Source organism: Granulicatella sp. HMSC31F03 (assembly GCF_001807725.1).
GTDB classification, from domain to species: Bacteria; Bacillota; Bacilli; order Lactobacillales; family Aerococcaceae; genus Granulicatella; species Granulicatella adiacens.
The window spans coordinates 1-43,427 of record NZ_KV790845.1; the positions used below are offsets into that span (position 1 = coordinate 1).

Consider the following 43,427-nt stretch of genomic DNA (forward strand, 5'->3'; position numbering starts at 1 on the left):
AAGGGGTCGTAGGTTCGAATCCTGTATTCCCGATAATTATGAAGAAAAGAAGCTAGACAAATGTCTAGCTTCTTTTTTGTTTTAAAGGCAATTTAATTGGCAATGAGGGAAAACTTTTGTATAATTAAAGTCAAATATAGTCAAGGTTAAAGGAGGAAGATGAATGCAAAATCAGAATCAAAATATGTCCGATTTGATAGAAAGTTATTTAAAAAATGTATTGCTTTCGAATGAAACAGTAGAAATCAGACGCAGTGAGATTGCAGATCAATTCAATTGCGTTCCTTCTCAAATTAATTACGTGATTAATACTCGTTTTACCATCCAACAAGGGTATGTCGTAGAAAGTAAGCGAGGTGGCGGTGGATATATCCGCATAATGAAAGTCAATTTAGTAGATGAAATGGATGTTCTAAACACTTTAGGAGATTTAATTCCGCCTCAATTATCAGTACGAGAAGCAAATCATTTATTACAAAATTTATATGAGAACGAATTAATATCAAAACGTGAAGCCCAAATGATGGCTTTGATGATGGAAAAGGACACGTTTCCAGTTTCTGTTAAAAATGGAGATGAAATTCGTAGTAATATGATGAAAAAATTAATCGATAACTTGAAGTATCGTTAGAAACAGAAAGGATAAAGTCCATGAGTGAAATTTTTACACCAAAAGCAAAAAGTGCGATGGTTTTAGCTGCTAGAGAAGCTATTTTATTTAAGCATCAGGCTGTCGGGACAGAGCATTTATTATTAGGATTAATCTTAGAACAAGAAGGGATTGCTGGACATGTACTACGTGCGGCAGGTCTCACAGCAGAAATCGTTCGTACGGAAATCGAATCACTGACAGGATATGGCTCAAACCGTAAACAGATGGATCCTTATTTAATGCCTTATTCTCCTAGAGCTAAAAAGGTGATTTTATCTGCTACAGATGAAGCAAAACGCCTCGAAGTGCCACAAGTAGGAACAGAACACTTATTATTAGCCTTATTACGTGAAGAAGTATTAGCAACGAAGATTCTTCGTGATAACCAAGTTGACCCTCAAGAATTAATGAAAGAAATCTACGGGAAAATAGGAATTCAACCTGCTAGTTCTGGAGCTGCTAAAAGAAAAGCCCGCCAAGAATCTAGCCAAGAGGGAACCCCTACATTAAACAGCTTAGCGCGTGACTTAACTGAATTAGCCCGTCAAGGAAAGATTGACCCAGTGGTTGGTCGTGAAGAGGAAGTACGCCGCATTATCCAAATCATTAGCCGTCGTACAAAAAATAACCCTGTCCTCGTTGGGGAACCAGGTGTTGGTAAGACAGCTATTGTTGAAGGCTTAGCTCAACGAATGGTCTCTGGAGAAGTTCCTGAAGAAATTGCTGAGAAGCGTTTAATGATGTTAGATATGGGTGCAGTCGTTGCAGGAACAAAATATCGTGGTGAATTCGAAGAGCGCATGAAGAAAATTTTGGATGAAGTATACCGCGAACAAGATGTGATTCTCTTTATTGATGAGTTGCATACGTTGATTGGTGCCGGTGGAGCGGAAGGTTCGATTGATGCTTCTAATATTCTAAAGCCTGCCCTTGCTCGTGGTGAAATCCAAGTTATTGGGGCGACAACTTTAGATGAGTATCAAAAATATATTGAAAAAGATGCAGCTTTAGAACGTCGTTTTGCCTCTGTTCATGTCAACGAACCTAGCGCAGATGACACTGTTGAAATTTTAAAAGGCCTTCGCAAACGTTATGAAGACCACCACCGTGTGGAAATCACAGACGCAGCGATTGAAGCAGCGGTACAATTATCGGTTCGTTATATTACATCTCGTAAATTACCAGATAAAGCCATCGACTTGATGGACGAAACAGCTGCAAAAGCCCGTCTGGACCGCAGTGGTAAACACTCACCACTTCAAAAACTCGAAGTAGAAGTGGCAGAACTCGCAGTGAAGAAAGACGAAGCGATTCGTGAACAAAAATTCGAAGAAGCAGCTCGTTTACGCAAGAAAGAACAAGCCAAACGCGACAAGCTTGAAAAACTTCGTCAAAAAGTAGAAATCGAAGCGAAACAAGAATTCGTTGCGGCCATTACTGAAGAAGATATCGCAGAAGTGGTATCCCAATGGACTGGTATTCCATTAAAACAAATGGAGAAAAAAGAAAGTGAACGTCTCGTGCATCTTGAAAAAGAATTGCATCAACGCGTGATTGGACAAGAAGAAGCTGTATCAGCAGTGGCTCGTTCCATTCGCCGTGCGCGTAGTGGGTTGAAAGATCCAAGACGTCCAATCGGTTCATTCTTATTCCTTGGACCTACAGGGGTTGGTAAGACAGAGCTAGCCAAAACTTTAGCGGAAGCAATGTTTGGCGACCAAGACGCACTTGTTCGTATCGATATGTCTGAGTATATGGAGAAACACGCGGTTAGCCGTTTAGTGGGTTCACCTCCAGGATACGTTGGATTCGATGAAGGGGGACAATTAACAGAGAAAATTCGCAACAAACCTTACTCTGTGATTCTCTTAGATGAAATTGAAAAAGCCCACCCAGATGTGTTTAATATTTTATTACAAGTCTTAGATGATGGACATTTGACTGATTCAAAAGGACGTAAAGTCGACTTCAGAAATACGATTCTCATCATGACATCAAATCTTGGGGCAACAGCTCTCAGAGATGAAAAATCAGTTGGTTTCGGCGCGAAAACCATCCAACATGACCATGCTGCAATGGAAAAACGTATCCGTGAAGAGTTGAAGAATGCGTTCCGTCCAGAACTATTAAACCGTATCGACGAAATTATCGTCTTCCATAAATTAACGAAACCGGAATTACGTCAAATCGTTCAATTGATGACAAAAGATATTAAGACACGTCTTGCGGAACTCAATATCGAATTGAAATTCACTTCAGGTGTGATTGATTTAATTGCAGAAGAAGGATTCGACCCAGAATACGGGGCACGCCCAATTCGTCGTGCAATTCAAAAGAAAATCGAAGACCCACTAAGTGAAGCACTCCTCAGCGGAGAAATTCGCTTCGGCCAAAAAGTGACAATCGGTTCTCAAAAAGGGAAAGTGACGATTAAAGAAACAAAAGTCGCTCCTAAAAAAGAAGCTGTAAAAGTTTAATATTATAATGAAAACAGCCACTTCTATGCTATATAGAAGTGGCTGTTTTTTTAGTAACTTTGTTTTTGTAAGAGTAAGTGACAGAGCGTAAGGTCGTTCATGTCCTTGACGTTGAGCCCAGTTTGTTCTGCAAAACGATCGATGCGATACTGCAAGGTATTCCGATGTAAGAACAATTTTTTACTAGCTTTTGAGACATTTCCATGGGCATCCCAAAGTGCTTCAACGACCTCTTTTACTTCTTCTACGTTTAAAAGAAGGAGTAGTTCATCCGCAATCGGGGCAATATCCACCAGTCCATTGGCGATTCCCCATAGGAGAACAGGAGAAAACTCGAGGCAAGAACGTTTGTGAGAATGTAATAAATATTCAACAAATAGAGCTTTCTCGGCTTGGTATAGTAAGGGTGTATTCGTATTGGTCGCCCAGCGGTTCCCAATAAAGATTTGTAGCTCTACCGCAAAGTCGTCTTCAATAGCGGATTTTACTTCAAAAAGAGTGCTAGCAAGAGCGGTTGAGACTCCCGGATTCACGACCAGCGTGTAATGATGGCGGAAATTTTTGAAGATAGCAAGCGCCCCAACGGTTAGGTTCTCGACGAATTCTAACCAGTCTTTTTCGTGAAAGACACCTTCCTGTTTTGGAAAGACGGCTAAATGCACGCTTTGAATATATGCGATCTCGCTTGGAAGAGCCCCTTTTCCTTCCAAGTAGGCAAGCCAAGGATGCGTTGGAGCAGTTGCTTTTGTCGGTTGTGTAGTTAATGTTTGAATGAGGAATCGTTCACGTTCTGATAAACTTTCTTCTAAGAGAAAAATCGTTTCGCCGTTCAACTGTACAGGAACAGTATTTTGAGTCGATTCTCCAAGAAGGGCATCTGGGAACAATTCTTTCCAAGTCTTTTTCATAAGAACTCCTTTTTGAACAGTGTTTGCCCTTTAAGTATACACGTTGTTTGGGGGAGAATAAAGGTACTTACACTATGAATTTTTAGAAAAATTGGGTAGAATAAAATATATAGTGAAAATAAGGGGGATCCAAAATGTCAACAGAATGGTCATTAAAAGAAATCTATCCTTCATTTGAAAGTGAAGAGTTTAAACGTGATTTTGAACGTTTTTCAAACTTTAGAGAGGTATTCAACGGCTTAACGCTCGAAGATAACTTAGAGTCTATCAAAGCGGCAATTGCGGCACTAGAAGAGTTTAGTGTATTAAGTAGTCGTCTTGGGAACTACATTAATTTAACATTAACTGCTAACACGACAGACGAAACAGCGAATAAATACCGTACTTTATTCGGAAATGCGTATGCTGCGTTAAACAGTGCGTATACAAAAGTCTACAAATTTATTGGAAGCGTGGAAACAGATATCACATCCGACGAAAATCTAAAAGACTACGAATTCTACTTTGCAGAAGCAAAACAACAATACAAACATCTATTATCAGATGAATTAGAAGATGTGATCGCGAAATTCTCTATCAGCGGTGGAGACGGTTGGGAACAACTTTTCGAAGCGATGACTTCAGGCGTTGAAGGCGAATTTAAAGGCGAAAAAGTAACGCTTAGCGAAATTCGTAATATGGCGTATGATGCTGATGCAGCGGTTCGTAAAGAAGCGTACGAAACAGAGTTGAAAATGTACGATACCATCAAAGAACCAATCGCATTTGCCTTAAACAATATTAAACAACAAGTATTAACAGAAACAAGCTTACGTGGATTCGAATCTCCACTAGCGCAAACATTAGAAGCATCTCGTATGTCTCGTAAAACATTGGATGCGCTTCTTGAAGCGATTCGCGAATATTTACCACAATTCCGCGCTTACTTAAAACATAAAGCAGCACTCTTAGGTCATGAAAATGGATTACCATTCTACGACTTATTTGCACCAATCGGAGAAAGCTCACGTCGTTTCACAATCGAAGAGTCTAAAGAATTCTTATTAGAAAACTTCAAAGGCTTCTCGGAAGATTTAGCCGAGATGACAAAAGAAGCTTACGAAAACAACTACATCGACTTCTTACCACGTAAAGGAAAAGTGGGAGGCGCGTTCTGTAGCAACCTGCCATTCATCAAACAATCACGTATCTTAACAAACTTCTCTGGTTCATTAAGCGACGTTGTAACAATTGCGCACGAATTAGGACATGCATACCACGGTTTACACATCGAAAACCACCGTGTATTAAACCAAGAGTACTCAATGCCTGTTGCTGAAACTGCGTCAACGTTCAATGAAAATATCGTGATGAATACAGTGATTAGACAAGCGAGCGATGCTGAAAAAGTAGCCTTACTTGAATCACAATTACAAGATACAACACAAATCATCGTGGACATCTACTCACGTTACTTATTCGAATCAGCAGTATTTGAAAACCGTGAAAAGAGCTTCATGTTCTCGAAAGATTTAGAAAAATTAATGTTGGATGCGCAAAAAGAAGCATACGGCGACGGATTAGATCCAGACGCAATGCATCCATATATGTGGGCTTGCAAACCGCACTACTACAGCAGCGGCTTAAGCTTCTACAACTTCCCATACGCATTCGGAGGATTGTTCTCTAAAGGTTTATATGCCATCTATCAAGAGCAACCTGAAGGATTCGTTGAGAAATATCAAGAGTTATTGCGTGCGACAACAGTAACTTCTGCGGAAGATACTGCGAAGGTGTTGGGTGTAGATGTAGAAGATAGCGCATTTTGGAAGAAAGCATTGGCGCAAGTTGCCGACAACATCGAGCAGTTCATTGCTTTAACTACGGTGAAATAAAAACAGAATATCTGACAGATTCATCCATCTTTTGATGGGATGGATAAACCTTCGAGCATCAGTTGGATGATTGAAAGAGTCATAGTGGGATACCGGCTCGTGCCTGTAGTCACTCACCTTTGAAGCCTCAAAGAGGGAGTAAGGAATCAATTCCTAACTCCCTCTTATTCGTTTCAATACGATTTCCCACTATTCTTTCAATCCACTGATGCTCTTTTTGTTTATCCATAGTGCTCTACAATTGGAGCAGCCAGATATTCTGTTTATTTTTGTTAAAACAACTCACGTAAAAGACACTGGTGCTTCCAATGTACTTCGAGCCCTTTCGGAACTCTTCATAGCAATCATTATAGCTGTATCGGGCTGAGTCTTACGTCTCAGCTCCTATCGAGCCTCAAATTGACTCTAGGAAATAAATTTCCAGAGTCACTAATTCGCATCGATTACACTCGCTATGATGATTGCTATAGAATCCGAAGGACTCTTTCGTACTTTTATGGAGTTTGTTTTTGTTTTATTCCTGCGAGTTTGTAGGGCTTCGCAAGATATTTTTATGCTTTCCTTTTTTGATGGACTGCTGCGATGTTATCGGCAATGCTTAGGAAGGGAACGCATTGTCACTGAGAGTTACTTGAAGGGAGGAGAAGAGACCTCAATAGTGGTGGGGACTTCGTTAGAGGAAGGGGCCACGTTTTATTGCCGAATCCGAAGGGCTCTTTCATTCTTTTTAAGAATATTCTATCCTAGTTGTGAATTTCCATGATTTGTATGCTAGTAATAAAATCAATAAAGATTCTATTCTGTTTGACACTAATGATAAAAATATTTATAATAAGTATACTTATTATAAGGAGGAAGAATTATGGAATTTAGTTTTAGCTTAAAAATCCAAACAACTAAAGAAGAGGCTTGGGAGTACTATGCCAATATTGAAAAATGGTATACTTGGGAGGAAGATTTAAAAAATATTACTTTAAAAGGTAATTTTGAAACAGGTTCAAAAGGAATTATGGAGCTTGAAGGCATGCCTCCAATGGAATACGAACTTACTCATGTAAAAGTATTTGAAGAATTTTGGGATAAAACGGCTACTCCATTTGGGGATATACTTTTTGGACATCAAATTATCGATAATAATGATGGGAGTGTAATTATAAAACATTCTGTAAGCTTAGATAGTGAAGATATCCAACACTTGGAATTTTTAAAACAAGTTTTTTCAGATGTTCCAGACTCTATCTTTATTCTAAAAAAATACTTAGAAAGTTAAGGTGATCTTTGATTGTTTACATCAAAATATAAGAATGATTCTGAGAAATCGACCGGTTTGCTATTTATGAGAGCCTATAATAAATGGCATTTTGTGATTAAACAAGAACTAAAAAAAATTAACCTAACACATCCTCAGTTTGTAGTCTTAGCTGCACTTGCTTATTTACTGCAAACTGAAAATGAGGTTACTCAAGTAATGATTTCTAAACTTTCGGGAATAGATGTTATGACGGTGTCTCAAATTTTAAGTTTGTTGGAAAAAAAGGATTTTGTAAAAAGACAAGAACATTCCAGAGATACTAGAGCAAAAGCCGTTATTTTGAATGAAAAAGCTGAATTAATATTAAAAGAAGCAGTACCTAAAATTGAACATATTGACGAAATGTTCTTTGGAAAATTAGGGAATGATGAGGATACTTTTAAGTATTATCTTGGAAGATTGAATGAGGAATAAAAAAACACCGGTTTAGCCGGTGTTTTTTTGTAAATGAAATATATAGGAATATCGTCTCCATTAAAGAGTTTTAAGCCTGTTTTCTTCGTTTGAAGAATTTGTAGATAAGGAATAACAATTGGTGAAATAAAGCAATTGCGAAGATACTTAAGAGGCCTTCATGATTTAGGAGGAATTCTTTTTTTGAAATATCAAAAGTTCCAACTAAGAAAGCAAGTAGCGTAGAGAGGCTTAAAGCTATTGATTTTTTCCACTCAAGGAGGTTCGTGTTCTTAACTGCCATTTTAAAAAGTGGAAACAGATAAATTCCAGATAGCAAAATACAACCAACAAGCGATTGGAAATCAAATCGGAATATCCCGCCTTTTGGAGCTTCGCTAATGACATCCATGTATTTAGCCCAGATAAAAATAACTCCCCAAAGCAATCCGTATAAGCTATTCATTAAGATGAGTTTTTTGAAAGAAGAATTCATAATAAGCTCCTTTTGGTAATTGATTTTCTGTTAGTATAATTCAAATTTTTTATTTATCGATTAAAACTCGATTCTTTTAGGAATTTTTTAAACAGTTATAATTAGAGTTAAAAGTTTAAGATTGAAGATTTTCCTCACAAAGTGGTTGACAGAAGCAAGGTAGGGTAGTATATTGTAAAACGTAATAAATACGATTTAGAATATTTTTTGGGGGGAATTCAATGAAATTACTGAAGAAATCACTCTTTATTGGAAGTGCTAGTATCGCTTTATTAGGCGGATTTGTTTGGGTGAATCAACAAGGCGCTATGAAACAAGAAGAACCAGTTACAGAGGATACAACAAAAGAAGAAATCGATAAGGAAAAAATGGCCAAATACGAGAAAGCGGCTGAAGAAATTAAAAAGAATAAACCTAAAACTATCGTGGGTGAAGTTTTTACGAATGGATATCTTAAAAAACACGGAGATCACTATCATTTCGTCTATGGAGAAGTTCCAAAAGATGCTATTTTCGAGCATAAAAACGGGAAGACACCTTATCCATTGAATTCTACCGAGGACCATTATACTTTTGATTTCAAAGATGTTGTTGAGGAGAATGAGCTTGGTTATGTGGTGAGACACGGAGACCATTACCACTTTATTTATAAGAGTCAATTAAATCAAACCGCGCATTCGTTTTCTTCACCAGGTCTAGTTCAATCCAATTTTGGAGGAACAACCGGAGCATTCCTGTCAACACCTCCTTCAAGTTCTAGAGAGGAGAATCAAACACCTGACACCTCTTCAAGTGAAAAACAATTTCCAGGAATTCATTATCCTACGAGCGATGGATTTTTATTTGATGGAAATCATATTATCGGAAAAACAAGCAGATATTTATTAGTAGCTCATAATGGTAGTTTAAAAGATGTTCATGTCATTCCGTATGAGCAACTCGTAAATAGTCAATGGGAATATTTGATTCCTAAAGAAAACCTAGAAGAAGCCAGAGCGCGGTATTATGGTCGAAAGGTTGAGGAAGCACCCGAGACTAACGAACCAAATACTACGCAGGAACCGACTCCTTCTGAAAATACGACTCAGGAGAATAAAGCGGAAAAAGAGTTAGAGAGAAAAATCGAGGAAAAAATTGCTCGAATTATGAAAGAATATGGGGTTAAACGAGACCAAATTGTGGTTGATAAGGAAAAGAACTCCATTATTTATCCTCATGGAGATCATCATCATGCAGAACCGATTGATGAGAGTAAACCGTTTAGTGGCGGGCATTCTCATCATAATTATGAAACCTCTAAACCAGAAGATGGAGTAGCCAAAAAACGGAATAATAAAGTGTATACTGGTGCGGAATTAGAAGAAGCAATTGCACTGTTGAAAGCAAGCACCTTTAACAACCAGGCTTTTACTTTAGCCAATGGGCAAAAGCGTGTTTCATTCACATTTGCTCCGGGAATCGACGAGAAATTAGGAACGAATATGATTGTGAAACTCACGACTCCAGACGGTCATCAATTAGAGAAACTATCTGGTCGAGTGTTTGGGGACGGAGTTGGAAATATTGCGAACTTTGAACTTCTTAAATCGTATCTTCCAGGAGAAACATTTAAATATAGTATCACTTCAAAAGATTATCCAGAAGTTCATTATGAAGGGATATTCACAGTGACCGCATCTCTTGCTTATGAAATGGCTAGTCATACTGTTTTCTATCCGTTTTATGCCGGGGACACTCATCTCAGATTGAAACCACAGTATAAGATTCCGGGAGGAACAGAAGCATTGGTACGTGTCTTTGATGAATTCCACGGGACACCATATTTGGAAAATAATTATAAAGTAGGGGAAATTCAGTTGCCGATTCCTGAAGCCTATAAAGGAGTCACTTCTACTCCGGGGAATGTCATTCGTGTGACCTTTATGGCGAACCCTTACGAAGAAAATGAATCGTATTATGTGGTTGAAGTCCCTGTCTTAGATCCAAAACAAAAGACGGAAGAACCGGGAGTGCTCAAACAATTCCAAGAGCATGCGCAAAAAGACGCAGAAAATACGAAACCAACCACAGCAACTGCAGGGGAAAAGGAACAAGGAGAAAAAGAAAACCAACCAGAAGAGACGCCTCAGAGCACTTCAGAAGAACAAAAGGAAACAACGAAAGAAGAGAAACCTTCAGACTCAACTTCTAAGCCAAGCACTTCGCAATCCCAATCTGAAACTCCATCGACTCCAAAGCCTCATGAAAATGAAGGAAGTGAGCCAAGTTTAGATTCAGGAGAGAATGATGAGCCTGCAGTGGACCCTGTCCAAGAAAAACTTGCTAAGTTTGCAGCTGGTTATGGCGTAGGATTAGATAGTTTAGTCTTTAATATGGATGGCACAGCGGAATTGCGCTTGCCGGACGGTAGGTCCATTCCAATCAATATGGCAGATTTTACTAAATAAGAGGATATAAGAAAAAGACGGTAGAGATACCGTCTTTTTTGATGGAAGCAAAATATAAATGATATTGTTGCTTTTTTATTAAATCGTATTGCATCCGTTTCTTAAGAGGAGTACGATAAGAATATTAAGGTTAAAGGAGATGAAGTTATGTTTACGTTAACGAAGGAATTGACGAAACAATATAAAGAAAGTTTTCAAAGTAAGCCAGAGCGTATCGTGGCGCAAAATGCTGCGGTGAAGAATGGCTTGAAAGGTGCTAGTGAAACAGTCGCCTCTGTTGTGGAAAATCAGCCGGTGTATTCGATTGATTTGGAGCACGGAAAAGTAGCCAATCAAAAGGCTTCTGGTCGTTGCTGGATGTTTGCGGCGCTCAATACGTTCCGCCACAGACTTTTTAATAACTTCAAGCTCGAAGAATTTGAACTCTCACAAAGCTATACATTCTTCTGGGATAAATACGAAAAGGCCAATTATTTCCATGAAAATATTTTAAAAACAGCGGGCGAACCTGTGACAAGCCGCAATGTAGCCTTCCTTTTACAAACCCCTCAACAAGACGGTGGGCAATGGGATATGATCGTGTCTATCTTCAAGAAATATGGGGTTGTGCCAAAGAGTGTGATGCCGGAAAGTTTTTCAAGCTCGGCTTCAAGCGATTTGAACAAATACTTAAATAAAAAACTTCGACAAGATGCAAAAGTGCTCCGTGACTTAGTGGCAAGAGGTGCTAGCGAAGCGGAAATCAACGAAACGCGTAAACAATTAATGCAAGAAGTGTATGACTTACTTAGCGTGACTCTTGGAACTCCACCAGAAACATTCGATTTCGAATATCGTGATAAAGACAAGGAATTCCACCGTCACTTGAATTTGACACCACAAAGCTTCTTCGAGCAATTCATGGGCTTAAACTTGGACGATTATGTGTCTATCATCAATTCACCGACAGCGGACAAACCATTCAACCGTTCCTACACTGTTGATATGCTTGGAAATGTCGTTGGCAACCAAGTGCGCTACTTGAACCTTGATATGGCAACCTTCAAAGAGTTAGCGATTCGCCAATTAGAACAAGGGGAATCTGTATGGTTCGGTTGCGATGTCGGTCAATCTTCAAACCGTGGTAACGGTCGTCTTGCGCTGAATAACTTTGACCTTAAAGGTTTAACGGGAATCGATTATTCACTCACAAAAGGCGAACGTCTTGAATATGGCGACAGCTTAATGACGCACGCGATGGTATTAACAGGGGTGAACCTTGTCGATGGCAAACCAAACCGCTGGAAAGTGGAAAACAGTTGGGGTGAAGAATCTGGGGTTGAAGGGTTCTGGATGATGAGCGATGCGTGGATGGATGAGTATACGTATCAGATTGTTATCAGAAAAGACTTGCTTACAAAAGAGCAACTCGACGCTTTCAACAGCGAACCAATTGTATTAGCACCATGGGATCCAATGGGGTCCTTAGCCTAATCTTGTAAAAAACAAAATAAGTCCTCTGGACATCTTCATAGTGGTGACAGTAAAGGCACCGGATTGAGCCGAAGTCTCAATTCCTAGCAAGCTTCAAACCGAGGGTAAGTGATGAATCACGAACCCTCGGTAATTCACATTGCTTGCATCTCTTTACTGTTCCCACTATAGAGTCCAGAGGATTTTTGTTTTTTAGTTTTAGGTAATAGAATCCGTGCTTCCTAGAGCCAAATCAATTGGTTGTGAAAAGTCGAGTTGTCTTTCACTTTTTATGGCTAGGGGTGCTGAATACAGCTTTCTAAAATTAACATATTTGTTAATTAACATATATGTTAATTTTGGAAATGTAGGCAATAAAAAAGGTGGGTAAAGGGCTGGGCCTTTATCCACCTTTTTAAATTTTAATGGCTATTCGCTGCGGAGCGATTCGACTGGGTCTTTCTTCGCTGCAATGCGTGAAGGGATGAGACCAGCTAAGACTGTAAGAACGATAGAAATGAGAATTAGGATAAGAGCGGCATCCCATGGTAATTGTGCAACGCCATCGACCTTGGTTGTTTGAGCAACAATCGCATTAATAGGGAAAGTCGCAAGGAGCGTAATCGCGATACCGAGTACTCCGGAAATAAATCCTTCGATAGCAGTTTCTGCGGTAAAAATGCGACGGATATCTTTCTTGGAAGCCCCCATTGCACGTAGGATTCCGATTTCTTTTGTACGTTCAAGAACCGAGATGTACGTGATAATCGCAATCATAATCGATGATACGATAAGCGAGATAGCTACGAAACCAACAAGTACGGTTGTAATCACGCCCACCATTGTTGTAATGGATGACATGATGGTTTGAATATCGTCGGAGTAGGCGAGCACTTTATCGTCTTCGCCGGCATCTTTTTTGGCCGTGTTATAGGCGTTGATGAAGTCCTTCAACTCTTGTTTTTGTTGGAACGAAGAGGTGTAGAACTCGATGGCAGCCGGTTTGGATTTGTCGATAACCCCCAATTTTGCCAAGTTTTCTTCGTAAGTGGCAGCCAAGTTGTCGTTGTATTGTTGGACGTATTGCGCTTGTTGTTCAGGCGTCATTTTTGCCAATTGAATTTTTTCTTCTTCGGTTAAATCAGCCGAATTGAATGGTTTTGGATCTTTGGCAAATTCTTTTCCAGTAAATACGTTGATGGTTGGATTGGCTTCTTGCTCCTTCACGATGTCACTATTTTGAATTTGCTCAGAAGTGTAATCGATAAGGGCGCTTGTATAGGCCACACCACCAGAAGGAGAGTTCACACTAGATCTTGTGCCTTCTTTTTGACGAAGAACACCGACGATTTTAAGCTCAAGGCCATTCTCGATTTGTGTCTTCATATACGATTTGTCGTCAATTTTATTAATCCATTGGTTGTTCTCCTTAACGAATCGGCTCGTGTTGACAACGGCTTTGAATGTTTTTCCGATGAAATCACTATATTGATATGTTTGAGAACCTAATTCATCTAGTTTTTTTGCATCGTTTAATTCGCTAGGATCTTTGATACGTAAACTATAGAGTAACAAATCACTAATTTCGTTATTCTCATCGGCAATCAGAACGATTTCTGATTTATCTGTTGGCAAACGTCCTTCCAAAACATCGTACTGACTTTCTAACATGTTCGTATCACTCGAAAGTTCACTCCAATAGTCAATATTATGCAAGTAGCCTTTCATTGTTTGGTTAGAAGTTTCGACTTCATCTGCAAGAGTGGAAGGAAGGATACTTTTTGGGCCGTTGGAAGTATCGCTTTCATAAATGTAAGGTTGTAAATTGTATTGATAACGAACATCTTTTGTAAGAGCTTCGACTTGAGAAGCATTCTCTTCCAAATATTTTTTAAAAGAAGCTAAATCATTTTTACCAATTTGTTTTTTTAATAATTTTGTAAGGACAGTATTAACGCCAAGCTCATTATTGTCTTTATAAGGCTTTTCGCTTAAGTCCGGAGAGGTCGCTAGCAGATTACTTTGGTTCTGCTCGCTAATCGTCAGCGGAAGAGAGACGAGGGTATCTTCTTGCACCTTCTTCACGTAGTCGCTCACCCCATTCGAGAGCGCTAGGATAAGGGCAATCCCGATAATCCCGATGGAACCAGCAAAGGCAGTCAGGAAGGTACGGCCTTTCTTCGTCAATAAGTTATTAAACGAAAGAGCAAGAGCCGTCATAAAGTTCATTTTCGTCTTCGTGAACTGAATGTCGCCTTGTGTTTTCTCTTCTGTTGGTTCGTATGGATTCGAATCGCTCAAGATGTTTCCATCTAATACTTGTACGATACGTGTGGAGTAGGTCTTTGCAAGTTCTGGGTTATGCGTCACCATGATAACCAGACGTTCCTTGGCGATGTCTTTTAATAACTCCATGATTTGAACTGAAGTCTCGGAATCGAGCGCTCCTGTAGGTTCGTCAGCTAAAACGACTTTTGGATTATTCACAAGGGCACGCGCAATCGCGATTCGTTGCATTTGTCCCTCAGACATCTGACTTGGTTTCTTATATAAATGGTCTTTTAGGCCAACTCGTTCGAGCGCTTCGATGGCACGTTTTTTGCGTTCAGCTTTTGAAACACCAGAGAGCGTCATCGCAATCTCGACGTTAGAGAGTGCCGTTTGGTGGCCGATGAGATTATACGATTGGAAAACAAATCCGATCGTGTGGTTTCTGTAACTATCCCAATCGCGGTCTTTAAATTGCTTTGTTGATTTTCCTTGGATGAGTAAATCACCAGACGTGTATTGGTCGAGTCCACCGATGATATTTAATAGGGTGGTTTTCCCAGAACCCGATTGCCCGAGAATGGAGATAAACTCATTTTCACGAAAGCGAATCGAGATATCCTTCAACGCGTGAAACTCTTGATTAGCTGTATGATAAACTTTTGAAATATGTTGTAACTGTAGCATCATTTAGCTCCTTTCATAGTTGGGTTAAGTGTACCACAGATGAAGGGGCATAACCTAGGACTCTGGTCGGAAATTTAAATTTTTGAGTATTGAAACTATTATTAAAATCTGTATAATAGGAATACAACATAAAAAAAGGAGTTCAACGAATGACAATTGATAAAGTAGCTCTTATGGAGCAAGCAAAAGAAGTATTAAAAAATGCCTACTGTCCTTATTCAAAATTTCCTGTAGGTGCGGCTGTTTTATACAAGGATGGTCGTGTGATTACAGGAGCGAATGTGGAGAATGTATCGTTTGGTGTGACAAACTGTGCCGAACGTAGTGCTATTTTTTATGGAGCTTCGCAAGGCTACCGCCAAGGAGATATTGCAGCCATTGCAGTTGCAGGAAAGACAGAAGGCTTCTTACCTCCTTGTAATATTTGCCGTCAAGTCATGGTTGAATTCTGTGGACCAGAAACTCCAGTATTTCTATTGAATGGAAAAGGAGATATCCTTGAATTAAAATTAGAGGAGTTAGTTCCTTACTCATTCACAACATTGAATATGTAATCAAAAAGGCTTTAGAACATTGTTCTAAAGCCTTTTTATGATTCTGGTTGGCTGTATTGGCAACAGATTTGATACTCTGGATACGAAGAAAATTGTAAGGAGAGATACGATTGAACAAACTGAAATCTCTCCAGAGCAATATTTCGCTCATCTTCATTTTTAGAATGTTCCAAGAGGTATGCAACCCAACGTAGAAATAGCTGGGGAGAGGTATCTTGCAGAATTTCTAGTAGCTCTTCTTGATAGGGGAAGTTTTCTTGTCCCATGTGTTGGTTTAAAGTATGAATAGAGATCCAATCTTTTGAATCATAAGAAATCTCTTCGGTAGTTTCCTGTAATTGGTCTAGAAAAGAGGAAAAGTTCTCCGCTAAGGTGAGCCATTGATCCATTTCCGTATCCACTAAACGAATACTTGGTTCTGAATGGGGTCCTTTTTGGACATCAAAGCAATAATATACAGGGCCATCTTGGAAGAAGACAATCAAATACTCAGGTAGAGAAGTCTGCTTACTTTGCCATTCTTCGCAAAGAATACTAGGGAACAAATCACCCGAAGTAAAGCCGCAAATTCCATTACACAAAGCATAATCAATCCCAAATCGAGTAGGATCGCTTGTATAAATTTTAGTTTTTTTGAAGTATCCTGCTCCATTTTTGAGAATAAAATCGATATACGCTTTAGGAATAGGCAAAGGATACTCTTCAGGGATATCCTGTTGGATGGGGGATAAAAAGTGGTTTTGAATCATAAATCTCCTTCAGGCTGTTCATTTTGACTAGAGAAGGATGTACACAGCCTTATAATCTGATATAATATACTTATCTTCTATTTTACACGTATTTTTGAAAATATGGTATAATAGGGGTACTTAAATTAAAGGAGCGTGACAATATGTCAGTACTATATACTATATTAGGAATTGTCGTTGTGCTAGTTATTTGGGGCGTTTTTGCTTACAACAGCCTTGTACAACAAAAAAACTGGGTGAAGGAAGCATGGGCACAAATCGATGTTCAATTGCAACGTCGTAATGACTTAATTCCAAACCTTGTTGAAACGGTTAAAGGATATGCAAAACACGAACAAGAAACATTATCTCAAGTAATTGCGATGAGAAACCAAATCGCTGGGATGGGAAATGACGTTTCACCACAAGAAAAAATGGATGCATCTAACCAATTATCAGGTGCTTTAAAAACTGTTTTTGCTTTGGCTGAAAGCTATCCAGATTTAAAAGCCAACACTAATTTCTTAAACTTACAAGAAGAATTGACAAATACAGAAAACAAAATTTCTTATTCTCGCCAATTGTACAATTCAAGTGTTGCGAAATACAATATTACTGTTGAATCTATTCCAACAAACATTGTTGCTGGATTTGGTGGATTTACAAAAGAAGAATTGTTAGAAACTCCAGTAGAAGCTCGTAAAGTTCCTGAAGTTAAATTCTAATCAATAGTTAATCTGAAGGAAGGAGTACTGATATGTTACATCAGCAAATTGCTTCTAATAAAAGAAGAACAATTGTTGTGATTGCTTTATATATGGTGCTCTTCATCGCGGTAGGAATCGGTATTGGGTATTTTACATTAAATAATGCAACAGCTGGAGTAATCCTTGCTGTAGTGATTGGTGGAATTTATTCATTGATGATGATTTCGAATGCGACAAATGTAGTGATGCAGTTAAATCATGCCCGAGAAATCACGGATAAGAATCAAGCGCCAATGTTATGGAATATTGTGACAGATATGTCGATGGTTGCTCAAGTTCCAATGCCCCGAGTGTTTATTATTCAAGATGAATCTCCGAATGCTTTTGCAACAGGAAGTTCGCCTCAAACCGCTGCAGTAGCAGTGACAACAGGGTTACTTGAACGATTAAATCGTGAGGAATTGGAAGGCGTTATTGCTCATGAATTTGGGCATATTCGCAACTATGATGTTCGTTTACAAACCATCGCTATTGCGCTTGGAGCAGTCATCGCATTACTGGTTCAATTCGGTAGTCGAATGATGTTCTGGGGTGGCGGAAGAAGAAGTAGTGATAATGATGATGAAGACGGAGCCAATGCAATTTTTATGGTAATTGGTCTAGTCGCAATGATTCTTGGACCTTTTATGTCGACGATTTTACAACTCGCATTATCCAGAAACCGTGAATATTTAGCGGATGCAACAGCAGTCGAATTTACAAGAAATCCTTATGGGCTTATTTCTGCCCTAAGAAAGATTTCTGAAGCGCCACCAATGACGGAAGCGAATAAACAAAGTGCAACATTATACATTTCGAATCCGTTTGGAGAAAGTGGAGATTCTCTTTTTGCAACCCACCCTTCAACGGAAAACCGTATTAAACGTTTAGAAAAAATGTAGAAATTAGACTGGGGGCTTCCTCAGTCTTTTTGTTTTCAGAAAGTGGAACTTTTTAGCGATAAGGAAAGAGGTTAGGTTGATGTCATTCATTAGAAAAAATGTACTACTGGAAGAGGGGACGTTCTTTTATTATCTACATGAAGAAAGCCTCTTTCACGAAGAATCTTATAAGGAATTATGTAGGTATATTGAAGGGTTGGAATCTATTTCGTTAGAGGATTTTAAAGACCTGGTATTTCTTCATCACCAAGTGATTCGTCATTTAGTGTATCATTTTGATCCTGTGGATATTGTTGAATTAAAGAACTTTCCAACAGATTATTGGGAAGTGATTGAAAGAATAGACATTGCGGTGAAAAGAATCACTCAGAAAGTCAAATGCTAAGAATGGACACTCCAAAAGAAGGTAAGAAAGAGAGTTGAAGAAATCGCTCCAACTCCTTTTGTGTATAGAGGGTGGAAATTTTACTTTAGAATATTGCTAAATTGTTACAAAAGAAAACGGTTCAATTGTAAAATGTAATCTAATTTATATGTTTTATAGTTTGAAAATCATTTATAATGGAGATTATAAAACTTAGGAGGTGGGAGTCTGTGGCAAAACAATTGTATATCCATTATGATAGCGTATCGAACCATGTGTTGGCTAAATCGATCGCGTTCCATTTGTCTGCCTTACCACAGTCTGAAATTCCTCAAAATATCCTCCTTTTGAATGGGAAATCTAGTCTTGCCACTCATGATGCTTATACTGGATTTATGTGGATTAAAGGACGCAAAAATGTGTTGGAATATCTTCAAGGTGTAGCAGAAGGGAAAGAAACTCCATCAAACTGGGTTGATTTTGACTCTATTGAATTCGTTCATCAACTCACGCCGCAAGAGATTGCTGATTTACTCTATATCTCTCATGCGAAAACACATTTACACTCACCATTTTTCTATAAATTACAAAATAATTTTATTTACCTATGTTTGGATAATGAATATTCTAAAGTGTATTATCGAAAAATCGAACAGTTTTTACCGCTCTTATCAAGACAAGTACAAATTGAGATGACGGATATTTTAAATCAATCACCGAAGTTTTTCTTCTTTGGTTCTGAAAAAGAAGCAGAAGCGATTTCGATTGAAGCTTTAAAAGAAATGATGCCTCTTTACCGCGAAGGAATCAGTTTGGCATTTGATCAAGTGAATAAGCAAGAGGATGTTTATGAAATACCGATTTTCTTGACGGAAGATCGTTACCATTACGCGAATAAAGCAGTGACGCAAAATGTACGCATTGGACAATTAACATATAACGAAACGTATCAAAATTGGAAAATTTCGGCAAAATTACCAATGACGGATGCCATTTAAAACACTTTTCAAAGAGAATCTTTGGAAGGTGTTTTTTGTTGGTTTTGTCTGAACTTGTAAGGCTTCCGCCGTTTTGTTATACTGTAACGTGCAAGGTTATTATCTAAAATAACAGACATGGACCACATAGATTGGTCGTTCGCTGGAAGCGAATAGTTTGGAGGATTCATATGAAAGTTGTTGTCATTTATGGCGGAAAAAGTGCCGAGCATGATATTTCAATCTTAACGGCAGGATCAATTATTAAAGAGATTTATTTTGAATATTACGATGTACAACCCGTGTATATTACAAAAGAAGGAACTTGGTTAAAAGGGGAAGCATTAAAAGCTCCGGTTGCTTTTGATCAAGCGCTTCGTTTAACAGAAGGGCTGGAAGCTCGTTTTGCAACAGTTGAAGGGGAAGTATCTACAGGAGTTCGCATTCAACCAAGTGATATTGCAGGACCGGATACAGTCGTTTTTCCAATTTTACATGGACCAAACGGAGAAGACGGGACCATTCAAGGCCTCTTTGAAATTCTAGATCTACCTTATGTAGGATGTGGCGTTTTAGCAAGTGCCAATGGAATGGATAAAATTGCTAGTAAGCACCTATTCCAACAAGCAGGAATTCCACAAGTGCCATTTGTTCCTTTTGTAAAGGCAGATTTCAAAAAATCTCCTGAAGCGATTTACAATCGTATTGAAGGGACACTGCGTTACCCAGTGTTTGTGAAGCCTGCTAATATGGGCTCAAGTGTAGGGATTTCAAAAGCAACAAATCGTGAAGAATTAACCACTGCGATTGAGGAAGCTCTCAAATACGACCGTCGAATTGTTGTAGAACAAGGAATCGATGCCCGCGAAGTTGAAGTGGCGGTTCTTGGAAACGATGAAGTGAATACTTCAGTTGTTGGAGAAGTTGTCAAACAAGCAGGATTCTACGATTACAACGAAAAATACATCAACAATACAACAACACTTCAAATTCCAGCAGCAATTCCTGAGGAAGTTTCCGCAAAAATTCGTGAGTATGCCGAAACAGCTTTCCGTGCGATTGATGGTAGTGGATTAACCCGTTGTGATTTCTTCCTTACTGAAACACAAGAAGTTTTCATTAATGAAGTGAACACAATGCCTGGATTCACACAATTTAGTATGTATCCGAAATTATGGGAAGCAATGGGGATTTCTTATAAAGATTTAGTGGAAGAATTGATTCGTTTAGCCCTTAAACGCTATAACGATCGTCACGCAGAGTAAGGAGAAGAACGATGAGTATTGGAACAGTTGCCGAAATTACGAAAGCAGTTGGCGCGATTGATTATCAATCGGCACATCGATTCGAAACGATTGAGTCAGTAGCCTTTGATACACGAAAATTAGGACCAAACAGTCTTTTCGTGCCACTTCAAGGTCAAACGGACGGACATGATTATATAGAACAAGCGATTCAAGCAGGCGCAACAGCAGTGTTATGGGGAAGAAAAGATCTTACACCACCAGAAGGCATTTACGCAATCTGGGTAGATGATCCACTTGAAGCGTTTCAAAAATTAGCGAAATGGTACTTAGAAAAAGTATCTCCTCGTGTCGTTGGAATTACAGGAAGTTCTGGGAAGACAACGACAAAAGATATGACAGCAGCCGCTCTTAGCTCACGCTACCGTGTCTATAAAACACAAGGAAACTTCAATAACGATATCGGCTTACCGCAAACGATTTTAGATATGCCGGAATCAACCGAAGCACTTGTCTTAGAGATGGGAATGAGTGAATTCCACGAAATCGAGTTTCTATCAAAATTAGCACGTCCAGAAGTCGTTGCGATTACGCTCATCGGTGAATCGCATATGGAACAATTGGGAAGTAAGGAAGGCATTGCTAAAGCCAAACTTGAAATCCTTTCTGGACTACAGGAAAACGGAACTTTTATTTATCCAGCACATGAAGACTTAATTACAGCAGGCATTGCACAAGCTGAAAAACCAGCAAACTTCAACATCGTTACAGTCGGCGAAGGAAGCAAGGAACTCTCAGCACGTAACATCGAACTGTATTCAGACCACACCGCGTTTGAATTAGTGACACCAACTGAAACAGTGGCGGTAACTTTACCAGTCCTTGGAGCGTACAACGTTTCAAACGCGCTTTTAGCGATTGAAATTGCACGCACATTAGACGTTCCACTTTCAGATATCGTGTCAGCCTTAGCGAACTTCGAATTGACGAAGAACCGTACACAATGGGTGAAAGGCCAAAACGGAGTAGCCATCTTGAATGATGCTTACAACGCCAGCCCAATCGCGATGAAATCCGTCATCAAATCATTCGTTTCAGTGGACGCAACAGGACGTCGCGTTCTCGTTCTTGGAGACATCCGCGAGCTCGGTGAACATTCAAAAGAATTGCACGCCAGCATCTCAGAAGTCATTTCTCCAAACGAAGTTGCTCTTGTGTACTTGTACGGCGAAGAAATGGAAGCACTCTATGATGCGTTGAAAGGTCAGTTCGATTCAGCAGCCCTTCACCATTACATGGACAAAGAAGCCTTGATTGCTGACTTGAAGGCTGAACTCAAAGAAGGCGACCAAGTCCTTATCAAATCAAGCAACGGCACAGGCTTACTAGCAGTGGTCGATGCCCTAAAAGCAGAATAATAAATGTAAAGTAAAGCGAGAGACGCACCACCGTCCCTCGTTTTTTTCGTCCCCTCCCTGAGAACTATCTATTATAAAGTGTCCCATTTCTCAACCGCACCACGAGCAGCAAACCCTCCCGCATCCTCCCGCTTTTTATAGGTTGTCAATGCGCTGTGAATACGGGCGGAAAATCTAGCGGATTCAATAGTAGCAGTAATGGGGAATCGCATTAAATGCGAATTAGCTGGAGTTAGAAATTGATTTCAACCTCCAGCTTTGAGGCTTTAAAGGTGAGAGACGAAAGACTCGAACCGTTGCCCCATTACAGCTATTATTGAAAAATCCGCAAGGATTTGGAGCCCGTAAATTCTTATTCCTTAAGCATTTTCAAAGAATAAAAAGCAGGAGTCGGCGGTCTGTATTCTTTGCATTCTCGTTGGATGCGTGCTATACTATTCGCTGAGTTGAGAAATGTACACACATTTATAATAGATAGTTTGAAATTTAAACGATTGTAGAAGTCTGGTGCTCTTACGAAAAGCTCCAGACTTTTGTTATGAAGGGAAATCCCTCGTGTGCTTCTCACCGAAGTATCCAAGGAGGAAAATATGAAATTTAATGAATTAGGATTGGATTCTGCCTTACTAGAATCTATCGAAAAAATGGGGTTTGAAGAAGCAACTCCCATTCAAGCACAAACCATTCCAAAAGCGCTAGAAGGCTTAGATGTAATTGGACAAGCGCAAACTGGGACTGGTAAAACAGCTGCATTTGGTTTGCCAATGCTTCAAAAAATCGACCCAAGTAAAAAAGGCGTACAAGGACTTGTCATCGCACCAACTCGTGAACTTGCGATTCAAACACAAGAAGAATTGTTCCGTCTCGGACGCGACAAAAAAATTCGTGTACAAGCTGTTTACGGTGGAGCGGACATTAACCGTCAAATCCGCCAATTAAAAGAAAATCCACAAATCGTTGTGGGAACTCCAGGTCGTCTGTTAGACCATATTTCACGCCGTACATTAAAGCTTGCGACAGTGGAAACACTTGTCTTAGACGAAGCGGATGAAATGTTAAACATGGGATTCTTGGAAGATATCGAATCGATTATCAAACAAGTTCCAGAAAACCGCCAAACGCTTTTATTCTCTGCGACAATGCCAGATGATATTAAACGTATTGGTGTTCAATTTATGAAAGATCCAGAACATGTTCGTATCAAATCAAATGAGATGACAGCGACATTAATCGATCAATATTTCGTAAAATGTAAAGATTACGAGAAATTCGACATTATGACACGTTTATTAGACGTTCAAACGCCGGAATTAACCATCGTATTTGGACGTACAAAACGTCGTGTAGACGAATTAGCACGCGGACTTGAAATGCGTGGCTACCGTGCAGAAGGAATCCACGGTGACTTAAGCCAACAAAAACGTATGAGCGTTCTTCGTGACTTCAAGAACAACCATTTAGACATCTTAGTCGCTACAGACGTGGCAGCTCGTGGACTAGATATCTCAGGCGTTACACACGTCTACAACTACGATATCCCACAAGATCCAGAAAGCTATGTACACCGTATTGGACGTACAGGTCGTGCTGGTCAAGAAGGAATGTCTGTAACATTCGTGACACCAAACGAAATGGATTACTTACGTGTGATTGAAGAATTAACACGTAAACGTATGACAAGCCTTCGTCCACCAACGCAAACAGAAGCCTTGGAAGGACAAACAAAAACAGCCATCGAGTCCATCGACGAAATGATGAAAACTGTGGAACCAAGACGTTTCAAAGAAGCGGTATCTTACTTATTAGATGAGTACGAACCAGAAGAATTGGCAGCTCTATTACTCAAGAGCATGATTAAAGATCCAACTGAAATTCCAGTTAAAATCACGCCAGAACGTCCATTGCCAAGCCGCAAACGTGGTAACAGCCGCGGGAACTACAACCGTAGCGACCGTAAAGACAACCGCGGACGTAACGGAAAAGGAAGCTTCAAGCGTAAAGAAGACCGTCGTGGCCGTGGCTTAGAAGACGAATATACACGCGGATATAAAGGGAAAGATTCTCGCCGCCGTAACAACAAAAAGAAATCTGACAAAGGATTTACCATCCGTCAGAAATAATCAATGAGAGCAGACTAGTAAAACGCTAGTCTGTTTTTTTAGAATCTCATATTGACAGTATCTGCTATAAAACGGTAATATAATGAAAAAACATGTGAGGTAGAAGTAAATGGGTGCTCGATTGAAAAAACCGCTTTGGGTTCTATTCTTTTTTGTAGCGTATATTGTCATATACGGGGGAATTGGATTTGTGTTCGAACTGAATTCAATGAAATTAGGTCGTCAAGCGGATATGTGGGAGTTAATTGTGACGATTATTTGCGTTGGCATTTTGGTATTTTGTATGTACAAAGTACACACAAAATTGTTTAAGCCAAAAGTAAAAAGAAAAATTCAACTGAAGGATTTAATTTTTGTTTTTTTAACGTATATTGCTCTTAGATTTTCAGATTATTTGATTTATAGTTTGTGGAGTTCAATGGCGTATGGGACAAATCGAACAAAACTAGTTGATTTTTTCTTTAAGGCAACTCAAACAATAACGGCAGACAAATTTGTTTTTGCTTTAGAGGCACTAGAACTCGTTTGTATTGCACCTTTGATTGAAGAATTTCTTTTTAGAGGTTTTCTGAATAATTTGCTCCGAGAAAAAGTGAATGCTTTTGTTAGAATGTCTATCGTTTCAATTTTATTTACAGTTATTCATATGCCATATATTCATAATTGGATACAGTTTATAGCTTATCTTATTGGCTCTATTGTTCTTTTTCTTATGTATGAACGAAGAAGAAGTTTGTTTGACGCAATCCTATTACATAGCCTTCTAAATGGACTTCTTGTAATCTTGTTCATCGAAATACCGAAACGCTTCTTTTAGAAAATTAGTCAGTGACTTCTGTTAAAGGAGTCACTTTTTTTGTAGAAATCTTTTTGGTTTTAGGTTCATTTTAGTTTTAAGGGGTATTCTCTTATTAAGGAAAACGCCAAAAGAAAGAAGCGATTCTCTTTCAATAGAACAGTGTTTTGATACTATAAGGAAAAGAGGGAACCAATCATGACTGTTTTAACTAAAATCAGACCAAAAGAACCATTAAAAACTTTAAAGTGGGTTGACATCCTCATCGTGACGATGATCATGGTCGGGGAGTTTATTATCCGATCCACGCAACAATTTCTACAGAGTTTACAGCCGGTAACGGAAGTGGCCAAGCAGTATACGGAGACGACATCGTCCTATAGCGACGGGGCAGCGTATTCGAGTAACTTTACCTTACAGGTGAGTTTACTAGCGATTGCACTCTTATACTTAGTCATTCGTCATTACGACTTCAAGCAATTGAAGGTCCGTTTTCACTGGTCTGTATTCATCTGGGTACCAGTATTATTCACGATTGTCGGACTGTTCGGCGACGTCGTAACCACGCTGAGCGGCGAATACAATTACTTCGACCCAGCACTTGTACCGTTCGTGAACCCACAGGAAATCATCAATAAGCTCTTAGCGTTATCTCCAATGGCCAGCGCTTATGGGCTGTTAAATGGATTCTACGAAGAGTTCTTCTTTCTTGGCTTAATGACATCGGTGAAGGAAGAGCATCAGTGGAAGGCTTTAGCATTCTCAACGCTCGTTCGTTTCTCATTCCATACTTACCAAGGTATGCTTTGGGCACTCATTATCGGTGTGGTATATGGATTGTTCTACTACTTCATGTACAAGAAAGTGGTCAAAAACTTATTACCATTCTTCCTTATGCACGCATTGGCAGATATGTTTGGTTCAAGCTTCATCTACTTATTAATTGCATGGGCATATTAAAACTTATCACAGCGCATCCTGGACAGGGTGCGTTTTTTTGTAACTGTTTCCTCATTCTTCTTGCGGATATTTGATAGTAACTATAACGTTGCACCGGTGTAAGCCTGGGTCTTACACCTTTGAAGCTTCAAACGCGGAGTAAAGAATACTCCAACTCCGCGTAATTCACATTCAATGCGAATCACGTTACAGTTACTATAAATCCGCAAGAATTCGAGGAAACATAAAATTAATAAGTACATTACGGTCAAATGACTGTGAAAGGCTTCAATTACCATATATGGTAATTGCGTGTTGGAGTGGAGTAAAAATAGTGTAAAATCAAGCTTCTTTCTTATGTGTGAGGAGGGCGGTTATGGTATGATAGCGCTAGTGATATCAGTAAAAGCGAGGGGATTTTTAGATGTTTTATGTAAAAAATCAACGAAATGGGAAAGAAATCTACGATGCAACCACAAACTTAGCTATCGAATATTTCTTATTAAATGAGAAGAAACTCGATGAACCAATTCTGTTATTTTATATTAACGAAAATGCGATTATCATCGGGAAAAACCAAAATACCATCGAAGAAATCAATCAAGATGGTGTTGATAAACTTGGCGTACAAGTCGTTCGTCGTTTCTCAGGTGGTGGAGCCGTATATCACGATATGGGAAATATTTGCTTCTGCTTCATTACAGAAGATGACGGCGATAGTTTCCGTGACTTTGGGAAATTCACAGAACCAGTGATTGAAGCACTCCATAAAATGGGAGCAACAGGGGCAGAGTTACAAGGCCGTAACGACCTTCTGATTGACGGTAAGAAATTTTCTGGAAATGCGATGTATTCAAACAATGGCCGTTTAACAGCGCACGGAACATTAATGCTGGATCTAGATGTGAGCATTTTGCCACAAATTTTACGTCCAAAACAAGAGAAAATTGCGTCAAAAGGAATCAAGTCAGTTCGTTCACGCGTGACCAATATCAAACCTTACTTAGCGCCTGAATATCAAGATTTAGACATCTTACAATTCCGCGAAGTGCTCTTGAAAAACATCTTCAATGTGGAAGATACATCAACGATTAAAGAGTATGTTCTAACGGATGAAGACTGGGTGCGTGTAGAAGAATTACGCAGCAAGTACTTCAACAACCCAGATTGGAACTACGGAAAGAATCCAAAATTCGAATTCAAACAATCAAAACGTACACCAGCCGGACAAATCGAGTTCAGCTTGAACGTTGAAAAGAATGCCATCAAAGACATTAAGATTAACGGAGACTTCTTCGGTCTTGGTGAAATCAGCGATGTAGAAAAAGCGCTAGTGGGAGTTGGATACAACCGCGAAGACTTAACAACAGCTTTCGAAGCTATCGACATCCGCCGTTACTTCGGTAATGTGACAGTGGACATCCTAGTAAACCTATTACTAGGGGTAGAAGAATAAAAATAGAATACTCGGCTACAGTGGCCGATGAAGTGGAACCTGGCAGTAATGCTGGGTTCTTTTTTTAGGAAAAAAATAGTCAATGAATCCCTTACAGTATATAATGAAATAATAATGACTTTTATTTAATTTTTTCGGGAGGAAATGAAATTTGAACGAGCTAGACATCAGAGATACGAAGTTTACTTTCTATAAATCTATTACGGATTCAAATGGGAAAACCTATGTGATGGATACCCGTACAGTATCGAACAAATTATTAGAATTCGGAAACCTTTCATCTTCTGTAAGTGTGGATATGATTGAAATCGATCCAAACAATACAGCATTCGAGCAAAAAGCCACACTGACAAAAGAGTTTGTAGGCCTTACGGGTACGGTGCAAGTGTTTAGTACACTCACTTTTCGAATGATTACCAATTTTTTTGCAACGAATCCTTTGTATCAGCAACTTTTTATGAAGTTTTTCCTGTTTGCTTGTTCGCTGTTCATTTCTTTTCTTCTTGCAAAGTTTTACTTCTATGTTTATGACAAACAAGCGAAAGAGAACCTTCCGGAACAATCAAAAAGATATAGAGCTACATTTAAAGTGCATTCGCAAAGAAGATTTTCAGGATATCTTTTTGTAGCTATTATTGGCGCTTTATTCTTGGTATTTTTAAACGTGAATGATGGAACAGAAGGAGCGATTCTAGTGATGAATTCGTTACTTTCACTAGTGTTCTTTATCGTTTGTCTAGGGATGTGTCCTGTGAATTTGTATTGCAGAGACCAAATATTTATTTTAGAAAGTATAAAAGAGATTTAGTAACGCTATCGTTAATCTAGCTAGGAGGTGATTGAATGGTACAGTTGAAGTTTTCAAATTCGAATATTTTTTCTTATAAGTTAGTGGAAGGTGTACAGGAAAAGAAATATTTGATGGACCTTAGCTCAGTGCGTCCTAAGAGTGTGATATGGGGCGGTTTACCTGATACCGTTTCGGTCACCGCTTATGAATTAGAAAATGAAAATGTTCAATTCGAACTTAAAAATAAAACAAGTAATGGGTTGAAAGCAGGGATAATCGTCGCTATTCAACCGCTATTATATACACTGTATAACTTGTTGCATAGTTTGTTTGTGAGCTACAAGATTGGTCAACAACTGGGCATTAAAACTTTGTTGTTTGCCATCTCTATGCTTATTTCATTCTTAATGGTTATTTCTTTTTTGAACTTTAATAAAAAGAAAGTAAAAGATCGATTGGGGCAAAAACGTTTTGTTCAGACATTCGTTTTTAAACCGACTAAGAGAATTTATGATGGTTATTTCATTTTTATAATTAGCTTGGTTTGCTATGTTGTCTATTTATCTTTCAATAATGGTTCTGAGGGAGCGCTTCTGATTGTGAATACAGTACTTTCGATGTTGTGTTTTGCATATACGAATAGTGCAATTCCAGTAGCGGAGTATTACCAAGTAGGCACCTATGAATTAGTTGAAATCAGAGAGGAATAATAATAGGTACTAAAGTTTTTTCAGGAGGTGATTGAATGGTACAGTTGAAGTTTTCAAATTCGAATATCGGATGTTATCAGATTGTTGAAGCGTCGAATAAAAAGAGATATGTGGTTGATTCCAGTTCGATAAACTCTAAAGGAACAGTGTGGGGATTTTGGCCTGAAACCATTACTGTTACTGGGTATGAAATCGATAAAAATAATGTTCAATTTGATGTAAGACAAAAACCTCTAGATAGACCAATGACAAGTCTGGTCATAGCGATGCAACCAATCTCTGCTGGATTATATTTCCTTTTGAAAAATACGTTTATTGCTCTGGAAGTTAGTCAACAATGGTTGCTAAAGTTGGCACTGTATCTATTCACGATGATTTTTGCATCTATTTTTGTGAAAATCTCTTTATCACTTTCGCATAAAAAGGCGATGAGAAAATTAGGATCAAATCTTTCAAAATACACGTTTATTTTTAAACCAAAATCAAAGAGAGATTATACCGGATATATATGTTTTGGAATGAATGCTATTTTATTCTTTATATTTCTATATTTAAATGATGGAGCAGAAGTAATTATTTTAATTCTAAATGGAATCATCGCATTGCTAAGTTTTATGCTAACAACAAGTGCAATTCCTGTAGGATATTATGTTAATTCAGGGATGATTGAACTAGTTGAAATCAGAGAGGGATAACAATGAAGAAAGTTCAAAAACTAGGAATCGTGCTACTTGGACTTTGTCTCTTGGCGGGGTGTTTCTTCAAACCACAAATCACGAAGGAGCAACAAAATAATGTGGCCACTCGAATTGTTAGGAACTATGATGTTCAAGAGATTGAGTTTATTAGTTTTACAAAAAATGAGAGCACGGGAAGTTATATTTTGAACGTAAAATTAATAATGATGAGAATAAAGAAATTTCGATGCTATTTAGTGATTTAAAATTTCTTGAACAACCAGATGGAGATTTGTTACTTGGGCCAATTGAGGAGTTCCAGGATATAAAACGTGCAGAACAAATAACTGGTAAGATTGATTTATCAAAAATCAAGATAAAGTACATCGGGGAAAAGTAGGAATTCATATGAAAAAGAAAGCAGCAATAATCGGCAGCGCACTGTTATTACTGACAGTAGGTGGAGTAACAGTACTCAATGTGATTGATCCAAGTTGGAGAGAGAATACTATCTTTGCGACTACAAGAGACAAGCAGTTGGCGTGGCTGAAAGAGCATGAAAAAGAAATCTTAGCCTGGGTCAAAAGTCATTATCCACAAGTGAATAGTATTCAATTTGACTGGAATTTGGTAAAGGTAACAGCAGTAAGTAATGGTGTGATGAATGTTGGGTATAATTTATCTGTAAAAGGGACTGTAAATGAAATTCCTGAAACGTTGATTTTAGTGGATTTCTTAATGGAGAAAAAAGAGGATGTACCTAATATGTCTCAAATCGGAATGAACCATTCACCGAGAATAAAAAAGGACGGAGTATTATACAAATACGAGTGATATCTAAAAAGATTGGAGTTTAGGTATGAAAAAGAAAACAGCAATGATCGGCAGCGCCCTCCTGTTACTGACAGTTGGTGGAGTGACAGCACTCAACGTGATCAATCCAAGTTGGAGAGAAAACACCATTTTTACGACTACAAGAGACAAGCAGCTTGCCTATCTTAAAGCGCACGAGAAAGAAATCGTGGCATGGATTCACTCAAGATATCCAAAGGTAGAAAAAGTGCAGTTTGACTGGAATAGTATAAAAGTTGGGCCCGTGAGCAATGGTGTAATGAATGTTGGATATAATTTATCGGTTGAAGGGAAATTTAATGATATTCCTGAAACAGTCATTTGGGTAGATTTTTTATTGGATAGTGCAGATAACATTCCGGAAATGTCAAAAATAACAATGAATCAACCGCCTAGCATTATCAAAGGAAATACTATATATAACTTCGAGTGATTTTTATAATTGAGATTGGGATTTAGGTATGAAAAAGAAAACAGCAATTACAGTTAGCACCCTCCTGTTACTGACAGTCGGTAGTGTGACAGCACTCAACGTAATCAATCCGAGTTGGAGAGAGAATACGATTTTTGCGACGACGAGAGACAAGAAGCTTGCTTATCTTAAAGCGCATGAAGAAGAAATTGTAGCGTGGGTTCGCTCTAAATATCCTAAGATTCAGTCGGTTCAGTTAGATTGGAATACGATGAGTACTGAAAAAGTTAGTAACGGAATCTCAACGAGTGGATATATATTAACCGTTCGAGGAACCTTTAATGATCTTCCTGAAACGGTCATTTGGATTGATTTTTTGATGAGCAATCCAAATGATATTCCAAGTATGTCCAAGATAGTAATGAATCAACCACCGAGCATTAAAAAAGGTGAAGGATTATATATTTTCGAGTAACTTGATGAAGTATTATCTGTGGAGGTAGGTATGAAAAAGAGAGCAGCAATTACAGTTAGCACCCTGCTGTTACTGACAGTAGGTGGCGTTACAGCTCTTAACGTGATCAATCCGAGTTGGAGAGAGAATACCATCTTTGCGACAACAAGAGATAAGCAATTGGCATGGTTGAAAGAGCATGAGGAAGAGATTGTGAAATGGATTCATTCAGCATATCCTAAAGTGGAATCCGTGCAATTTGATTGGAATACTTTAAAAGTGAGGCCCGTTAGTAATGGTGTTTCAATAATCGGGTATAATTTGTTGGTTAAAGGTACTTTTAACGATATTCCAGAAACCATTATTTTTGTAGATTTTCTAATGGAAACAGCTGATAGTATTCCAAAAATGTCGCAGATTAGAATGAATCAACCACCAAGTATCAAGAAGGCTGATGGTGGAGTGTATTATTTTGAGTAACCTCCAAAAAAGATGGGAGTATGGATATGAAACAGAAAGTAGCCATTATTGGTAGTACAGTATTATTACTTGCGCTGGGAGGAGTTACAATCTCTAATCTTTACAATTTGGATTGGAAAATAGATTCAATATTTGCAACCCCAGCAAATAAGCAATTAGCTTGGTTGAAAGAGCACGAGAAGGAAATCGTGGCATGGATTCACTCGAAACACCCAAAAATTAATTCGGTGGAATTTGATTGGGAGACTATGGAAGTTAGTGGAGTATCCAATGGTTTAGTAAATACAGAATACAATCTATCTGTAAGAGGTACTTTTAATAATGACGAAAATACGATAATATTCATTGATTTCGAATTAGAAAAAAGGGATAGCGTACCTAGTATGTCAGGAATCAGAATGAATCAACCTCCAAGAATTAGAAGGAATAAAGTTCTATATATTTTTGAGTAAATTAGTTGAGATGAAAAGTGTGGGAAGAGTATGAAAAAGAAAACAGTAATTACAGCTAGTGCTCTGCTATTACTGACAGTAGGTGGCGTAACAGCGCTCAATGTCATCAATCCGAGTTGGAGAGAGAATACGATTTTTGCGACGACAAGAGACAAGAAGCTCGCCTATCTTAAAGCGCACGAGAAAGAAATTGTAGCGTGGATTCACTCAAAGTATCCGAAAGTAGAATCAGTACAGTTTGATTGGAACACATATCGAGTGGGAGCAGTTAGTAATGGAGTTTCCAATAATGGCTACAAACTAAGTGTAAAAGGTACGTTTAATGATCTCCCAGAAACTGTTCTTTATATCAGTTTTAGTTTAGATGATGCTGATAGTATGCCAGATATTTCAAGAATGGGGATGAATCATCCACCAGGTATTCGTAAAAATGGTGTCATAATTAATTATGAGTGATTGGAGTTCAGGTATGAAAAAGAAAGTAGCAATTACAGCCAGTGCCCTGCTGTTACTGACAGTAGGTGGAGTGACAGCACTCAACGTGATCAATCCAAGCTGGCGAGAGAACACGATTTTTGCGACTACAAGAGACAAGCAGCTCGCATGGTTAAAAGAGCATCAAGAAGAAATTGTAGCGTGGGTCCACTCTAGATATCCGAAAGTAGAAACTGTGAAATTTGAATGGGATTCACTACGCGTCGGGCCAGTAAGTAATGGAGTGTCTATTAACGGTTATAATTTATCATTGACAGGCACATTCAATGGACTTCCGAAAACGATAATTTTTGTAGACTTTCTTATGGATAAACCCGATAACATTCCAAATATGTCCGGAATCAGAATGAACCATCCGCCGAAAATCGAAAAGGATGATGGCGTTGTATACGATTATGAGTAGAATTCATAAAAAGACTGGAGTTCAAGTATGAAAAAGAAAGCAGTAATTACAGCAAGCGCCCTGCTGTTACTGACAGTCGGTGGTGTGACAGCACTCAACGTAATCAATCCAAGCTGGCGAGAGAACACGATTTTTGCGACGGCAAGAGACAAGCAGCTCGCATGGTTAAAAGAGAACAAAAAACAAATTGTAAAATGGGTGTACTCTGTCTATCCAAAGGTAGAGTCTGTGCAATTTGACTGGAGTACATTAAAGGTGGTTCCTGTTGGTAATGGCGGATTTACAACGGAATATAATTTATTGATAAAAGGGAATTTTAACAATAATTCAGACACAATTCTTATAGTTGATTTTAAATTGGAACAAATGGAAAGTATTCCTAGTATGTCAAATATAAGAATGAACCATCCTCCAAGAATAAAAAGAGATGGTGGAATTTATATTTACGAATAGCCTGATTTAGTGGGGTGACTATTATGAAAAAGATAGTGAGTTTACTCATGCTTACGTTTGGTATTTTTGTTCTAGTATCCTGTTCAAATAAGCCTAGCAAAGAAGCGATGAATGAGGAACTAAAGAAACCAGAAGTTGTTGCGGTAATCGAAGAAAGTCTAAAAAAATCTAGATAAAGATGCGTTTACTGAAAAAGGAAAAATAAAATCGTATGAAATTAATTACGATAAAACCGAACATAATTCTCGCCGAGGGATTGAAATAGAAATTTATATTAATGGGGATAGTAATTTGAAAATCAATAGTCTTATCACTAAGGATAATGGTAAATATGACGTTGCGGTCTCTGTAGAATCCAAAGAGCTTGATGATTTCTTGGAGGGTAGGAAATGAAGAAGAGAAAAATAGTGGTAATTATAGTAGCGATTCTATTAGGAATTTTCTTACTAGTAGAAAATTCAAAACATCGGGAGAAAGAACAGATTCGTGAAGAGTTCCAGAAACCAGAAGTCGTCGAAGTTATTGAAAAAACATTAAATAATTTAGAAAAAAATCTTAGTGATAAAGATGTCATTAAATCGTATGAGATTGATTATGATGAAACGCATCTTAATGCTTCAGGAAATGGAATTGAAACTCAAGTATTTGTAAATGGAAATCGTGATTTAAAAATCAGCTTACTCATCAGTAAAGATAAAGACAAGTATAGAGTAGGAACTGCAGTGGTTTCTAAAGAGGTGTCTGATTACGTGGAAGCTGAAGAAAAATAAATTGAGGAGTAGCCGTTCCTTATCTTAAAAAACTTCAATTAAATCAGCCTAACCTAGCAGTCATGCTGGGTTCTTTTTTTGCTTGCGCGTATAGTAAAAACGCTGGGGGAGCAGTATAATAAAGATAAGTTCAGGAATCCGTTTTTAGGGAGAGGGGTTGTTGGAAATGAGTCAAAAAGTTAGAGACATTGTCATCATTGTGTTTGGGGTCACTAGTGGCGCAAATGCAATCTATCAGCTAGTATTTCGTCAAGATATCGTGCTGTTTTTTATGAGTGCGATGTTTAGTAGGCTTGCCTTTTATACTTGGGTAAATCGGGATAATCCAGATAAGCTCAAAAGGATCAATTTCGGAGGAGCGGTCATCATTGTTGGGATGTTAGCCACTATCGCTTTTATTCTCATCATGAATCATTTCTTTGGGTTTGAGCAATGGGAATCGTGGCAAAAACCCGTCGTTAAATTTACGTTTATCTTTGGGTTAGTGACGGTAGTGAATCGATATTTTAAAAAATAATAGTTTGATGGAGGCGTCATATGGCACTTTTACACGTTTCATTCTTTTCAAAAACATTAATGAGAACAATTCCCTTGTCAGTCTACTTACCTAGCGATGCGGTGGATTTCAATAATCAGTATCTCTGTGAAGGACCGTACAAAGCGCTGGTGCTACTGCACGGAGTATTAGGCAGTGAACAGGACTGGGTCAACCAGACGCGAATTCTTCGTTACGCAAAAGAGAAAAATCTTGCCTTAATCATGCCTTCGGGGGAAAATCATTTTTACGTAGACCAACCATGGAACTATACGAACTATGGAGAATTTATCGGGGTGGAGCTTCCAGAAATCTCACGCCGAATGTTTCCTATTTCTCGAAAACGTGAAGACTTAGGCATTGCCGGGCTTTCGATGGGTGGATACGGGGCGCTTCGAAACGGCATCAAATATCAAGACACCTTTAGCGTGATAGCTTCGTTTTCGGGCGCCATTTATAAAAATGCATTACCCTTCGAAGAGGATAGTAGTTCTCCATTTTTCTTAACAACTCGATACGCTAAATCGATTTTCAAAGATCAAGACTATTATGATTCGCACGGGAATCAATTGTTTAAAGCGATAGAAAAAGTCGAGAATCCTTCCGACTTAAAAATATTTATGACTTGTGGAACCGAGGATTGGCTTCTGGATAAAAGTCGTGAATTCAGTCGTTTTCTATTTGAAAAAGGTGTCCCTGTCATCTATAAAGAAAAAAGTGGCGGACACGAATGGGATTTCTGGGATTGGTCCATCAAAGAGTTTTTGGATTGGTGGATTCCAGAAGATGCAGACCTAGGCGTGTCTAGCGGGAATGTGAGGTAGAAGATAGCGCGATATTGTTGCAAGCATCGGGTTTGAATGGTAGAATATTTTGTATATTAGAGCGATGAACAAGAGGAGTAAAATGACTTTGTTTACGAGAGAGGGAAGACTTGGTGCAACTTCCTAGCATATTCATTTGAAGGTAGCTTGTGAGCTTACTCTACGAAATGCAGTAATAGAGTACGGAGACGACACTTCGTTACCAACATCGAGGCGTAATGAATTTTTACGCGAATATTAGGTGGTACCACGAATTTAATCGTCCTATGGAGAGTGTCTTCATAGGATTTTTTTATTGGACAAAAACAAGATACAAGGAGGAAAATCAATGGCTAAAGAAATGTCATCTAAGTTTCAACCACAAGAAGTTGAAGCTGGTAAATATCAATGGTGGGTTGATTCAGGCGTCTTCCATCCAAACGAAGATCCAAACGCTGAACCTTATTCAATCGTTATCCCGCCACCAAACGTAACAGGGAAATTACACTTAGGACATGCTTGGGACGTAACGTTACAAGACATGATTATCCGTCAAAAACGTATGCAAGGTTTCGACACTTTATGGTTACCAGGAATGGACCATGCGGGTATTGCAACACAAGCAAAAGTAGAAGAAAAATTACGCGGTGAAGGCTTATCTCGTTATGACCTTGGCCGTGAGAAGTTCCTTGAACAAACATGGGAATGGAAGGAAGAATATGCCAGCCATATCCGTGAACAATGGGCAAAAATGGGGATTTCTGTAGACTACCGCAGAGAACGTTTCACATTAGATAGAGGCTTATCTGACGCCGTGAAGAAAGTCTTCGTAACTTTATACGAAAAAGGCTTAATCTACCGTGGTGAATACATCATCAACTGGGACCCTAAAGCAAAAACTTCATTATCTGATATCGAAGTTATCCATAAAGACGTAGAAGGCGCGTTCTATCATATGAACTACCCTCTAGCAGACGGAAGTGGATTCCTAGAAATCGCAACAACTCGTCCAGAAACACTTCTTGGAGATACAGCTGTTGCGGTTCACCCAGACGATGAACGTTATCAAGAGCTTATCGGGAAAACAGTGATCTTGCCGTTAATGAACCGTGAAATTCCAATTATCGCTGACGAATACGTGGAGCAAGATTTCGGAACAGGGGTTGTAAAAATCACTCCAGCGCACGACCCGAACGACTTTGAAGTAGGGAACCGTCATAACTTACCTCGTATTAACGTGATGAACGATGATGCGACGATGAACGAGTTAGCCGGTAAATACGAAGGCATGGACCGTTTTGCGGCGCGTAAAGCTATCGTGAAAGATTTAGAAGAAGCTGGCCTTCTTGTGAAAATCGAAAAACATTTACACAGCGTTGGTCACTCAGAGCGTACAGATGTCGTCGTTGAACCACGTCTTTCAAAACAATGGTTCGTGAAAATGGGACCGTTGGCAGAGCAAGCCATCAATGCGCAACGTGCGGAAGGCGACAATACTGTAAACTTCTACCCACCACGTTTCAATGATGCGTACTTACGTTGGATGGAAAACATTCACGACTGGGTAATTTCACGTCAATTATGGTGGGGACATCAAATTCCAGCTTGGTATCATAAAGAAACAGGCGAAGTATTCGTAGGCATGGAAACTCCAAGCGACAGCGAAAACTGGACACAAGATCCAGACGTATTAGATACTTGGTTCTCATCTGCGTTATGGCCATTTTCAACAATGGGTTGGCCGGACGAAGATGCAGCCGACTACAAACGTTACTATCCAACAAATACACTTGTAACAGGATACGACATCCTTACTTTCTGGGTAAGCCGTATGATGTTCCAAGGGTTAGAATTTACAGGAAAACGTCCATTCAAGAATGTTCTAATTCACGGATTAATTCGTGACAGCCAAGGACGTAAGATGAGTAAGTCTCTTGGAAACGGGGTTGACCCAATGGAAGTCATCGAGCAATATGGTGCCGATGCGCTTCGTTGGTTCTTAGCAAACGGTTCTGCTCCAGGGCAAGACGTTCGTTACTCAACAGATAAGATGGATGCTGCATGGAACTTCATCAATAAGATTTGGAACGCAAGCCGTTACGCATTAATGAACGTGGGCGATTTAACAGCGGACCAAGTGGATATCTCTGGTGAGAAGACTCTTGCAGATAAATGGATTTTAACACGCTTAAATCAAACGATTGGCAAAGTAACAGAACTCTTTGAGAAATTCGAATTCGGTGAAGCAGGACGTCTATTGTACCGCTTCATCTGGGATGATTTCTGTGACTGGTATATCGAAATGTCGAAAGAAACATTAGCAGGGGACGACGAAGCTGCCAAATTAACAACACGTAGCATTCTTGTATATGTATTAGACAACACATTACGTCTATTACATCCAATCATGCCTTTCGTGACAGAAGAAATCTGGCAATCTGTTCCTCACGTTGGGGAATCATTAGTGGTCGCAACTTATCCAACGGTTCACCCAGAACAAATGGATGAAAAAGCAGCTGAAGAAATGGAATTCTTAATGGACTTCATCCGTTCAGTACGTACGGTTCGTAACGAAATGAACACACCATTATCAAAACCAATTAACATCATTGCGAAAGTAAGCGATGCAGCGCACTACGCTGTCTTGAAAGAAAACGAATCTTACATTGCACGCTTCTCAAATCCAGAAGAATTCGTGTATGGTGAAGACGTTGAAGCGCCATCTGATGCGGTAACTTCAGTGATCACAGGTGCTGAAATTTACTTACCATTAGCAGGATTAATCAACATCGAAGACGAAATCGCTCGTCTTGAAAAAGAAGCAGAGAAATTGCAACAAGAAGTGGATCGTGTCGAGAAGAAATTATCGAACGAGAAATTTGTGGCAAAAGCTCCTGCAACAGTTGTTGAAGCTGAACGTGCAAAGGGTGCGGATTATCAAGCACAACGTGAAGCAGTGTTAGAACGTATCGCAACATTGAAGAAAATTTAATCCGTTGTAACGGTGGGGAGAGCGTATGAAGTGTCATGCGCTCTCTTTTGTATGTCACGGAGAGTCGTTTTCTGTTATGATAAATGAGTAAAATAGGAGGTGAGTGAATGATTCAAGAGTGGTTAAAAAAGAGCGAGAGTATTCCGCGTAAACATGGATTGTACCGCATGGAGGCAATTCTAGAGGCGCTTGGAAATCCGGAACGAGAATTAAAGAGTATTCATATTGCTGGGACGAATGGAAAAGGGTCCACTGCAGCGATGGTGACGGTCTTTGCAAAAGCGCATGGATTGCGAGTAGGGACATTCACTTCACCACATATGGACAGTATTAGGGAACGGATTCAGCTAGACGGAGTGCCTCTACGTGAGGAGTCGTTCTGGCAAGCAGCATCGGTGGTAAGAGAGGTGGAGCGCCTCTTATTCGAAGAGTGGGGAGCCTTTAACTATTTCGAGATTTTAACGGCGATGATGTTTGTCGTCTTTCAACAAGCAGCCGTCGACCTTGCGATTATTGAGGTCGGGATTGGAGGTCTTCTCGATAATACGAATGTTAGCCATCCACTCGTCAGTGTCATTACGACGATTGGGTTGGACCATCAAGACTTACTCGGAAGTACGTTGAAAGAAATCACTGCGCAAAAAGCAGGGATTATTAAGGCTGGGCAACAAGTGGTTGTTGGACCAGTCACGCGTGAATGTATGGATGTAATTAGTGGAGTCGCTAGTGAGAAAGGCGCAATGGTGCAGGTTTTTGGGGAGTCATTTTCGCTGGTAGAAGATTCGTATCAAGATGGAGCGTTAACGATTCCGCTGGAACAGTTAGCCCTCAAAGGAGCCTTCCAAAAGGAGAATGCGACCGTGGCAATTCGAGCGTTCCGAGCATGGATGGAAGAAACGGGAAGAAGTATGCAGACTAAATTAGTTGAGTCAGCCCTCCCTGTCGTTTCTTGGCCAGGACGCATGGAAGTGTTGCAAGACACGCCACTTATTATCATTGATGGTGCTCATAATTTGCCTGCCATCGAGCGACTCATACAAAATATGACGGAACTCTTTGGCAAGAAACAGACACTCTTATTTAGTGCGCTTACTCGAAAGGATAGTCAACAAATGCTTGCAAGATTACAAGAAGCTCTTCCAGATGTGAACATCATCTTAACGAGTTTCCATCCTTCAAGAGGCCTGTCGATAGCTAGAAGTGACGTGGAAGCGTACTTAGATTCTCCCAAGATTTCCTTTGAAGAAAGCTTTGAAGAAGTTATCGAACGGTTTGCCTGCTCGATAGATGATAAGAGCGAATTATGGGTGACGGGCTCTCTCTATTTTATCGCTGAAGTTCGTCATTGGTGGAACAACCGCAAGCCTAAAGAAGAGTAGACATCGTAACTCTTTGTAGAGAAAATAAAGAGGAAGTGTCACAATGATTGAATCGAGATTATTAGAAGTACCTTTAAGCGCCATGCCACGAGAACGCCTCGAACGGTATGGCGCTAAAGTGCTTGAAACCCATGAATTATTAGCTATTTTACTAAGGACAGGTTCTAAAGATTTGAATGTATTACAATTATCCATTGTGGTTTTGAATACTTTTGAAGATTTGCATTCGTTAAAGATGGCAAGTCTGGACGAACTCATGCACATTAATGGGATTGGACGAACAAAGGCCATTGAACTAAAGGCGGCCATTGAACTAGGAGCCAGACTAAACAAAGCTTCTCAGATGAAACTAGGAAAAATCACGTCTTCTAAAATGGCGGGGCAGTGGATTGTAGAAGAGTTAAAAGATGCCTATCAAGAACATCTTGTAGCGCTCTATTTGAATACTAAGAATGAAGTAATAAAAAAGAAAATGATTTTCATCGGCGGATTAAATAGTGCGGTTGCTCATCCAAGAGAAATCTTTCGGGAAGCAGTGAGATATTCGGCAGCACGTGTCATCATTGGACATAATCATCCGAGTGGGAATCCTGAACCGTCTCAAGCAGATATTGATTTTACCAAAAGACTGATGGATTGTGGGGAATTAATGGGGATTGAACTTCTAGATCATTTTATTGTGGGGGGAGAGCATTTTATTTCTTTGAAAGAAATCGGAGTATTGTAAAAATAAAATGATTATTTCATTTTTCTTGAAAAGATGAAAATTGAAGAAAATGAAGAATTTCAGATTTCACGAAAAATAAACGTGAAAAATAAGGAAAGCATTCGGAAAAAACGCATAAAACTTCAATTGTTCATAAAATTTCTATCCGAATTCGGAAATACTCTTGTAAAAAGGTTTCTTAGATGGTATACTGAACTTGTGTTTTTGTTAGGTATAGAAATAGTGTAAAGATTTACTCCTTTCGAACCATTAGCAAGAATATGAATAACAAGTGCTATGGCACAAGGAGGAAATGTTCATGGAACAAGGTACAGTAAAATGGTTTAACTCAGAAAAAGGTTTTGGGTTTATCGAACGTGAAGGTGGAAACGATGTATTCGTACACTTCTCAGCAATCCAATCTGAAGGATTCAAAACATTAGAAGAAGGACAAGCAGTTCAATTCGATGTTGAAGAAGGCGCTCGTGGACCACAAGCAGCTAACGTAGTTAAACTATAATTTAAGTTTAAACGATGATACCACCGGTTTTCCGGTGGTTTTTTTATTTTGCCTAATACTTTTTTCAAACGATAAATTTGATTGATTAAAAAGTTAGAATGACTTGTTTAGGGAGAAAATTTTTGGGTCAAAAAATGACAGTGGTAATACTTATGATTGAAGAAAAACGGGAATTATTCCCAAGTTCTTTGAATTGCGCTTTCTTTTGGAGGTATATCAAGTTTTCAGAAAAAAACCAAATAATACCTAAAAAATATGTGAAAATTCAATTGGTTTTTATAGAAATTTTATAAAAATTATGATAAATTTTAAAGGTAAAGAATGCTACGAAATTCACTAAAAAATGGATAGTAAACAATTTGGGAATAGACTAGCATAAAATTACATTGTACATTTACAATTGAATATTTAGAAAGGAAGGAAGAATGTATGAATAAGAAATTACGATCTTTGTTTCAAATCATTGTTCTTTGTTTAGGGATCTTTATCCAACCCTTCGTTGCTCTTACTAAAGTGCACGCCACAGAGTATAATGATGTCATCACTAGTGTTGGTGTGAAAAACAGCTCTGGTGGGGATTTGAATCAAGGATTAGATATTTGGCAAGATTTTCGTCTTACTGCGACTTTCCAACTGCCAGATAACAAAGTGCATGAAGGAGATACGACAACTCTAAGTTTACCATCTGAGATTGCGTTTTCGAATTCGTCAAATATTGAACTTCGAGACGGATCTGGTAACCTTGTAGCTACAGGACAATTAGATGCGGCTAACAAAACAATTACTATACGGTACACTAACTATGTTGAGAACAAGTCTGGTGTTCGTGGAGAGTTTTTTGTTTATGTACGTGTTGATCACAGTGTAGTGAGTCAAGAAAAAAATATTGATGTTAAGGTTACTGTTGGAAGTAAAGTTTTAGTTGCTGGGAGAGTGCGCTATAATGGACCTCCAAAAAGATATGACTCTAAGATTGAAAAGAGTTCATTTCAACAGGCAGGAGACCCAGATAATGTAATTCGTTACAATATTACGGTTAACCGTAATATGGCCAACTATAGTAACGTAACGATTACGGATAAATTCACTTCTCCAAACATTTCATTTTTACCAGATACATTCAAAATCTATAAAGTAGATTGGGTGTGGAATAATGGAGATTGGACTTATCAAAATCTTCGTGATATGACTAGTACGTTGAAACCTAAATTGGTACCAAATGCGAATGGAGATGGATTTACTCTTCCGTTAGGAGATACCAATGGTTTTGGATATATGATTGAGTATCAAGCTAAAGCCAACTATGATTTAGTCGATCGAGAAATTATTACGAATACTGCAAATATGATTTATAATGGCGGACAAACTGAACAGTCTACAAGTTCTCGTGCGTATCAAATTGCAGGAGGGGTTGCAGAAGGGTATGTTTTCACGATTAACATCATAAAGTAGATGAAGCTGGACAACCTTTAGAAGGTGCTAAATTCGAAGTAGTTCGTGATCGTAACCAAGCTGTTGTAGGAACACTTACTACAGGACCAGATGGAAATGCTAGTGTAAATCAATTATTACGTGACAATTATACGATTCGTGAGATTGAAGCTCCTGCAGGGTATGATAAGTTAACTACGGAGATTAAAATTAATCCAACTGATTTTGGAACGGATAAAGCTGTAACGCGCGAAGTCCAAAATAGAAAGACTCCTCCAAGTACGAAGAAAATTACTTTCAGTAAAGTAAACTTAGGCGGAACTGAAATTGCGGATGCTAAAATTCAAATCTTCAAAGGCGAAACTGCAGAAGGTAATCCAGTACAAAGCTGGACATCAGAAGCAGGAAAATCTAAGGAATTAGATTTAGAGCCTGGAACATACACATTCCACGAAGAAGCAGCGCCAACAGGATATCTCAAAGTGACAGACATTACGTTCACAGTAAACCATGATGGAACAGTGACCGTAACAAAAGTCGGCGAGAAAGATTCTAAAGGTGAAGATAATAAAGTAGAAGCTAAAGGTTCAACACTTAAAATCACTGACAAAGACGATGACCTCCCACGTAAGATTACTTTCAGTAAAGTAAACTTAGGCGGAACTGAAATTGCGGATGCTAAAATTCAAATCTTCAAAGGCGAAACTGCAGAAGGTAATCCAGTACAAAGCTGGACATCAGAAGCAGGAAAATCTAAGGAATTAGATTTAGAGCCTGGAACATACACATTCCACGAAGAAGCAGCGCCAACAGGATATCTTAAAGTAACGGATATTACTTTCACAGTTAACAGCGATGGAACAGTGACAGTAACGAAAGTCGGCGAGAAAGATTCTAAAGGTG

General features: G+C 38.9%; 43 protein-coding genes, 1 pseudogene and 1 other annotated feature. Of the genes and pseudogenes, 40 read left to right on the forward strand and 4 right to left on the reverse strand.

Annotated elements, in window-relative coordinates; genetic code table 11:
• The first annotated feature begins 163 nt into the window (after positions 1-163).
• Both HMPREF3106_RS01350 and HMPREF3106_RS01355 read left to right on the forward strand, forming a co-directional pair.
• Positions 164-631, forward strand: coding sequence for a CtsR family transcriptional regulator (locus HMPREF3106_RS01350; RefSeq protein WP_049555907.1), 468 nt, complete (start codon positions 164-166; stop codon positions 629-631).
• A gap of 20 nt (positions 632-651) precedes the next feature.
• Entirely contained in the window at positions 652-3,129 is a 2,478-nt protein-coding gene (locus tag HMPREF3106_RS01355) for an ATP-dependent Clp protease ATP-binding subunit (protein ID WP_070443912.1), read from the forward strand.
• Positions 3,130-3,179: 50 nt separating this feature from the next.
• On the opposite strand, the gene HMPREF3106_RS01360 is transcribed toward HMPREF3106_RS01355, so the two are convergent.
• Positions 3,180-4,037: a helix-turn-helix domain-containing protein gene (locus HMPREF3106_RS01360; protein ID WP_049555905.1), complete on the reverse strand. Its 858-nt coding sequence runs from the start codon at positions 4,035-4,037 to the stop codon at positions 3,180-3,182.
• Between the two features lie 134 nt (positions 4,038-4,171).
• Here HMPREF3106_RS01360 and HMPREF3106_RS01365 point away from each other — a divergent pair, with 134 nt between their 5' ends.
• The 3 genes from HMPREF3106_RS01365 (at position 4,172) to HMPREF3106_RS01375 (ending at position 7,637) form a co-directional block, all read left to right on the forward strand.
• A complete protein-coding gene (locus HMPREF3106_RS01365; RefSeq protein WP_049555904.1) occupies positions 4,172-5,911 on the forward strand; it encodes a M3 family oligoendopeptidase in 1,740 nt (579 codons plus the stop codon).
• An 862-nt stretch (positions 5,912-6,773) separates the two neighbouring features.
• A complete protein-coding gene (locus HMPREF3106_RS01370) occupies positions 6,774-7,181 on the forward strand; it encodes an SRPBCC family protein (RefSeq protein ID WP_005607059.1) in 408 nt (135 codons plus the stop codon).
• 12 nt (positions 7,182-7,193) lie between these two features.
• Positions 7,194-7,637 (forward strand): MarR family winged helix-turn-helix transcriptional regulator, encoded by a 444-nt coding sequence (locus tag HMPREF3106_RS01375; RefSeq protein WP_049555902.1) that lies wholly within the window; start codon positions 7,194-7,196, stop codon positions 7,635-7,637.
• Positions 7,638-7,707: 70 nt separating this feature from the next.
• Here the strand turns inward: HMPREF3106_RS01375 and HMPREF3106_RS01380 are convergent, their stop codons facing one another.
• Positions 7,708-8,112 (reverse strand): hypothetical protein, encoded by a 405-nt coding sequence (locus HMPREF3106_RS01380; RefSeq protein ID WP_070437358.1) that lies wholly within the window; start codon positions 8,110-8,112, stop codon positions 7,708-7,710.
• Positions 8,113-8,333: 221 nt separating this feature from the next.
• Between HMPREF3106_RS01380 and HMPREF3106_RS01385 the strand changes: the two genes are divergently transcribed.
• Positions 8,334-10,559 carry a pneumococcal-type histidine triad protein gene (locus HMPREF3106_RS01385; RefSeq protein ID WP_053091371.1) on the forward strand — a complete coding sequence of 742 codons (2,226 nt, stop codon included), beginning with the start codon at positions 8,334-8,336 and terminating at the stop codon, positions 10,557-10,559.
• 147 nt (positions 10,560-10,706) lie between these two features.
• The gene (locus HMPREF3106_RS01390; protein WP_070443915.1) at positions 10,707-12,032 is read left to right on the forward strand and encodes a C1 family peptidase; all 1,326 of its coding nucleotides are present in this window, start codon (positions 10,707-10,709) and stop codon (positions 12,030-12,032) included.
• A gap of 408 nt (positions 12,033-12,440) precedes the next feature.
• On the opposite strand, the gene HMPREF3106_RS01395 is transcribed toward HMPREF3106_RS01390, so the two are convergent.
• Complete coding sequence (locus tag HMPREF3106_RS01395) at positions 12,441-14,966, reverse strand: ABC transporter ATP-binding protein/permease (RefSeq protein WP_070443918.1); 2,526 nt, start codon at positions 14,964-14,966, stop codon at positions 12,441-12,443.
• Positions 14,967-15,115: 149 nt separating this feature from the next.
• On the opposite strand from HMPREF3106_RS01395, the gene HMPREF3106_RS01400 reads away from it, so the two are divergent.
• Positions 15,116-15,520 (forward strand): cytidine deaminase, encoded by a 405-nt coding sequence (locus HMPREF3106_RS01400; protein WP_039849142.1) that lies wholly within the window; start codon positions 15,116-15,118, stop codon positions 15,518-15,520.
• Between the two features lie 35 nt (positions 15,521-15,555).
• Here HMPREF3106_RS01400 and HMPREF3106_RS01405 read toward each other — a convergent pair whose 3' ends face one another.
• A complete protein-coding gene (locus HMPREF3106_RS01405; protein ID WP_049555898.1) occupies positions 15,556-16,269 on the reverse strand; it encodes an SMI1/KNR4 family protein in 714 nt (237 codons plus the stop codon).
• Between the two features lie 143 nt (positions 16,270-16,412).
• Here HMPREF3106_RS01405 and HMPREF3106_RS01410 point away from each other — a divergent pair, with 143 nt between their 5' ends.
• From HMPREF3106_RS01410 to HMPREF3106_RS09225, 32 genes and pseudogenes are all read left to right on the forward strand, one after another.
• On the forward strand, positions 16,413-16,973 hold the full coding sequence (locus tag HMPREF3106_RS01410; RefSeq protein WP_049555897.1) for a LemA family protein: 561 nt from the start codon (positions 16,413-16,415) through the stop codon (positions 16,971-16,973).
• A gap of 32 nt (positions 16,974-17,005) precedes the next feature.
• Positions 17,006-17,896, forward strand: a complete 891-nt coding sequence (gene htpX, locus HMPREF3106_RS01415; protein WP_005607040.1) for a zinc metalloprotease HtpX — start codon at positions 17,006-17,008, stop codon at positions 17,894-17,896.
• Between the two features lie 79 nt (positions 17,897-17,975).
• A complete protein-coding gene (locus HMPREF3106_RS01420) occupies positions 17,976-18,281 on the forward strand; it encodes a hypothetical protein (RefSeq protein ID WP_049555896.1) in 306 nt (101 codons plus the stop codon).
• A 209-nt stretch (positions 18,282-18,490) separates the two neighbouring features.
• On the forward strand, positions 18,491-19,258 hold the full coding sequence (locus HMPREF3106_RS01425; protein WP_049555895.1) for a hypothetical protein: 768 nt from the start codon (positions 18,491-18,493) through the stop codon (positions 19,256-19,258).
• A gap of 170 nt (positions 19,259-19,428) precedes the next feature.
• The gene (locus tag HMPREF3106_RS01430) at positions 19,429-20,502 is read left to right on the forward strand and encodes a D-alanine--D-alanine ligase (RefSeq protein ID WP_070443921.1); all 1,074 of its coding nucleotides are present in this window, start codon (positions 19,429-19,431) and stop codon (positions 20,500-20,502) included.
• 11 nt (positions 20,503-20,513) lie between these two features.
• Complete coding sequence (gene murF / locus HMPREF3106_RS01435) at positions 20,514-21,899, forward strand: UDP-N-acetylmuramoyl-tripeptide--D-alanyl-D-alanine ligase (RefSeq protein ID WP_070443924.1); 1,386 nt, start codon at positions 20,514-20,516, stop codon at positions 21,897-21,899.
• 590 nt (positions 21,900-22,489) lie between these two features.
• Positions 22,490-24,019, forward strand: a complete 1,530-nt coding sequence (locus tag HMPREF3106_RS01440) for a degradosome RNA helicase CshA (RefSeq protein ID WP_070443928.1) — start codon at positions 22,490-22,492, stop codon at positions 24,017-24,019.
• Between the two features lie 109 nt (positions 24,020-24,128).
• The gene (locus HMPREF3106_RS01445; protein ID WP_070443931.1) at positions 24,129-24,836 is read left to right on the forward strand and encodes a CPBP family intramembrane glutamic endopeptidase; all 708 of its coding nucleotides are present in this window, start codon (positions 24,129-24,131) and stop codon (positions 24,834-24,836) included.
• 177 nt (positions 24,837-25,013) lie between these two features.
• Complete coding sequence (locus HMPREF3106_RS01450) at positions 25,014-25,775, forward strand: CPBP family intramembrane glutamic endopeptidase (protein WP_070443934.1); 762 nt, start codon at positions 25,014-25,016, stop codon at positions 25,773-25,775.
• 403 nt (positions 25,776-26,178) lie between these two features.
• Positions 26,179-27,210 carry a lipoate--protein ligase gene (locus tag HMPREF3106_RS01455; RefSeq protein WP_070437315.1) on the forward strand — a complete coding sequence of 344 codons (1,032 nt, stop codon included), beginning with the start codon at positions 26,179-26,181 and terminating at the stop codon, positions 27,208-27,210.
• 151 nt (positions 27,211-27,361) lie between these two features.
• Complete coding sequence (locus HMPREF3106_RS01460; RefSeq protein WP_070443937.1) at positions 27,362-28,018, forward strand: DUF443 domain-containing protein; 657 nt, start codon at positions 27,362-27,364, stop codon at positions 28,016-28,018.
• A gap of 35 nt (positions 28,019-28,053) precedes the next feature.
• A complete protein-coding gene (locus HMPREF3106_RS01465; RefSeq protein WP_070443940.1) occupies positions 28,054-28,710 on the forward strand; it encodes a DUF443 domain-containing protein in 657 nt (218 codons plus the stop codon).
• A 35-nt stretch (positions 28,711-28,745) separates the two neighbouring features.
• Positions 28,746-29,405 carry a DUF443 domain-containing protein gene (locus tag HMPREF3106_RS01470; protein ID WP_005607019.1) on the forward strand — a complete coding sequence of 220 codons (660 nt, stop codon included), beginning with the start codon at positions 28,746-28,748 and terminating at the stop codon, positions 29,403-29,405.
• A 2-nt stretch (positions 29,406-29,407) separates the two neighbouring features.
• On the forward strand, positions 29,408-29,653 hold the full coding sequence (locus HMPREF3106_RS01475) for a hypothetical protein (RefSeq protein ID WP_005607017.1): 246 nt from the start codon (positions 29,408-29,410) through the stop codon (positions 29,651-29,653).
• A 142-nt stretch (positions 29,654-29,795) separates the two neighbouring features.
• On the forward strand, positions 29,796-30,221 hold the full coding sequence (locus tag HMPREF3106_RS01480) for a hypothetical protein (protein ID WP_083281564.1): 426 nt from the start codon (positions 29,796-29,798) through the stop codon (positions 30,219-30,221).
• Positions 30,222-30,246: 25 nt separating this feature from the next.
• On the forward strand, positions 30,247-30,672 hold the full coding sequence (locus HMPREF3106_RS01485; protein ID WP_070443943.1) for a hypothetical protein: 426 nt from the start codon (positions 30,247-30,249) through the stop codon (positions 30,670-30,672).
• A 28-nt stretch (positions 30,673-30,700) separates the two neighbouring features.
• The gene (locus HMPREF3106_RS01490) at positions 30,701-31,126 is read left to right on the forward strand and encodes a hypothetical protein (protein WP_070443946.1); all 426 of its coding nucleotides are present in this window, start codon (positions 30,701-30,703) and stop codon (positions 31,124-31,126) included.
• Between the two features lie 30 nt (positions 31,127-31,156).
• Complete coding sequence (locus tag HMPREF3106_RS01495; RefSeq protein ID WP_070443949.1) at positions 31,157-31,585, forward strand: hypothetical protein; 429 nt, start codon at positions 31,157-31,159, stop codon at positions 31,583-31,585.
• 26 nt (positions 31,586-31,611) lie between these two features.
• Positions 31,612-32,037: a hypothetical protein gene (locus tag HMPREF3106_RS01500; protein ID WP_083281565.1), complete on the forward strand. Its 426-nt coding sequence runs from the start codon at positions 31,612-31,614 to the stop codon at positions 32,035-32,037.
• Positions 32,038-32,067: 30 nt separating this feature from the next.
• Positions 32,068-32,493 carry a hypothetical protein gene (locus HMPREF3106_RS01505; protein ID WP_070443952.1) on the forward strand — a complete coding sequence of 142 codons (426 nt, stop codon included), beginning with the start codon at positions 32,068-32,070 and terminating at the stop codon, positions 32,491-32,493.
• A gap of 13 nt (positions 32,494-32,506) precedes the next feature.
• A complete protein-coding gene (locus HMPREF3106_RS01510; protein ID WP_083281566.1) occupies positions 32,507-32,935 on the forward strand; it encodes a hypothetical protein in 429 nt (142 codons plus the stop codon).
• A 27-nt stretch (positions 32,936-32,962) separates the two neighbouring features.
• Positions 32,963-33,388: a hypothetical protein gene (locus tag HMPREF3106_RS01515; RefSeq protein ID WP_083281567.1), complete on the forward strand. Its 426-nt coding sequence runs from the start codon at positions 32,963-32,965 to the stop codon at positions 33,386-33,388.
• A gap of 23 nt (positions 33,389-33,411) precedes the next feature.
• Complete coding sequence (locus HMPREF3106_RS09510; RefSeq protein ID WP_168160682.1) at positions 33,412-33,564, forward strand: hypothetical protein; 153 nt, start codon at positions 33,412-33,414, stop codon at positions 33,562-33,564.
• Between the two features lie 40 nt (positions 33,565-33,604).
• A complete protein-coding gene (locus HMPREF3106_RS09740) occupies positions 33,605-33,781 on the forward strand; it encodes a hypothetical protein (RefSeq protein ID WP_371327435.1) in 177 nt (58 codons plus the stop codon).
• Complete coding sequence (locus tag HMPREF3106_RS01520; protein ID WP_070443955.1) at positions 33,778-34,158, forward strand: DUF1310 family protein; 381 nt, start codon at positions 33,778-33,780, stop codon at positions 34,156-34,158. Before HMPREF3106_RS09740 ends, HMPREF3106_RS01520 begins: the two co-directional genes overlap by 4 nt.
• Before the next feature lie 166 nt (positions 34,159-34,324).
• Positions 34,325-34,675, forward strand: a complete 351-nt coding sequence (locus HMPREF3106_RS01525; protein ID WP_148129386.1) for a hypothetical protein — start codon at positions 34,325-34,327, stop codon at positions 34,673-34,675.
• Positions 34,676-34,695: 20 nt separating this feature from the next.
• Positions 34,696-35,517 (forward strand): alpha/beta hydrolase, encoded by an 822-nt coding sequence (locus tag HMPREF3106_RS01530; RefSeq protein ID WP_070443960.1) that lies wholly within the window; start codon positions 34,696-34,698, stop codon positions 35,515-35,517.
• 55 nt (positions 35,518-35,572) lie between these two features.
• Positions 35,573-35,787 (forward strand) — a binding site (T-box leader).
• Between the two features lie 58 nt (positions 35,788-35,845).
• Positions 35,846-38,488: a valine--tRNA ligase gene (locus HMPREF3106_RS01535; protein ID WP_070443962.1), complete on the forward strand. Its 2,643-nt coding sequence runs from the start codon at positions 35,846-35,848 to the stop codon at positions 38,486-38,488.
• A gap of 107 nt (positions 38,489-38,595) precedes the next feature.
• Entirely contained in the window at positions 38,596-39,867 is a 1,272-nt protein-coding gene (locus HMPREF3106_RS01540) for a bifunctional folylpolyglutamate synthase/dihydrofolate synthase (protein ID WP_070443965.1), read from the forward strand.
• A 43-nt stretch (positions 39,868-39,910) separates the two neighbouring features.
• Positions 39,911-40,594, forward strand: a complete 684-nt coding sequence (gene radC / locus HMPREF3106_RS01545) for a RadC family protein (protein WP_005606977.1) — start codon at positions 39,911-39,913, stop codon at positions 40,592-40,594.
• Positions 40,595-40,892: 298 nt separating this feature from the next.
• The gene (locus tag HMPREF3106_RS01550; protein ID WP_039849134.1) at positions 40,893-41,093 is read left to right on the forward strand and encodes a cold-shock protein; all 201 of its coding nucleotides are present in this window, start codon (positions 40,893-40,895) and stop codon (positions 41,091-41,093) included.
• Between the two features lie 429 nt (positions 41,094-41,522).
• Positions 41,523-43,427, forward strand: a pseudogene (locus tag HMPREF3106_RS09225) (SpaA isopeptide-forming pilin-related protein); the annotation flags it as partial.

What these genes read in the sequence shown, in the direction of transcription:
- HMPREF3106_RS01455 (WP_070437315.1), top strand. Translation starts at nt 26,179, where the DNA reads ATGTTTTATGTAAAAAATCAACGAAATGGGAAAGAAATCTACGATGCA.
- HMPREF3106_RS01430 (WP_070443921.1), top strand. Translation starts at nt 19,429, where the DNA reads ATGAAAGTTGTTGTCATTTATGGCGGAAAAAGTGCCGAGCATGATATT.
- HMPREF3106_RS01440 (WP_070443928.1), top strand. Translation starts at nt 22,490, where the DNA reads ATGAAATTTAATGAATTAGGATTGGATTCTGCCTTACTAGAATCTATC.
- HMPREF3106_RS01370 (WP_005607059.1), top strand. Translation starts at nt 6,774, where the DNA reads ATGGAATTTAGTTTTAGCTTAAAAATCCAAACAACTAAAGAAGAGGCT.
- htpX (WP_005607040.1), top strand. Translation starts at nt 17,006, where the DNA reads ATGTTACATCAGCAAATTGCTTCTAATAAAAGAAGAACAATTGTTGTG.
- HMPREF3106_RS01500 (WP_083281565.1), top strand. Translation starts at nt 31,612, where the DNA reads ATGAAACAGAAAGTAGCCATTATTGGTAGTACAGTATTATTACTTGCG.
- HMPREF3106_RS01365 (WP_049555904.1), top strand. Translation starts at nt 4,172, where the DNA reads ATGTCAACAGAATGGTCATTAAAAGAAATCTATCCTTCATTTGAAAGT.
- HMPREF3106_RS01485 (WP_070443943.1), top strand. Translation starts at nt 30,247, where the DNA reads ATGAAAAAGAAAACAGCAATGATCGGCAGCGCCCTCCTGTTACTGACA.
- HMPREF3106_RS01360 (WP_049555905.1), bottom strand. Translation starts at nt 4,037, where the DNA reads ATGAAAAAGACTTGGAAAGAATTGTTCCCAGATGCCCTTCTTGGAGAA.
- HMPREF3106_RS01550 (WP_039849134.1), top strand. Translation starts at nt 40,893, where the DNA reads ATGGAACAAGGTACAGTAAAATGGTTTAACTCAGAAAAAGGTTTTGGG.
- HMPREF3106_RS01540 (WP_070443965.1), top strand. Translation starts at nt 38,596, where the DNA reads ATGATTCAAGAGTGGTTAAAAAAGAGCGAGAGTATTCCGCGTAAACAT.
- murF (WP_070443924.1), top strand. Translation starts at nt 20,514, where the DNA reads ATGAGTATTGGAACAGTTGCCGAAATTACGAAAGCAGTTGGCGCGATT.
- HMPREF3106_RS01520 (WP_070443955.1), top strand. Translation starts at nt 33,778, where the DNA reads ATGAAGAAGAGAAAAATAGTGGTAATTATAGTAGCGATTCTATTAGGA.
- HMPREF3106_RS01480 (WP_083281564.1), top strand. Translation starts at nt 29,796, where the DNA reads ATGAAAAAGAAAGCAGCAATAATCGGCAGCGCACTGTTATTACTGACA.
- HMPREF3106_RS01405 (WP_049555898.1), bottom strand. Translation starts at nt 16,269, where the DNA reads ATGATTCAAAACCACTTTTTATCCCCCATCCAACAGGATATCCCTGAA.
- HMPREF3106_RS01535 (WP_070443962.1), top strand. Translation starts at nt 35,846, where the DNA reads ATGGCTAAAGAAATGTCATCTAAGTTTCAACCACAAGAAGTTGAAGCT.
- HMPREF3106_RS01490 (WP_070443946.1), top strand. Translation starts at nt 30,701, where the DNA reads ATGAAAAAGAAAACAGCAATTACAGTTAGCACCCTCCTGTTACTGACA.
- HMPREF3106_RS01395 (WP_070443918.1), bottom strand. Translation starts at nt 14,966, where the DNA reads ATGCTACAGTTACAACATATTTCAAAAGTTTATCATACAGCTAATCAA.
- HMPREF3106_RS01385 (WP_053091371.1), top strand. Translation starts at nt 8,334, where the DNA reads ATGAAATTACTGAAGAAATCACTCTTTATTGGAAGTGCTAGTATCGCT.
- HMPREF3106_RS01355 (WP_070443912.1), top strand. Translation starts at nt 652, where the DNA reads ATGAGTGAAATTTTTACACCAAAAGCAAAAAGTGCGATGGTTTTAGCT.
- HMPREF3106_RS01515 (WP_083281567.1), top strand. Translation starts at nt 32,963, where the DNA reads ATGAAAAAGAAAGCAGTAATTACAGCAAGCGCCCTGCTGTTACTGACA.
- HMPREF3106_RS01495 (WP_070443949.1), top strand. Translation starts at nt 31,157, where the DNA reads ATGAAAAAGAGAGCAGCAATTACAGTTAGCACCCTGCTGTTACTGACA.
- HMPREF3106_RS01380 (WP_070437358.1), bottom strand. Translation starts at nt 8,112, where the DNA reads ATGAATTCTTCTTTCAAAAAACTCATCTTAATGAATAGCTTATACGGA.
- HMPREF3106_RS01525 (WP_148129386.1), top strand. Translation starts at nt 34,325, where the DNA reads ATGAGTCAAAAAGTTAGAGACATTGTCATCATTGTGTTTGGGGTCACT.
- HMPREF3106_RS01475 (WP_005607017.1), top strand. Translation starts at nt 29,408, where the DNA reads ATGAAGAAAGTTCAAAAACTAGGAATCGTGCTACTTGGACTTTGTCTC.
- HMPREF3106_RS01400 (WP_039849142.1), top strand. Translation starts at nt 15,116, where the DNA reads ATGACAATTGATAAAGTAGCTCTTATGGAGCAAGCAAAAGAAGTATTA.
- HMPREF3106_RS01470 (WP_005607019.1), top strand. Translation starts at nt 28,746, where the DNA reads ATGGTACAGTTGAAGTTTTCAAATTCGAATATCGGATGTTATCAGATT.
- HMPREF3106_RS01420 (WP_049555896.1), top strand. Translation starts at nt 17,976, where the DNA reads ATGTCATTCATTAGAAAAAATGTACTACTGGAAGAGGGGACGTTCTTT.
- radC (WP_005606977.1), top strand. Translation starts at nt 39,911, where the DNA reads ATGATTGAATCGAGATTATTAGAAGTACCTTTAAGCGCCATGCCACGA.
- HMPREF3106_RS01410 (WP_049555897.1), top strand. Translation starts at nt 16,413, where the DNA reads ATGTCAGTACTATATACTATATTAGGAATTGTCGTTGTGCTAGTTATT.
- HMPREF3106_RS01445 (WP_070443931.1), top strand. Translation starts at nt 24,129, where the DNA reads ATGGGTGCTCGATTGAAAAAACCGCTTTGGGTTCTATTCTTTTTTGTA.
- HMPREF3106_RS01510 (WP_083281566.1), top strand. Translation starts at nt 32,507, where the DNA reads ATGAAAAAGAAAGTAGCAATTACAGCCAGTGCCCTGCTGTTACTGACA.
- HMPREF3106_RS01450 (WP_070443934.1), top strand. Translation starts at nt 25,014, where the DNA reads ATGACTGTTTTAACTAAAATCAGACCAAAAGAACCATTAAAAACTTTA.
- HMPREF3106_RS01390 (WP_070443915.1), top strand. Translation starts at nt 10,707, where the DNA reads ATGTTTACGTTAACGAAGGAATTGACGAAACAATATAAAGAAAGTTTT.
- HMPREF3106_RS01465 (WP_070443940.1), top strand. Translation starts at nt 28,054, where the DNA reads ATGGTACAGTTGAAGTTTTCAAATTCGAATATTTTTTCTTATAAGTTA.
- HMPREF3106_RS01505 (WP_070443952.1), top strand. Translation starts at nt 32,068, where the DNA reads ATGAAAAAGAAAACAGTAATTACAGCTAGTGCTCTGCTATTACTGACA.
- HMPREF3106_RS01530 (WP_070443960.1), top strand. Translation starts at nt 34,696, where the DNA reads ATGGCACTTTTACACGTTTCATTCTTTTCAAAAACATTAATGAGAACA.
- HMPREF3106_RS09510 (WP_168160682.1), top strand. Translation starts at nt 33,412, where the DNA reads ATGAAAAAGATAGTGAGTTTACTCATGCTTACGTTTGGTATTTTTGTT.
- HMPREF3106_RS01350 (WP_049555907.1), top strand. Translation starts at nt 164, where the DNA reads ATGCAAAATCAGAATCAAAATATGTCCGATTTGATAGAAAGTTATTTA.